We start from the raw sequence: 52,714 nt of genomic DNA on the forward strand, positions 1-52,714 counted from the left end.
GAGCACAAGGTCGGCAGCCTCGCGCTTGAATTCAGGAGTAAAGGAGCGGCGTTGTTTAGTCATCTGACACCTCGATCTGGCGAGCATTCTCGCCTAAATGGGTGTCCGGTTTCATTAGACCACTACATGAGGACGTCTGCCCGCTTTCGCGTGAAGTGATGTTTCAACCTCTATCCAACCCATTACAGGACGGCGTTCGCTTTTTCCTCGTTCCTTCGCCCGCACCGCCATGGGCAATTTTTACAAACGGCTTTCCCTGACGGGAGCGATACGGGATTTCCACGTTCCGCTTACTGAAGTGCGTCGGGTTAGGTGCCTGCTATCGACCGGGAGGCATGTGGGTCACGAATGCGTAGTAGAAAGACGCAGTTCCCACCTCCATTACCATTTTGGTTCGAGCGTGTAAGCCATTTCCGCTCGCTTAATTTAACGATCGTTGCGCAGATTCACGTGTGTTCACCATACCAACTATCTAGCACTTGTCCGGCCATGGCTGCCAGAAGGGTACGCCTCTCACGATTGGTACCCCGCACCTTGCGGCGCCTCGTAACATTGTCGAAGGCGCTCTTGATTCAGCCTTCTAGATTCACCCGGTGACACGGGTGGTTCCCACCAAGGGGGAACAACTTCATTAAGCGATTTCGTGTCGCACCTCCGCCCAATTATTATCAATGGGAACTGCCCCGTCATCGAGGTAGCGCGACAGCGCTGCCCAGCGTTTGAGGCTGTAATCGAGTGCTCTGCTGATAGCCGACCCTTCGGGCACAAGATCACGCTGGGCGATCATCCAGGCATGCAGCCTATCCATCACCGGTACGGCTTTTTCTTGCCGTATTCGGCGCCGTAAATCCGGCTCCAGGTTACGCACTTCGCTCTCGACTTCGTACAACAGCTGGATGTAGTGCAGGGCCTGCTCGGCGATCTGGCTCTTGTTGGTTGCGTGCAACTCAAAGAACTTGCGCCGGGCATGGGCCATGCAGCCGATCTCGGTCACGCCCAGTTCGAAGCTGGCCTTGTAACCGCCAAAATCATCGCAGACCAATTTGCCTTTCCAGCCTTGAAGGAAGTTACGAGCATGCTCGCCAGCGCGGCTGGGGCTGAAGTCGTAGACGACACCGGCTGTCTCGCAGAACTGGCTGGTGGCGTACGCCCAAACATAAGATCGGTGAGTTTTTTTCGAGCCTGGAGCAAGCATTTGCACGGGTGTTTCATCCGCGTGCATGACCTGTTGCCCGATCACTACGTCCCGCAAGGCATCGACCAGGGGCTGCAACTGCACGCCTGTCATACCAACCCACTGAGCCAACGTGGAGCGTGGAATCGCCAAGCCGGCACGACCAAAAATCGATTCCTGACGGTAAAGCGGAAGATGGTCAGCGAACTTCGCAATCATGACGTGAGCAAGTAACCCGGCCGTCGGGATGCCCTTGTCGATGACCTGTGCCGGCACTGGCGCCTGGATCAGCGTTTCGCAGTCATCGCAAACCCACTTGCCACGAACATGGCGCTCAACGGTAAACACGCCCGGTGTGTAGTCCAGCTTTTCACTGACATCTTCACCGATTCGCTTCAGTGCGCAGCCGCATGGGCAGTGAGTATTGTCCGGTTCGTGATGGATCAACGTGCGTGGGAATTCTGCCGGCAATGCCGTGCGCTTGGGCTTTTGCTTTTCCTCGGTCGCCGCTGGTGCTATTTGCAACGCCTGAAGCTCGGCCTCAATCGCCGCGATATCAGTATCGATCAGGTCATCAAGCAGGCTGGCCTGATCAGGACTCATCTGCTCACTACGCTTGGCAAACTTCAAACGCTTGAGCTGTGCGATCTCGTGGGTCAGCTTCTCGATCACCGTTTGATCGCGGTTGATCTTCTTGCCCATGGTCTCGACTTGCGACAGCAATTGCGCAGCGAATGCACGCAGTTGGTCGGGAGTCATTTGATCGAGATTAGGCGAGGAAGTCATGCCGTGGATTTTACCAAAGCAGACCGTATGCGACAGCAAGCCGAGGCCTCAATTACAGTTTTTAAAGCAGCGTGATTGCACCGCCAGCGCCAACACGTTGCCAAGGTAGGCCGAGTACCAAGGCCTGAAGTTGTTCGGTATCCAACTGCATTTCGCTGCCTTGTCGAATGCCTGGCCAGTGAAACTTGCCTTGGTTCAAGCGGCGTGCCGCCAGCCAGACGCCAATCCCATCGTGTACCAGCACCTTGACCCGAGTCGCGCGGCGATTGGCAAACAGATAGGCGCAGTGCGGCTTCGCCGCACCGAACACCGCGATCACTCTGGCCAGCGCCGTTTCAGTTCCGGCGCGCATGTCCATGGGCTCGGTGGCAAGCCAGATGGCGTCGATGCGGATCATCGCAAAAGGTCTCGAAGGAATGCGGCACAGGCAGCAGCATTATCGGTTGGCCAGTTCACTTTGACGGTGCCGCGCGGGTGCAGAATCTCAATGCTGATATTCGCTGAAGATCCGTGGACTGTTTCGTGTATAGGCAACGGGATGAATGCAGGTTGGAGCGCCGTGCTTTTCTGCGCTTGCACCCGAATCCATTTGTGGACGAGGTTCGCGTTGAGGCTATGGCTGAGGGCAACGCTGGCAATCGAAGCGCCGGGTTGGACACACTCTTGAATGACCCGGGCCTTGAAGGATTTGGAATACGAACGGCGTGTCGGCTGCATGAAATACCCGCTTAAAAGGCTAGAACTGGTGTCCACTTAAATTTAAGTGCACACCATGTCCTGGCTTCGCGGGGTCGGGTAGATGACTTGGCCGGACGCATACCTTTCATAACTTCGCCTTTGCTATGCGCGAGCTGGTGGGTCACACGCTGAAGCGCCTGGCTCCAGACGCCGAGGTGAAAAAGTGCATATGGTGGCAGCAGAAGGCAGAAGGCGTTGTCCCGGAGGTAACGCGAGTCGAGCGGTGTGTGTATGCAACGCAGGGCGGGCTTTCCAACCACTACGTGCGAACAAAGCTCCGGTTGGACTTCGCTCAGGAGTTTGAGGAGCTTCGAGATGCCGTAGTCCGTTTGAACGGGTACGTCCACATCACACCAGAAGTTTTCCTCATGGAGGAGGACGACATCGAGCACCTCGCAGTAGAAACAATCGAAGCCGTGGCCGGACTGATGGCCTGCATCCAAGAGTGCAGAGCCGCCGTCGGGGATCGTTTATCGCATGCGATCAATGATGCGACGGTCCAGCAGATTGTTGGGGAAAGTTTGGACGCTGTAGATGAGCTAGCCTCGCACTATTCCCTTGAAGAAATCTATGTGGAATCGCATGAGGTTACCAGTATTACCTCAGAGACTGTACACATCAGGGTAAGCGGTAGCATAGGGGTAACACTGCAGTGGGGATCTAACTCTGATCTCAGAAGAGGCGATGGAGCCGAATTGGATGAGTCGTTCGATTACACCTGCGAATTGACCTGCGAAGCGGCAAATCCAAATCCTGAGGCGCTAGAGTTCGTCGAAGACTCTTTGATGGTAGACACGGGCGACTGGCACGATCAAGAGGAGGATTGGATCGACTCTGCGGCGAGTACATCCGAAGACCATGAAACTCTCGATGCATCGGGCATTCGATCGGACTTCTAGGCTCAGTAGTTTAAGCACCGTCCCGTCCATAGCTATCCATTATCAAGGGCGATTATGGAGCCGAAAGCGGGACGTTCAAGCATGCTGATTCCGCCATGCATCAAATGGGTTGGCTATGTGTTGTGACACCATCTCAGTTGGCGCTATCGTCTTTCCCTGTCAACTGATCCAACGCATTAGCACCACTCTTAAACGCCGACGCAAAGATTGCTCTATTTTTCGCCATAAAAATGCTTGCGTCCTCCGCTTGTTTTTCGTCAAGACCTGGTACATTTTTAATGAGAACGGAAGTTAAAATTTCTGCCAATTCAAGCATTTGATCATGTGCATCGGCTAGTTTTCGATCCAAAAAAACCTTCTCCAAATCTCGAGTGCTTCGGTAAAGTACTTCTACTGCCATGATGGCCTCTCAAAAATTAAAGGGCTGCCTACCTGGGGCAATGCCCTGAAAAAAATTCTATCCGATGGATGTTATCTCTACGATCCGTGCTTGTCTTCATATGAACATTGATAACTAGGCATAGGTCCTTTCGAAAATCTATGCACCGCCTTCCTGTATCTGATTTGTCAGTTGGCGTCTAACGCGCTGATTTAAAACAATAAAACAAAGCATTTTGACACTAACTGGACAGGCATTAGGTGTAGAAAACAATGAACAAACGCTCCAGATCTCGGCTGCTGCGGTATACCACTTCGACGGCCATTCACCACCTCACATGCCTTCACGAAAAGTTGTCTCTACGACTACTGTGTTTTTATACAGCTAAAAGCATAGGCGAATCTTTCGGGTTTGGATAGTGGCATTTTTGCTTGCTACAGCACATGACGTGCCCCGTGCCAGCCGTTTGCCATCTAAGCTGCGCCCCTGGCCTTTTTTCTGCATGCAGAAAACCGTCACCTTCATCGCGCATGATCCGGTCGAGCCGACCTAAGGAAGTACCTCCGTGAAAATAAACTGGGCCGAAAACCTTCGCCAGAACGTCCATCAACTGGCCGAATCCCTGGGCAACCTGTTTGTCGAAACCTTCCATTACCTGGCGCTGTTCGCCATCGGTGCCGTCACAGCCTGGGCGGCAGTGATGGAGTTTTTGCAGATGATCGAAGCCGGGCACATCAAGATCGACGACATTCTGCTGCTGTTCATCTACCTCGAACTGGGTGCGATGGTGGGGATTTACTTCAAGACCAACCACATGCCCGTGCGTTTTCTGATTTACGTGGCCATCACCGCGTTGACCCGTTTGCTGATTTCCAACGTGTCGCACCACAACCCGCCGGACCTGGGGATCATTTACCTGTGTGGCGGCATTTTGCTGTTGGCGTTTGCCATTTTGGTGGTGCGTTATGCCTCGTCCCAGTACCCCTCGGTGAAGGTCGGCAGTTCGCCCCATACCAGCCGTGAAGCGCTGAACGACGACAAAGGCGAGAGTTGAGCCCAGCACCGGTGCGGCGGGCGCACCGGCCTGGAGCACAGGGCGATTGCAATTTTCCGCAACTCAGTTTGATAATGAGATCAATTACCATTCATGCCGGGCCGTGTTGCGTGTCTATTCCTTCTGATCCCAAGGTCATCCTCGCCAGCCTTTACGATGAGAATCATCGCTGGCTGCGTGCCTGGCTGTATCGGCAACTGCGTTGTCCGCAAGATGCCGCCGACCTGACCCAGGATACGTTCCTGCGGGTGTTCGACTCCCGGCAACTGGTGCGCCTGGACGAGCCCCGCGCATTCCTCAGTACGGTGGCCAAGCGCCTGCTGTTCAGTTTCTGGCGGCGCAAGCGCTTGGAGCAGGCTTATCTCGATAGCCTGGCGCTGTTGCCGGAGCAGTTTTTCCCCTCCGAAGAAGACCTGGCCTTGGTGCGCGAGGCGCTGGAGAGCATCGACCGTTTGCTGTGCGGGTTGCCGGTGCGGGTGCGGCGGATTTTCCTGCTCAGCCGTTTGGAAGGCTTGTCCCAGCCGCAGATCGCCGAAGTGGTGGGGGTTTCCCTCGCTACCGTGGAGCGCGACCTGCGCCGCGCCTTTGTGCATTGCCTTGCCGATGCGGTTCCCGCGCCATGAGCGGCGCGCGGGTAGATGCCGCCACGCACGCGGCGGTGGACTGGTTGCTGCGCCTGGAGTCGGCGGCGGATCAGGCCGGCGTGTGCGAGGCGTTTCAACGGTGGCTCAACGAAAGCCCAGCCCATCAGCAGGCGTGGCAACGGGTCAGCAGCCTGTTGCAGCAACCGATTGCCGATTTGCGCGAGGTCGAGGCCCGCAGCCCTGGCCAATTGCATGCGGCGAGCCAGGCCTTGGCCTTGCCCGACTCCCCGCAGCGGCGCCGCGTGCTGGCCGGTGGTGCGCTGATGCTGTTGTTGGGCGTGAGTGGCGCGGGGTTGGCCGATCGCGTCGCGCCCCTGGACGGGTGGCTGGCGGATTGGCGCACTGCCACCGGCGAGCGCGCCACTTTCGTGCTGGCCGATGGCAGCCGCGTGACCCTGGATGCGCGCAGCAGTGTGGACATCCACTTCGACCCCGCGCGGCGCCTGCTGCGCCTGCGCGAGGGCGTGGTGTTCGTCGACGTGGCCCGCGACGCCGGGCGGCCGTTTGTGGTCGCCACCGCGGTGGGCGAAGTGCAGGCCTTGGGCACCCAGTTCCAGGTGCGTCAGGAGGCGGGTGGCAGCCTGGTGTCGGTGCAGCAGCACAGCGTGCAGTTGACCACCCGTGGCGGTCAGCGCACCCGGCTTGAAGAGGGCCACGCGGCCTGGTTCGACGCCGCGCAGATCCAGCCGCTGGCACTGTCGTTGCGCAGCCGCACCGACTGGCGTGAGGGCCGCATCGATGTCCGCGACGAGCCCTTGGGTTCGCTGGTAGACGCTTTACGCCCGTACCGCCCCGGGTTGCTGCGCATCAGCCCGCAGGCCGCGCGGATGCGGGTTTACGGCGTGTTCCCGCTGGACGACAGCGAGCACACCCTGGCGGCGCTGGAGCAAACGCTGCCGATCAGCGTGACCCGTTATGGGCCGCTGTTGACGGTGATCGACGTGCGATGAATGCGAATTATTTGTAAAAAGTATGAGGGGGTTACTTGTCTCGTGGGTCTGGGTTGTCGATAGCCCACTACCCATGAGCGCAATTCCTATGCCCCAGTTCACTCTCCGTCCCGGCCTGCTGGCACTTGCCGTGTCCCTGGCCGTTGTTGGCCAGCCGTCGTTCGCCTTGGCCGATGCCGTCTCCGCCAGCCGCTCGGCCGCGCAGTTCTTCGACATTCCCGCCGGGAGCCTGGGCGACAGCCTCAGCCGCATTTCCCGCGAGAGTGGGCGCACGCTGTCGGTGGCGCCGGGTTTGTTGCACGGTAAAAAATCGGCGCCGGTGCGCGGCAATTTCAGCGCCGAGCAAGCCGTGTATCAGGCCCTGGCCGGCAGTGGCCTGGGCCTAGCCGTCACCGACAACGGCACCCTGAGCCTCTACCCGTTGCCCGATGACAGTGCGCTGAACCTGGCGCCGACCACCATCAACGCCCAGGCCCAGGAGAACGCCTGGGGCCCGGTGCAGGGCTACGTCGCCACGCGCACGGCGACGGCGACCAAGACCGACACACCGATCATGGAAATCCCCCAGACCATCAATGTGGTCACCGCCGACCAGGTCACCACCCAGGGCGCGCGCAACCTGACCCAGGCCTTGCGCTACACCCCAGGCATCGACACCAACGGCTACACCGACCGCAACACCATCGCCGACGAAGTGGCCAGCCGTGGTTTCGCCCCAGCCCTGTTGTACCTCGACGGCGCCTACCTGCCGTACGCCGGCAGCCTGGGCGGCGCGCCGCAGATCGACACCTACACCCTGGAGCGCATTGAAGTGCTTAAAGGCCCGGCCTCGGTGCTGTTCGGCCAGAACCAGCCCGGCGGCATGGTCAACATGGTCTCCAAGCGCCCGACCCTGGAGGCGCGCCACCAAGTCAAAATGGGCGTAGGCAGTTACGACCGGGTCAATGGTGCGTTCGATTTCAGCGGCCCAATCGACGAACAGAAAACCCTCAGCTATCGCCTCATTGGCTTGGCCAAGGACGGCAACGAGCAGGTCGACCACGCCACCGACGCTCGCACCCTGCTGGCGCCGAGCCTGACCTGGGCGCCCGACGACGCCACGGCGCTGACCCTCTACGCGCAACTGCAACGCGACAAAGCCCTGGCCGACTACCAGGCGCTGCCGGCCATCGGCACGCTGTACCGCAACGCCAAGGGCCAGCACATCGACCGCGACACCTTCCTTGGCGACTCGGACTGGAACGACTACATCCGCGATCAATACGTGTTGGGCTACGATTTTTCCCACGCCTTCAACGAAACGTTTGAGTACCGCCAGACCGCCCGTTTCACCGACGTCAACGACCGCTACAAAGGCTTCTACTTGAACCGCTTCGCCAGCCTGCCCGACGGCAGCGTCGACGACACCCGCGCCACCCGCACCAAACTCGACTGGCAGCAGCACAATAGCGCCTACACCATCGACAACAACCTGCAGAGCCGCTTCAACACCGGGCCGCTGGAACACACCCTGCTGACCGGGTTCGAGTACCGCAAATTCACCCGCAAATACACCGGCTACAACCTGTATGGCGCGGAGATCATCGACCTCTACAAGCCCAGCAACTACCCCACCATGGGCGTACCGACCCTGACCACCAAGTGGGACAACACCGTGACCCAGAAGGGCGTGTACGTGCAGGACCAGGTCAAGTTCGATCAGTTCGTCCTCACCGTGGGCCTGCGCGAAGACTGGGCCGAAATCGAAAACCGCGACTTGCTCAGCGGCAAAACCGAGCCGCAAAAAGACAAGCAATTGACCCGCCGCATTGGCCTGACTTACCTGACGGACTTTGGTTTGGCGCCCTACGTCAGTTACTCCGAATCCTTCATGCCCAACCTGGGCACCAAGGCGCCCAAGCGCGGCGGCGGGGCGTTTGCACCCATCGAGGGCGAGCAGTACGAAGTGGGGGTCAAATACCAGCCCAACGAACACAGCCTGCTGACCCTCTCGGCGTTTGAAGTGACCAAGAAAAACGTATTGACCGGTGACCTGGAATACCCCGAGTACCAGATCCAGGAAGGCGAAGTGCGCTCGCGCGGGGTGGAGTTGGAGGCCAAGGGCGTATTTGGCAATGTTGAGTTGATTGCGGCGCTGGCGTACCTGGACTCGTTCTACACCAAGAGCAACTACGGCGACGAAGGCAACCGCAACGAAGCCCAAGCACCCTGGACCGGCTCGGCGTGGGCCGATTACCACTTCACTGGCGACAGCCTGGCGGGCCTGACGCTGGGCGGCGGCGCGCGCTATACCGGGAAGAAGTTCGGCGATTCGGGCAACACCTTCAAGACCCCGTCATTCGTGGTCTACGACGCAACGGTCAGCTACGACCTGGCGCGCCTGAGCCCCAGCCTCAAAGGCGTGCAAACCAGCCTCAACGTACAGAACCTGTTCGACCGTGAATACGTCTCGGCCTGCAACTACGGGTTCGGTTGCTACTACGGCCAGGAACGCACGGCCAACCTGGAAGTGACCTACGACTGGTAAACCGCAGCAGCCCTTGGCGGCGGTGTGCCAGGCCCGTTTTACCGCCGCTTCGGGCCCGAGCGCAGGCAGGCCTGCTTGCTACAGGGCAGGTTCGGAGTGGGTTGTGAAGGAGGGCTTGGCCGGGGCGGGCAAGCCCATGCTATCGCCGTCGGTCATGGCTTCGAGTATGGCCAGGGCGCTGTGGCCCTGCTCGATGGCGATGCCGAATTGGATGCTTTGCACCACGCGTTTGAGGCGCTGTGGGTCGTTGCGTTGGGCGGTGCTGATAAGCCGTTTGGCCACCACCCGCCCGGCCTCGGACAGGGTGAGCATGATGCTGCCGTCCGGGCCCTGGATACTCAGGTTGACCTGGTACTGCGGGGCGAAGGTGTCGGTTATCAGTTGGAAAGGGTTGTCCATGAGGCGTTACCGCTGGCTGGGAACATGCACTGATTGACTCGTTGTGCGGCGGATTGGTTCGTACTAGCGCTGCAAGATTTCAGCTACAAGCGACGAGAGGTGCATCAGCATTCGACCCAGTTCACGGCCAGGCCGCCCCGTGACGTTTCTTTGTATTTGTCGTGCATGTCGGCGCCGGTATCGCGCATGGTGCGGATCACCCGGTCCAGGGAAATGAAGTGTTTGCCGTCGCCGCGCAGGGCCATTTGGGTGGCGTTGATCGCTTTGACGGCGGCGATGGCGTTGCGCTCGATGCACGGCACTTGCACCAGGCCACCGACCGGGTCGCAGGTCAGGCCGAGGTTGTGTTCCAGGCCGATTTCGGCGGCGTTTTCCAGTTGCTCTGGGGTGGCGCCGAGCACGTCCGCCAGGCCGGCGGCAGCCATGGCGCAGGCTGAGCCGACTTCGCCTTGGCAGCCCACTTCGGCGCCGGAGATGGAGGCGTTTTTCTTACACAGGATGCCGACGGCGGCGGCACCGAGGAAGAACGCCACCACGTCGTCGTCTGACGCTTGCGGGTTGAATTTCATGTAGTAGTGCAGCACCGCCGGGATGATCCCCGCCGCGCCGTTGGTGGGCGCGGTGACCATGCGCCCGCCGGCGGCGTTTTCTTCGTTGACGGCGAGGGCGAAGAGGTTGACCCATTCCATCGCCGACAAGGTGGAAGTGATGACGTTGGGCTTGCCGATTTCCAACAGGCTGCGGTGCAGTTTCGCTGCCCGGCGCGGCACATCCAGGCCTCCGGGCAGCAGGCCTTCGTGGCGCAGGCCCTGCTCGACGCATTCGCGCATCACCGCCCAGATATGCAGTAAGCCGCTGCGGATGTCGGCGTCGCTGCGCCAGGCCCGTTCGTTGGCCATCATCAGTTCGCTGACCCGTAAGCCGTGCTGATTGCACAGGGCCAGCAGTTCGGCAGCGCTGTTGAAGTCGTAGGGCAATTGCACATCGGCCGTCGGCGCGATCCCCGACTCCGCCTCGGCCGCTTCGACGATAAAACCGCCGCCTACGGAGTAATAGGTTTGTTCCCACAACAGGCCGGTATCGCCAAAGGCACTCAGGGACATGGCGTTGGGGTGGTAGGGCAGGCTCTCGTCGAGTAGCAGTAGGTCGCGCTGCCAGTCGAAGGCGATGCTGATGCGCCCGGCCAGCAGCAGTTCGCCGCTGTCACGCAACAGGGCGATGCGCGGGGCGATGCTGTTGGGGTCGATGCTGTCGGGCCATTCGCCCATCAGGCCCATGACCGTGGCGCGGTCGGTGGCATGGCCGATGCCGGTGGCGGACAACGAGCCATACAGGCGTGCCTCGACGCGCCGCACGTCCCCTAGCAAACCCTGGTCGTAAAGGGCTTGGGCGAAGGTGGCAGCGGCGCGCATCGGGCCGACGGTGTGGGAGCTGGACGGACCGATGCCGACTTTGAAGAGATCGAAAACGCTGATAGCCATGCTAAAGCCTTACAAGTAATGGAAGAAAAATCGCTGCCATTTTCTGTAGGACAAGCGTGAGGTCGGCGATACTGCCTAGCTCGGTCGCCAGTGACCAACGAAACTTCCTAAGACAGCCTTTAGCAGGACTAAACAATGAGCCGGCAATTCCATGGCCAAACCTACGTCTGGCTGCACGTGTTTTCCTGTGCGGCGCGGCACTTGTCGTTCACTCGTTGCGCCGAGGAACTGCACATCACCCCCGGCGCGGTCAGCCAGCAGATCCGGCAATTGGAAGAACGCCTGGGCTTTCGCCTGTTCCACCGCCGCGCCCGGGGCGTGGAGTTGAGCGCCGAGGGCCAGCGTTTGGCTATTACCGTCAATGAGGCCTACGGCAGCATCGACGCCGAGCTGCGCCGGCTGGATGCAGGGAGGATCAGCGGCACTTTGCGCCTGCGCTCGATCCCGTCCTTTTTGAGCAAATGGCTGACGCCGCGCCTGCCGCGCTTGCAGCAGCATTTCCCGGACATTCAGTTGCGCCTGGTGGCCGAGGACAGCAGCGTGGCGCTGCACGAAGGCGACTTTGACCTGGCCATCGACCTTAACGACGGCAGCTATCCGGGGCTGTTATCTACCACCTTGCTCGATGAGCAGATTTTCCCGGTCTGCGCGCCGAGCCTGCTGCGCGGCCGCCCACCCTTGCACGGCCCGGCAGACCTGGTGCGCTTCCCGCTGCTGCACGACATCACCGCGTGGCGCGGCAGCTACGAGTATGCGGAGTGGGAGTTCTACCTTGATGCCATCGGTTTTCACGATGCCGACGTGCGGCGCGGCCACACCTTCAACCGCAACCACCTGACCATCGAAGCGGCCATTGCCGGGATGGGTGTGGCCATCGCCCGTCGTACTTTGCTCAATGACGAGTTGGAGCGCGGCACCCTGATCGTGCCGTTTGGCGTCGCGGTGCCCAATTACAAGCGCTATATGCTGCTCTACGCCCCGGGTGCGCTGAGCCACCCGGGCGTGCGGGCGGTGCATGATTGGCTGGTGGCAGAAGCGGCGGCGTTTCGCACGTTGCACCCCGTAGCGAGCGGGCTACGCGGTAGCCCCCACGCACCCACAGAGCGACTGTTGTTGTAGTAAGCGGGCTAGCCCGCTTACTACAAAGAGAGGGTATTTTCGCAAGGCCAGTGCTTAGCTAACTCCCGACCATAACAGTGCTTTTGCCCCATGTCCGGCTTTATTTGTCTATTCGTAATTATCTTTTTTTAGGGGTTGAAATGTCGCCTTGGTGGCGCAACTCTGTAGTTAAGAGGTCGCGAATTTTCGCTTTAAGGCGTAGGCGTTGTACCTCTCGCGAGCTAGCTGAAATAAGGGAAGAACTATGCAAATCCAGGTCAATAGCGATAACCATATTCAAAGCAGTGTCCGTCTGGAGGAGTGGGTCCGTACTACCATCGAAAGCACGCTCGAACGCTATGAAGAGGACCTGACCCGTGTCGAGGTTCACCTGCGGGACGAGAACGGCGACAAGCCTGGCCCCCATGACATGCGCTGCCAACTCGAAGCACGGCCAAAAGGCCATCAGCCGGTTTCGGTAACGCACAAGGCCGATACCTTGGAGCAAGCGGTCGAAGGCGCCGCCACCAAACTTGAGCACGCGTTGGAACACCTGTTTGGCAAACTGCGCGGCAAACGCACTGCCGCCACGCCGACTGATATTTCCCCCAAGGCGAACGACGCGCTGCTGGAGGATGAATTCCTGGAAAACGAACAGGCCGCGCTCAATAGCTGACGGCTGAGTCACCCCAACGAAAACAGGCCTGCACATGCAGGCCTGTTTTGTTTTGGGCGGGGGCCAGTGATCTCCTCAGACCCTGTGGGATCTACCACTTGTCACCGCCATCGAGTACCGCCATCACGGGCAGGCTCGCTCCCACACAGGAAAAAATGAAAACCGCACCCGTACCCCCGTTCAGCTGTGGGAGCGGGCCTGCCCGCGATGGCGGTCTCACGATCGCTATCGCTGGCAAGCCAGGCTCCCACGGCGCGAGGGTTCTACAGGTTGCGGGCCACGCTCAGGGCCGAGTAGGTCTGGGCCACGGGCATGATTTCCAGGGAGTTGATGTTGACGTGGTCCGGTTGCCCGGCGATCCACGACACGGTGTTGGCCAGGTCCTGGGGTGAAATAGCGTCCACATCCTTGTACAACGCCGCCACCGCCTCATGGTTGCCGCCCAGGCGCACCATGGAAAACTCCGTGCCCGAACACAGCCCCGGCTCGATGTTGGTTACCCGCACCCGGGTGCCCGCCAGGTCGGCGCGCAGGTTGAGGCTGAACTGTTTGACGAACGCCTTGCTCGCGCCGTAGACGTTGCCGCCCGGGTACGGGTAGGTGCCGGCGATCGAGCCGATGTTGATGATGAGCCCCGCGTTGGCGGCCACCATGCCTGGCAGGATCTTGTGGGTCACCATCGCCAGCCCGGTGATGTTGGTGGCGATCATGCATTCCCAGTTCTGCGCGTCGGCGTGTTGCGCGCGCTCGATGCCCAGGGCCAGGCCGGCGTTGTTGACCAGCACGTCGATGGGCAAGGAAGAGTCGTGGATCAGCGCCACGGCGGCGTCCAGTGAGGCCGGGTCGGTGACGTCCAGGGTCAGGGGAATGAAGTTCTCCCCCAACTCCTGCTCTAATTGCGCCAGTTTGTCGGCACGCCGCGCGCCGCCGATCACCCGGTAGCCGTCGGCGATCAGTTGGCGACAAATGGCGGCGCCGAACCCGGCGGAAGCGCCGGTCACGAATGCGGTTTTCATACTGCTCTCCGGTTGAAAAATCAGGCCAGGTACTTCACGCCAAGGCTGGCGAACAGGCACAGCATCGACAGCACCAGCACTTTGCGCACCACCTCGCTGCCTTTGCGGATCGCCAGCGCGCTGCCCATGTGGTTGCCCAGGATGTTGCACAGCACCAGCGGCAGGGCCAGCAGGTAGATGACTTTGCCGGCCATGACAAAGGCCACCAGGGCGCCGATGTTCGAGGCGAAGTTGAAGGTTTTCGAGTTGGCCGAGCTGGACACCAGGTCCATCTTGAGCAGGTAGTGGAAGGCGATGATGAACATGCTGCCGGTGCCCGGGCCGAAAAAGCCGTCATAGAAGCCGATCACCATGCACGTCAGCGGCACCACGGTGTAGAGCATGGCGTTGCTCAGGGTGTGCTCCTCTACCGGGCGATCCTTGGGGGTAAGGAAAATCAGGATGCCGAACGGAATCAGCGCCAGGATGATCTTGCCCACGGTGTCTTGGGAGATGGAAATAATCAGGTGCGCGCCCAGGTAGGCGCCCAACAGGGAAAACGGCACGCCCACCAGGGCGACTTTCCAGACCATTTTGCTGTTGGCCAGAAAGTTGCGGATGGCCGCCAGCGTGCCCAGGGTGCTGACCAGTTTTTCCTGGCCCAGGGCCACTTGCGGCGGCAGGCCCACCAGCAGGAAACCCGGCACCAGAAACAGCCCGCCGCCGCCGGCGATGCTGTCGACAAACCCCGCGATAAAGGCGATGGCCCCCAGCAGCAGGATCGCGAAAACCCAGTGTTCAGCCCAAAACGATCCCAGCAGTTCCATAGCAATGTCCGATGTGTGAAAGGTGAAAAATCAGGAGAAAACTTCGTACAGGTGATCGGCGCGGGTGAAGCGCACCCGGTTCAAGTCGTTGACCGCGAACAGGCGGATCAGCCAGCGGTCGGCGCCGTCGTTGTGGGGCTCGAAACCATCGCGGGCGTGGAGCACACGCTGGTTCTTGAAGATCATGAAATCCCCCGGCAGCAGCAGGTGCGCCTCGTCGAACTGGCGCGATTCCACCAGGGCTTTCAAGGCGTTGAGGGCGCATTGCGCTTCGGCGTTCATGGCGTAGGTGTTTTCGCAATCGAGGCGGCACAGCCATTCACCGCCCAGGCCCCGCACCAGCAAGGGCAGGTGCGGGGTATGGCGGCGGTTGCTGGCGAAGGAGTCGGGGCGGCGGATCTCGAACTGCGCCTGGGTCAGGGCCTGCACCGTGGACGCGGGCAGGGCGGCGACCACCTCATCGACACTGACCAGGGTGGTATTGATGCGCGGGTCGCAGCGCATGCCGAAGAACGACAGGTACTCGGGGCAGCATGAGGCGCCTTCCAGGGTTTCCGAGGACAGCGGCAGGTCGGGGTTATCCACGTGATAAGAAAAGCGCAGCCGCGAGCCGTGGGAGCTTTTTTGTGCACCTGAGGCGCGGGCCGGGATCACGTGGCGGAACAGGCGCCCGTCGTTTTCACCCTCGTACACCACCGGGTTGATGCCCAGCAGGCTGTGCAGCGACAGGCTCACCAAGCACGCAATCGGCGTGCTTTTGGGGCTCAGCACGCCGGAGTAGGGCGTAGGCGGAATGTCGCGGTCGCGCGGGCAGTTGCGGATCACCAGGGAGGTCAGTTGCGGGTCTTCGACAAAGCGGCGGATCTGCTGGGTCAGGGCCGGGCCCAGCACGTCCTGGGCTTGTTCCTTGAGTTGGAAGTAGATGTCCTTGTTGGCTTCAAAATCCAGTGGCGTGTGGTTGAGAACGGTTTGCCAGGCGCTGGAGTTGACCCATGGCAGCCTGATTTCCAGGGAGGTGACGGCCTCGGCGGCGAACTTCGGATGTGCGCTTTCCATTTGCGGTGAAACCCCATATTCCGGTGCTTGATGCCATTAGATTTCGTGCGGCGTGGCGGCAGCACGATTGTTGTTGTGGAACCGATGGCGGCGCGTGGCGCATCGCCCTCTCGACCCGGCGGCAGCATGGTATGTGCGTCGATATTGAGTCGATTTAATAATTGTAATTATAAAAATTAAATCGATTCAATTTATTTCTTCGATGGTCCGTGTGCGTTGCGCCGCTGAGGCCGTTTAAGGTGATGATTAGAAAAGGAAATTTCCCAGTGTTTTTTTTCGTCGAAAGTGACTTGAGCGGCCAGGGAGTGGAGGTTTAAACGGTTTTCCCGGTGCAAAGGGACAGCGCCCTACAGGGCAAAAAATGCACCGTGATTGTGCGGCCGAGCGGTAGACGCGGGGGATGGGAAAGGGCTTGGTTGTCGGAAAAGTCTCAAGGGGTGTAATGATGTTAATCGGTGAATATTGCACCTAATGCTGTGCGATTACTCTTATGCTTTTTTTCATGCTAGGCTTCCGCGTTCTTGCAATTTCTGGTGTTGTCCCTATGTGGGTTCCTCAATACAGCGGCCAAGCGCAGCCGGTCTACCTGATGATCGCCGACGCCCTCGAGCGCGACATCCTCGCCGCGCGGCTGGAACCGGGTGATCGCTTGCCCACCCTCAAAGAGCTGGCCGAAACCCTGAAAGTCACGCCAGGCACCATCGGCCGTGCCTATGACGAAGCGGGCAAACGCGGTTTGGTGGTTGGCGAAGTGGGGCGCGGCACCTTCGTGCTGCACAAACGTGTGACCCAACCCGCGTCGCAGGTGCTCAAGAGCCCGGCCAGCAAGGCCGAGACGGGGCACATCGACCTGTCCATCATCAAGCCCAACGACAGCGGCATGACCGAATGGCTGCGTGGCTCCATCGTCGAGCTGGCGCAATCGCCGGGCCTGGGGCGGATCCTCGACTACACCACCGATGGCGGCCACGCGGTGCATAAAGAAGCGGGCGCGGCGTGGGTGCAGCGCAGCCTGCCGCAGGCGTCCTGGCAGCAGATCGTGATTACCGCCGGTGCCCAGCATGGCTTGCTGGTGGCTATCAGCAGCCTGTCGCAGGCCAACCAGGTGATTCTTTGCGAGGAATACTGCTACCCCGGCATCATCTCCCTGGCCCACAGCCTGGGCCGGCGCCTCAAGGGTGTGCAGGTGGATGAGTTCGGCCTGGTGCCCGAGTCGCTGCGCCAGATGTGCATCGAGCATCGCCCGGCGCTGCTGATCTGCGTGACCACCCACCAGAACCCGACCAACTCGATCATGCCCGCCGAACGGCGCGCCGAAATCGCGCAGATCGCCCGCGAGTTCGACCTGTTCATCATCGACGACGATATCTACGGCTTCCTCGAAACCCGCAACGTCCACCAGCCACTGTCGGCCTACGCGCCGGAGCGCTCGGTGTACCTGACCAGCCTGTCCAAGAGCATCCTGCCGGCGCTGCGCATCGGCTACCTGTATGCACCGGCCGAAACCCTGTCGCGGTTGTCGTCCATGGTGCGCAGCAGCGTATGGATGCCCTCGCCGCTGATGGCGCAACTGGCCAGCAACCTTATCAACAGCGGCATGGGCGCCGAACTGGTGAAAGTGCAGCAGGACGAGGCCGCGCAGCGCCAGCAAATGGCCCTGGAGATCCTCGGCGGCTACGACATCCGCAGCCAGCCCAACAGCTTCCATATCTGGCTGGAATTGCCGCAGCCGTGGACCAGTGACGAGTTCGCCAACCTGGCGCGGGCCAACGGGGTGACGGTGGTCAGCGGCAGCCAGTTCCTGGCCCAGCGCACAGGGTCTACCCGGGGAGTGCGCATCGCACTGATGACGCCAACCCGCGAAGAACTGGCCTTCGCCCTGACCAAACTCGCCAGCCTCCTGGCCGCGCCGGAGCCGCGGTTGTTCTATTGAGGCAAGCCAGCCCCCACAGGCTGGCAATGCCAATCCAACACCTGCCCAACCTTTGTGGGAGCGGGCCCGCCCGCGATGACGCCCTCCAGATCGCCCTCGCTGGCAAGCCAGACTCCCACAGGCCAGCAATGCCCATCCGACGCCCGCCCACCCTCTGTGGGAGCGGGCCCGCCCGCGATGACGCCCTTCAGATCGCCCTCGCTGGCAAGCCAGGCTCCCACGATGTTGCCCCAGCGCCCTTGGCCGGTGGCGCCGGCGAAGTGTCCTACTCGGTAATAAGGCTTTGGCGCTTGACCGTGCGAACAGGAGTATTTTGCAAACGAGAATATTTATCATTATACTGTGCCCCATCAAGGTGCGGGTCCGGCGTTATGGCCGCAGCGCACGTCATGGGTTTCAAGGTCGAAACATGAAAAGCAAAAACGGCGCGTTGCCGGTTTCCTATCGCCTGGCAGTGACCTCACGGGTACTGGCGGCGGTCTTCGGTGGTTATCTGCTGGCGGCGTTGGCCAGCGTGTGCATGACGGCGTTGCTGCCCATCTCCCGTGCGGATGCGGTGGCCAGTGGGATGATGACGTCGTTTTTGGTGTACCTGGTGGCGGTGCTCTGGTGCTTTGCCTGCCGCACGGCGTTGCAGGCGTGGTTGGGGTTGGGCGTGCCGGGCGCGGTACTGGCCACTGTCAGTGCGCTGGCCTACTGGGTGGGGCGCACATGAAAGAGGGCTTTCGCCAGGCGATGGCCTGGCTGCATACCTGGACCGGGCTAATTTTCGGCTGGCTGCTGTTTGCGATTTTTCTGACAGGCACCCTGTCGTACTTCAAGGATGAAATGACCCATTGGATGCAGCCCCTGCCGCCGGTGCACAGCGTCAACGCCGAGCAAAGCGTTGCCCTGGCGCAAGGTTACCTGCAGGCGCATGCCCAAGGCGCGGCGCGCTGGTTTATCGGCCTGCCGCACGAGCGCCAACCGGGCCTCTCCGTGGCCTGGCAACGGCCGGCCAAGAACGAGGGCGAGCGCGGCGAGTTCTTCGACAAAGTGCTCGACCCGCTGACCGGCGCCGAGCGAGTGAGCCACGACACCGCTGGCGGCAACTTCTTTTACCGCTTCCATTTTCAATTGCAGATGCCCTATCCGTGGGGGCGCTGGCTATCGACTGCGGCGGCCATGGTGATGCTGATCGCGCTGGTCACGGGGATCATCACCCACAAGAAAATCTTCAAGGACTTCTTCACCTTCCGCCCGCGCAAGGGCCAGCGCTCTTGGCTCGACGGTCACAACGCGGTGGGCGTGTTGGTGCTGCCGTTCCACCTGATGATTACCTACAGCAGCCTGGTGATCTTCATGACGTTGGTTATGCCGGCCAGCATCGTGGCCAGTTACGGCAACGATTCCCGGGCATTTTTCAAGGAGGCGTTTCCCTCTAACAACAACCTGCCGGCCGCCGGGCAACCCGGGCAGTTGCTGCCCCTGGCGCCGTTTTTGGCCCAGGCGCGCGAGCACTGGGCCGGCGGGCGAGCGGGGCGCCTAACGGTGAACCACCCGGGGGACGCCAACGCTTCGGTCAACGTCTTCCCCCACAACGCCGACCACGTGGTGCAGGATTTCGGCCGCTCCCTGTCCTTTGGTGGTATCGATGGCCAACTGCTCAAAGAGGCTGTGCCGCAATCGCTGCCGATGGCCATTGGCGGCAGTTTTGTGGGCCTGCACATGGGCCTGTTCGCCGGGCCGGTGCTGCGCTGGCTGTACTTCCTCTGTGGCCTGGCCGGCACGGCGATGATCGGCACCGGGCTGGTGATCTGGCTCGGCAAACGCCAGTTGAAACACGCCAAGAGCGGGGTAATGCCGTTCGAGTTGCGCCTGGTAGAGGTGCTCAACATCGCCAGCATGGCTGGGTTGGTGCTGGCGGTGGCGGTGTTCTTCTGGGCCAATCGCCTGCTGCCCGCGCAATTTGCTGAGCGGGCCGACTGGGAAGTGAACAGCTTCTTCATCGCCTGGGGCTTGAGCCTGCTCCACGCGGTGCTGCGGCCTGGGTGCCGGGCCTGGGTCGAGCAACTGGGGCTGGCGGCCCTGCTGTTTATCGCGGTGCCGCTGCTCAATGCCCTGACCACCGGCCAACATGTGCTGGCCTCTATGGCCGGCGGCGACTGGATCATGGCCGGGTTCGACCTGACCTGCCTGGGCAGCGGCCTGTTCCTGGCCTGGGCTGCCTGGAAAATGCAGCGCCCGGCCCCGCAGAAAGCGCCCGCCCAACCCCGCGCCGAACGCCCGCGGCCCTTGCCCGCCAACCCCGAGGTGACCTGAATGCTGCTGCCATCGCTGCTGTGCTACAGCGGCTTCACCGCCCTGTGCCTGGCCATGGACCGCCATCACCACGACCTGCTGGGCCGCAAACCCACCGCCGGCCAACGCCTGGCCCTGTGCCTGGGCGGTTGGCTGCTGCTGGCGCTGTCGCTCGCCGCGGCCCTCACCGCCGCCGATTGGGGCCTGGGATTGGTGCAGTGGTGCGCGGTGCTGATGGGCAGTGCCTTGCTACTGGTGGTGCTGTTGCCCTATCGCCCACGGCTGGCGCTGGGAGTCGCGGGGGTAGGGTTGGTGGTGAGTCCGGCGGTATGGGCATTGATCTAGCCGCCCCACCTTGTTTATGGGCGTAATGTGGCGTTCAGTTTTTTAAACGCGATTGGCCGCGACCCAGAGTGAGTCGTAAGGAAGCTTGCAGCGTAACGTGCGAAGTACTTTTAAGCGGGAATTGATGTGCCGCTGCAACAGGGCTGAGGTGTCCGGCCTTTGCGTTAGTTTATTTGTTTGGGATAGTCCGGGATAAGTGGCTTTCAATAAGGGCTAAGGGTGGCGATGTTCTGCCTGTAGGTAACTTGTTGTTGCGAGATACCAACTAAATAAGTTGTATGGCCCGTTCCAATGCGGGAAATGCTAGTTGAAAGATGGACACCTAAGTTGTGGGTAGGGCACGGGCGGGTTTTGGAGTGGCTGCGCGCAAACCGATAGGCGGGTGTTTATGTGTCTCTATATTGTCCCGAAAAATAAACAAGCACTCATGGCTCAGGCAAGTTCCTGGCGAAGTGGCATCTGATCGGCAGGGTATTGGATAAGGCGTTTATTCTGGCTGATTTGAAAGAATATATGTACGCCACTAGGCGTGGCGCAATAAGTTTGAATACTGTCCTGCCGTGGCACAAGAGTACTTGAGCCACGGGCCAATAATTGAACGGCAAAAAGGACTTTTATGAACTCAATAAAACGCTTCAACCCGCGGTTACTACCTATTTACTTAAGTCTGTTCTTGGTTGCCTGCGCTTGCGTACCCAAGGTCCAGGCTACGACCACTGTGGATAACCTGCTGGCCGACCCGCTGCTCAATGGCGCGCAGGTGTCGTTGACGGTGCGCGATGCGGTCAGCGGTGCGGTGCTTTACCAGCGCAATGGCGATTCGCGGTTGGTGCCGGGGTCTAGCCTCAAGTTGCTGGGCTCGGCGGCGGCGATGCAAGTGCTGGGTGCCGATTACCGTTTCACCACCCAGGTATTGAGCAATGGCCGCCTCGACGGGGCTGTGCTCAGGGGCAACCTGTACCTGCGCGGCGCGGGCGACCCGAGTATCCAGGCCGAGGATTACCGGCAGCTGGCGGCCAGGTTGGCGCGCCAGGGGGTGCGTGAGGTCAGCGGCGACATGGTGTTCGACGACACGGCATTCGATGCCGTGCGCCTGGGCATCGACTGGGCGGTGGATGACGAGGATAAGGCCTACGGTGCGCAGATATCGGCGCTGAGCCTGGCGCCGGACGGGGATTTCGATGCCGGTTCGGTGCTGGTGCACGTCAACGCCGTAGCTCCCGGTGAGCCAGTGCAGGTGCGCATCCACCCGGCCAACCGCTTGCTCACGGTGAACAACCAGGCAACGGTGGGGGAGGCCAACACGATCCGCGTCAGCCGTGAACACGGCAGTAATCGCCTCAGGGTCACCGGCACTGTGCCGGTGGGCGAGGCCAGCAAAAAGTGGGTCAGCGTCTGGGAGCCGACGCGGTTGGTGGCGGATGTGTTTCAGGCGGCGCTGGTGGCCGAGGGCATCAAGGTGCGCGGGCGTACGTTCATCGGCGCCGTGACCGCACCCGGCGCCACGGTACTGGTCAGCCATGAGTCGGCGCCGCTGGCGCAGTTGATGCCGGTGCTGCTCAAACTGTCGAATAACGCGATGACTGAAGTGCTGCTCAAGGCGATGGGGCGGCGTACTGCGCAGGCGGGCACGACCGACGCAGGCATTGGCGCGGTGAACGGGTTTTTCTCAGGGCTGGGCCTGGACCCTACGGCGTGGCGCCAGGTGGATGGTTCGGGGCTGTCCCGGCGCAATCAGTTGTCCACCCAGAGCCTGACGCAGGTGTTGCTCAGCGTTCGCCAGCAACCCTGGTTCGACGCCTGGTACGCGGCTCTGCCGATTGCCGGCGAACCGGACCGGTTGGTCGGCGGCACCTTGCGCAATCGCCTGCGCGATACCCCGGCCCAAGGCAACCTGCACGCCAAGACCGGCTCGTTGACGGGAATCTCATCGTTGTCCGGTTATGTGCGCACCGCTGCCGGGCGGCCGCTGGTGTTTGCGATGGTAACGAACAGCTACCTGGCAGGCGCCGCAGCCATTCGCGCCCTGGAAGACCGCGTGGTTCTAGCGTTGATCCAACGGCCTGAGTAAAGCGGCTACCCCGAAAACGCCTGGCGAAACTCACCGGGCGTACCGCCAATGGTCTGGCGGAAGCGGTTGGCGAAGTGGCTGGCGCTGGCAAAACCGCAGGCCAGGGCGATTTCGCCCAGGGGTTGGGCGCTGTGGCGCAACAAGTGGCGGGCGTGGTTGAGGCGCCGGGCCAGGACGTATTGGTGTGGGGCCAGGCCGAAGCTGTGGCGGAACATGCGGGCGAAGTGAAATTCCGAGAGTGCGCAACGCGCCGCCAGTTGGCCCAGGCTCAGGGGCTCGGCCAGGTGTTGTTCGATGAAGGCCACCAGGTCGCGGCGTTGGTGTGCGGCCAAGCCACCCTTGACGCGCAGGCCCTGGCGCAGGCCGACCTGGGTCAGCAGGGTGTGGCTGAGCATCTCGTGGGCCAGGCTGCTGGTGAGCAGGCGCTCGCCGGGCTCGTTCCAGTTCAGGCGGATCAGTTGGCGAAAGCGCCGGGCCTGGGCCGGGTCATCGAGGAAGGTGCTTTCGCGCAGCTGCATTTCCCGCGGCTCGCGGTCCAACAGGGTGACGCAACCCAGGGCGAATTGGCGTGGGTCGAAGTACAGGTGGGCGAGGCGGATTTCGCCGTTGATGACCCACGCCGATTGGTGTTCGGCGGGCAGGATGCAGAGTTTGTCGGGGGCGCCCGTGGTGCCGGGTTGGCCACGGCGGAAGGTGCCGGTGCCGCCGGCGATGTAGCACGACAGGGTGTGGTGGCTTGGGGCCTGGTAGTCCTGGGCGTCGTGATGGTTGCTCCACAGCGCGGCGGCCATGCCGTCACCGAGCTCGGCGCTGTGCTCCAGGCGCGCGTTGGGCGAGCGATGGAGAGCTTGAAAGACGTGCAGGTTTTCCAGGGTGGGCATGGGCGCGGGCATCGATGGCAACAGGTCGCCATCCTACTCCGTCGCCATCACCCTGCCAGCCCACCGGCGACAAAAGCGCAAGTTTATGCAAGCGCCAATGCCAGGTGAGGCTTGAAACTGAAGGCCTTCTTCAGGAGCCCTCGCCATGAACATCACTTTGTACCTGCTGACCGTGCTGATCTGGGGCACCACCTGGATTGCCCTCAAATGGCAGTTGGGTGTGGTAGCCATCGAGGTGTCGATTGTCTACCGCTTTGCCCTGGCGGCCCTGGTGCTGTTCGCCATCCTTTTGCTCAGCCGCCGTTTGCAGCCGATGAACCGGCGCGCCCATTTGATTTGCCTGGCCCAGGGCCTGTGCCTGTTTTGCGTGAACTTCATGTGCTTTCTGTACGCCAGCCAATGGGTGCCCAGCGGTTTGGTGGCGGTGGTGTTTTCCACGGCAACCTTGTGGAACGCCCTCAACGCCCGGGTGTTCTTCGCCCAGAAAATCGCCCGCAACGTGTTGATGGGCGGTGCGTTGGGCCTGCTGGGCCTGGGCTTTCTGTTCTGGCCGGAACTGGCGGGCCACAGCGCCAGCCCACAAACCCTGCTGGGCCTGGGGTTGGCGCTGCTGGGCACGCTGTGTTTCTCGGCGGGCAACATGCTTTCCAGCCTGCAACAGAAGGCCGGTTTCAAGCCCTTGACCACCAACGCCTGGGGCATGGCCTATGGCGCGGCGATGCTGGCGGCGTATTGCCTGGCCAGTGGCATCGCCTTTGAGGTGGAGTGGACGACGCGCTACCTCGGTTCGTTGCTGTACCTGGTGCTCCCGGGGTCGGTGATCGGCTTTACCGCGTACCTGACGCTGGTCGGGCGCATGGGCCCGGAGCGTGCGGCGTACTGCACGGTGCTGTTCCCGGTGGTGGCACTCAACGTGTCGGCGCTGGTGGAAGGCTACCAATGGACGGCCCCGGCGTTGGTCGGGTTGGTGCTGGTAATGCTGGGCAATGTGCTGGTGTTCCGCAAACCCGCGCCGCTGGCCCCTCGGCGCTCGCTCGCCTGAGGGCGGTATATAAGTAGAGTGGATCGTCCGGCGGGGGGGCTTAGGCTGGCCATTGGTTTTTTAAAAGGACTGACCAATGGCCAACCAAGGCAAAGACGAGGCGTCCAGTCTCGCGACATTCCTGGCCGCGCCGCCGGACCATGAGTGGCTGCTGTCGCAGCAGCAATGGAGCTTGCAGCAGGTAGTGGACGTACTGCATGTGCAATACGAGCAATTCATGGGCGGCCTTCAGGATGAGGAGCGCAGCCGCTACCTGGCCTTGCAGCGACAAGTGTTGAACGCCCAGCAACGCCTCGAGCAGGGCGCCGCGGATTTCCACAAGGCGTTCGAGGCCGCAGGGTTGGAGCAGTTGCGTGCGGTTTTGCGCGAGATCGCCGGGCGCGACATCGACCCGCAAACCACCTACCTGCACACCCGCTACCTCAAACCTGCCCCCGGCGAGCAGGGCGAGGGGCCGTTACGGGTGACCCGGGCCCTGGACCCTCATGCGCAGGCTGAAGACGTCTTTAGCGTCAGCCTGTGGGAGGCGGCCTGTGGCAACTTCGGTTTCGACACCGCGTGGTATCTGCCGAAGATGGGCAGTACCGAGAATGCCAGCTACATCGATGGCGGCCTGAGTGTGGCGGCGTTTATCGACAAGGTGCGCAAGCTGGATCTAGGCGCGCGGCTCAACGAGCAACTGCAACAGACGCTGGAGCAGGGGGAACTCAAGCGCCTGCTGCAGAGCAAAGTGGCGCTCCAGTTCGAGTTCGATCTGCTGGAAGCCCTGCGGACGTCGTCCACCAGCGGCATCGACCGCAGCCGTTACGAGGCCCTGAAGCGGGCAGATCGGGCGCCGACCCAATGGTCGAGCTGCGCCTTGCTGACGATGCGGGTTCCCTATGGCGCGGGCGAACCCCTGACGGTGCCCGAGCCCGGGTTTGCTGGCGTGCAGCAACCCCCTGAACGTGGCCACCCTATCCGCGTGCCGCTGGTGATGTTCAGGGTGGCGGGGGTCAGAGGCGTATTTACCTATTTTCCCAATCGCCCCAATGGTGCCTTGCAGCATGAGGATGAGGTGAAGTGGGCCTGGAACAGCTTCAAGCACCAATTCATCGCCGCCTATCATGGCCATTTCCCCTGGCTGCACGAGCCTTTGTCGTTTCACGATCAGGCTCTGCTGCGCAGTTTCAGTCGCGCCCCGGTAAGGCCCACGGGCCTGAACTGGGTCGCTTCACGCCTCTATGACGTTTTTTCCCGCGCCCTCTACCAGCGCGATATCAACCAACTGACCTATACCCAGGAGCCCACCACCTCGCCCCATGCGGCGTTGTGGGCGTTTGAAACCGGCCGCTTTGCCAGCAATATCAAAGCGATGGCCATCCAGACCTCTGATAGGGATTGGGAGTCGGCCGTCAAGATCATAAAGGTCATCGTCAATGAGTCGCTGGACTGGCTGCTGATCCCCGTGCCTGGCCCGGTGCGCGGTATCAATGGCCTGAGGCAGTTGGCTCTGTTCACCACCTTAGGCTACAGCCTGTACCAAGGCGTGCAGGCCTTGAGCCACGGCGAGGCGGCGGATTTGACCCAGGCGTTCATCGACCTGGCAGACCTGATGTTCAGTGTCAGCCTGGAGCGCAGGCTGGGGAACATGGCCTACCGGCGACACGCGCGGCTGTTTCAACGGCTTAGTGGCCACCATAAGGTCACCCTGAGCGATGGTACCGTGGGGCTCTGGCGCGAAGACATCCAACCCTTCGCCCTCAGCCCCGATCAATTGCCCCAGATCCGGGAGCCCAATGACCTGGGCTTCATCGAACACGGCGAACAACGCTATGTGCAGGTGGCCCAGGGCGAGCAGACCCTGCTGGCGCAGGTTGTGCCTGTGGGCGATCAGGGCTGGCAACTCAAGCCCAGGGCGGACGGCTCGCCTTTCAGCCCACCGGTACGTTATGACGCGATGAGCCGAACCTGGCGCCTGGCGCTGGATGACAGTGCTCGCCTGAGCGACACCACGTTGCTCGAGCGCATGCTGGGCCTGTCCGGGGTGCCGGTGAATGCCCTGGAGGCGTTGCTCAAGGGCTGCGCAATTTCCCGCGCGCAGCTGGACAGCCTATGGCGTGGCGAGGCCCGGCCCCTGTCGGCGGCAGTGATCGATGGCATCGTGCGCGTGCGGGCCGATCAGCACATCCGCCAGCTCGGTGCGCTGCTCGACACGCTTGAGCCGATACCCGTGCATGCCGCCGACGCCTTGTTGGCACTGTTGCCCCATGTGCCAGGCTGGCCGGCGGACACTGCCCTGGTACGCAAGGACAGCGACGGCGACGTGGTGTGCAGCTACAGCCGCAATGGCGCGCCATTGGCCAGCAGGCAGGTTGTGCTGATCGTGCAAGGGGACCACCGCCTCGATACCTCAGGGCGCAGGGTGCCGGATACCGACCTGCTGGACTGGGTACTGCACGCTGTGCCCGCATTGCACCCAGCGCCGGACCTGGCCGCCGCCGATGCGCGGGCGCAACGGCGCAGCACCGTGGCGTCCGAGTTGCTGGAACTGTTGTCCGTGCGTGGGTTAGAGCTGTTCGAGGCCCTGACGCGATTCGGCACGAGCCTGCGCGCGGGCGCAGCCGCCGCGCGGCCAGGCGTGCGGCAACTGCTACCCGATAGCCGTGGCGCGCAGGGCAGTACCACACCGACGGTGGTGCGCACATTGGAGGCGCTGCACCCGCAGGTATCCCGGCCCCGGTTGCTGGAGGTGTTGCGCGAGCATCCGTTGCCGAGCCACGAGCAGGAACAGATTGTGCGCTCACAACTGCTTCCAGAACGCTTGTATTGGGCCCTGCGTCGCGCCCGTGACGACGGCCGACGTGACGCGGCACTGGACGGCATTTTCCACCGCCGCGCCTTTAACCCCGACGCGCTGGCCTGGGCTGAAGGCTTTGCCCGTTTTGTGCTCAGTCATTCCCTGGGGCGCGACCTGGTGGTGGGTGCGCCAGCCCAAAGCAACCCTTACGCCAGCAAGGGCGCGGGGGATCAGACCATCGTATTGCTCACCGATGACGAGGGGCGCGTTGCCGTGTTCGACCACCAACAGAGCCGGCGCGAAGAAGCGATCGGGGGCCCCGACAGCTTCTACCTCGCTCTCCTTGCGCACCTTGGCGCGGCGCAACGCTTGACCCTGGACCTGGCCTCCGACGATCCGGTGCAGAGCCTGCGTCTGCGGGTGGCCCAGGCGATGCTCAGGCACCGTACGACCCAGGGCGCATTCCGGTTACCCACCACCGGGCTGGAACATTACGAGGTCACGAATGTAGACCTGAACAGGCTGCAACCCGACGCCACGGGGCTGTATACCGTGGCCGCTGAGCGTTATTTACCTCTGGGTGGCCGTACCTATCAGGTAGCGGCGCACGGCCAGCCATTGGCTTGGGAGATTGTGCACCCGCTCAAGGTCGGCGCCGTGGGCCTGCCCTTGGTCCACAACGGCCATGGCGCCTGGCGTCTAGCCGATGAGAACCCCCGGACGTGGGAGGGCCATGAGCCGTTTCGGCGCCTGGGGCATTCGGTGGCGATGTTCGGTGCCGATGCTATCGACGGCATCGCGGCGGTCAGTGGTGTGGGCGAAGACGTCCTGCGCCGGGTTCATGCCAACAGTGAGCCACCACCTGCGTTGTTGTTGGACAGCGTGGCGCGTTTCGAGCGCCATCAGCAGATCGACATCGGGTTGGAGCGGGGGCGTGAGTTTTTCGTGAGCCTGCTGGGTACGCTCGATGCCGATGGGGTGAGCGGCCTTGTCGGCCCATCCGGGCCGGGCCTTGAGCCGCCAGTGGAGGCGCTGCTGACGCGGCGGGAACAGGCCCGGCCACAGTTGGCCGCGCAGTTGTTCCAGGCCTTAAGCCTGCGCGATCACCTGAGCGCCGATCCGCGCGCCCAGTTGATTCAGCGAGCCTTCCCCAGCCTGACGCAGGTGCTTGCCGATGACCTGGTGCGCGGTGCCAACACTGTTGAGCGTGAGCAACTGGCGGCAGGAAAAATTCCTCATGCGTTGGGTGAAGAGGCGCGTTGGCAGGTGCAAACGGTGCGCCTGAACCGCGCCTTTGAAGGGTTGTTCCTACAGGCCGCGCAGTCGGCGGACAGCCATCGGTTGATCCTGCACGCGCTCTCGCGCCTGCCCGGCTGGCCCGTGGACATGCGGGTTGAGGTCTTCGACCCGCAAGGGCGGGTCGATAGCCTGGGCAGCGAGACGGCGACTGTACGCCTGGAGATGAGGAATACCGCTCAGGGCTACCAGGCCCAGACGTTCACGGCCAATGGCAGTAGCACAGGGCCGGCTGATGTATGGTTTTTTACGGCGCTGCTGGCTGGGTTGCCGGCGGCCCAGCGCCAGGCGTTGGTGCCGCAACCGGCCCTCGCCGATGCGCAATGGCGCGAGCAGATCGCCCAGCAGGTGAGCGGCGACAGGGCGCGCGCCCGGGAAGTCCTCGGGATGCGGCCCATCAAGCCCTGGTTTATTGCGCCTCGGCGCGTGGCGGCTGGGCGCATTGGTTATCCCCTGAGTGGGAGGGGCCGCTCCCGAACCGTTGACGGGCAACTGTTGGCGGCCTACCGGGAGCTTTACCCATTGCAGACCGAAGATGAGGCGTGGTTGGACATCGGTGACCTGGGCGATACGACCCATGAGCGGCGCGAGGCCATTGCTCAACTGACGCTGGAGAGGGGCCGCCTGGAGCAGCAATTGCGCGCCTGGGTGGAGCTTGCGGCAGGAGGCAACAGGGCCATTGTCGCGCAGCGCCTGCTCCAGTGCTGGCGAAAGGAGGCCAGGCAGGTGGCCGGTGGATACGAGTTGGATCTGAGTGGGTTGGCGTTGGCCGAGCTGCCTGATATCGCTGTGCCGTTGCGTAATGTGAGGGTGCTCAAGCTCGATGACAATGCACTGGAGGATGTGCCGTTTTCGTTCTTGCGGCTGTTTCCCAAGGTAAGAAGCGTGTCGTTACGCAGCAATGGGCTACGTCATTTTGTGCAAAATCTCACGCGCCTGCCCGACTTGATCGGGCTTGACCTTGCGTACAACCAGATCTCGTTTAGCCTCCCAGACGTGCAATACCTGATGGACATGGTCGAGCTCAGGGTGCTGGATCTGGAAGGTAACCCGTTGGAACCGGGGCTGCGTTTGCAGGTGGGTACGTTGAGCCGCCTCGAAGGACTGAACCTGCGCAATACGGGCTTGACTCACTTGCCCTTTGGGATGGCGGGGTTGCGCCGTATTCGGCGGATCGATTTGCGCGATAACCGCATTGGAGAACTGACCCAGTTCGGTCTCGCCCTTCCTCATGCGGTGCTGCGGGCCATGGACCTTGCAGGCAATCCGCTTTCCGATCAGACCTGGGACCTGTTGCGCAGTTATCACGCCGACCCTGACCACCGCGATGCGAACTTCGGCGTGATAAACCGCTATGAGCCCAGGCCGGCCAACCCTGAGCATTGGCTGGCGGACATTCCCGGCAGTGCCCTTGCAGACCGACGGGCACTGTGGGACCGCGTAAAGAGCCAGTCCACTCAGATGAGCGGGTTTTTTGACCTGATCGAGCGGATCGGCTCCCACCCCCATTTCAACGAAGTGTCTTACCGCCCGCTACGTGAAGACCTGGGCCGCTGCGTGTGGGACTTGCTGGAAGGGGCCGACGCCAGTGCGCAATTCGCCCTGAACCTCCATGGCGAGCCCTATGAACCTGGCCTGTCCATCAACCGCTTGGTACTCATCCTGGGCTCCATCGCGTTGAGCACCCAGCCATTCAGGATTGCCACCGGGCGGCGACCCGAGGCGTTGTGGGATGCCTTGGTGTTGTTTCGCACCGAGGCGCGGCTGGAGGTGTTGAAAAATAATCTACGGGAAACCGGCCTGTACCAGCAGGAACACCTATTGAGCAGCCGGGAACTGGCGTATCAGATAGCCCTGGCCGACCTCTTTGTGATGCCAAGCAGGTTCCGGCAAAGGATGGATCGCAATACCCCGGAACTGAGCACGCAAGACATCGAGAGCATGCGCAGGGTGCTGACCCTGGCGGACGCGCGCACCCATATTGAGATCCTGTTATCGGCCGTTCCCGGGCGCAGGGATTTCTGGGAGAACTTGCTGCGAGACCGATTCGAGGGCGCGTTCGCCACTCGGCTCAGGTCCATGCACACGGCGCTGGAGGCACTCGATGAGCAGGTCAGCGACGGCACCCTCAATGAACACCAATACCTGTTGCAGGCCAATGTCTTAAAGGTGTCGCTGGAAGAACAGGAGAGAGCGCTGATTGACGAACTGACCCAACGCGAGTGGCTGGCATTTACCGGCAGGGCGCCCGCGCAGCCTGAATGAGCGGCCCTTGGCGCCTGTTGTGGGCGACCAAGGGCTGGCGGCCATCAGCCCTTGAACACCTGAGGGTTGACCAAATCCCGCGGGCGTTCGCCCAGCAGCGCACTGCGCAGGTTGTCCAGGGCGCGGTTGGCCATGGCGTCGCGGGTTTCGTGGGTGGCCGAACCGATGTGGGGCAGGGTCACGGCGTTGCTGAGTGCGAACAGCGGCGAGTCGCTGAGCGGCTCCCGCTCGTACACATCGAGCCCCGCGCCGCGGATGCGGTTGTTCTGCAGGGCCTCGATCAGCGCCGGCTCATCCACCACCGGGCCGCGGGAGATATTGACCAGGATCGCACCAGGTTTCATCAGCGCCAGTTCGCGGTGGCTGATGAGGTGGCGGGTCTTGTCGCTCAACGGCACCACCAGGCAGACGAAATCCGCCTCGCCCAGCAACTGGTCGAGGCTACGGTACTGGGCGCCGAGTTCCTGTTCCAGCGCCGTCTTGCGGCTGTTGCCGCTGTAGATCACCGGCATGTTGAACCCCAGGCGCCCGCGGCGGGCGATGGCGGCGCCGATGTTACCCATGCCCACGATGCCCAGGGTTTTGCCAAACACATCGGTGCCAAACAACGGCGCGCCGACGGTGGCTTGCCATTGCCCGGCCTTGGTCCAGGCATCGAGTTCCGGCACGCGGCGGGCGCTGCTCATCAGCAGGGCGAACGCCAGGTCGGCGGTGCTTTGGGTGAGCACATCGGGGGTGTTGGTGAGCATGATCCCGCGTTCATTGAGGTAGGCCAGGTCGTAGTTGTCGTAGCCCACCGAGACACTGGACACCACTTGCAATTGCTGGGCGTTTTCCAGTTGCGCACGGCCCAGTTTGCGCCCCACGCCGATCAAACCGTGGGCCTGGGGCAGGGCTTCGTTGAACTGCGCGTTGATGTCGCCCTGCTTGGGGTTGGGCACGATCACGTTGAAGTCCTGCTGCAAGCGTTCAACCATTTGCGGGGTGACGCGGCTGAAGGCAAGTACGGTCTTTTTCATCGAAGGAGTGCTCGTCTGGCGGCGGAAAATAGCAAGCACGCTAACATTCCCGGTCGCGGTTAGGCGAGTGCCAGTTGTCCCGGCAGCGGCCGGCGAAGATTAATCCGCCGTTAATGCCTGTGCTGTTAATTGCCCCAGGTTTTAACCTGGGGCGCATGCGCGAACCTTCACGATCCGCGTGTAAACTGGCGGCCATTGAACCGCCGCCAATTTGGGAAAGGATTACGACAATGAGTGAAGAAACACTAAGGTTGGTACGCGAACGCCGTTATCTGGTGTTGCTGGGCATTATCTGCCTGGCACTGATCGGCGGCGCGCTCTATATGCAAGTGGTGCTGGGCGAGGCACCGTGCCCGCTGTGCATCCTGCAACGCTATGCGTTGCTGCTGATCGCGCTGTTTGCGTTTATCGGCGCCGCCATGCCGGGGCGCCGTAGCCTGACGGTCATGGAAGCGCTGGTGGTGTTGAGCGCCCTCGGCGGTGTGGCGGTGGCCGGGCATCACGTATACACCCAGTTCTACCCGGCGGTGAGTTGCGGTATCGATGTGCTGCAGCCGATTGTAGACAGCCTGCCGCTGGCGACGATCTTCCCCCTGGGCTTTCAGGTCGATGGCTTTTGCTCCACGCCTTACCCGCCGATTCTTGGCTTGTCCCTGGCGCAGTGGGCGTTGCTGGCGTTTGTATTGACGGCGGTGCTCGTGCCTTTGCTGATTACCCGTAATCGCAAACACTTGAACTCATAAACGCACTAACTATATAACGCCCCGGCTCTGGATAAGAGTTCGGGGCGTTTTGCTGTGTGGTGGATTTAACTGGATAAGTGAAAGTGGGTGATGACTCCTACATTCACTGTCGACCATAGGGCGACTATTGTTTTTGCAACTTCTTCTATGCTGATGATTCTACTTACTGCAATAAGGAAATTGCATCATGTATCTCTCGCAAGAAGCCCGTGTATCTGTCACCAAAACCCTTTGGGAAGAAAAAGCCTTTAGCTATTTGATGGTTCTTTATCGTGCAGGCTCGGGGGAAATTACCCAGGCCCCTATTACGTTGGAGAACGGCGGCTTCAGGGTAAGCATCGATGAGTACCCAGATATTAACACCTGTTTGTTTAGCCACCTTGAAGACCTACTCCAAGTACTGGACGAATATGGCTTTACTCAGGTGCCCGGTGCTCTGGATCACATTCAGTACACCGGGCAAAAGTTACCCTCGACCCTGGATGAGCAATTGAGTGAACCGCATATGTTCTTACTGTGCCGGCGCTATGCGTTTCAACTTCAATATGAGTCGGACAGTTATGGCTATCACTCGGCACCTGTGTACTTCGATGGTCACAGTGTTTACGTCGAGCACATCCCCCAGCCTGAAATCTATCAAGTGCGCTTCAAGACGCTGGATGCGCTGCTGACAGCAATGAACCGTTATGGCGAAGCCAGCATCCTGGATTGGAGCTACAAGGCCGGTGTACGCCAGCCTGCCTTCGAGTAACCCCATCGGCGTTGTACGCAAAAGTACGTATCAGGGCGACGGTGGCACGCCGACGCCCTGGTATTTTTTCGTCTTGGTGAAAATTGCCATGACAACGCTCAAGAATCGTTGCTGCATACCTGCGACACGTTGTCACACCAGTTATGTGACAAATCATTTCAAAGTGTAGGGCTATTGCAACAATGCGCGGGCAGCCCGCACAGGTGTGGCCGGTTTTTTTTCGCCTTGCGCCGCTCGGGCACCAGGCAGTTCTAACAGGTTTTGCCGTGGCGCTATAGCCCTTTAAAAAAGGGGCATGGCGCGATCTGGTAGGCGATTTTGCGCACAGTGTAACTGTCTGAATCGGGCCCATTAAGCCTACATTTTTCGGGGTTTTTGTTGAGAATGAAATTCGATACGATTATGCGCCGGCGCAATAATCGTTAGAGATTGTTGCTGAATGCGATAAAAATTATTTCTAGATGAGACATGGTTTATAAAACCCGACGTATCTACAATCGCCCGCACTGAATTTGCGGCACTGCTCATCCCTGAGCACACGCATGCGGCCCAGGGGCATTTTTAGGCTTCATAGGGTTTGCAGGTGCCGGCGCCTTCCACATTTCCGCACCAAATGGAATTGGTCTTTAACCAGGCCTTTGACCACGAATTCGAATAAGAACACACCGCTAGCCCAGGATTTGTCGATCAGCGCGTAGCGCGCCGGGCAGGCCCTTATTCAACCGATGAAAAAATGCCAACCCTTGGCAGGGTGAAGTGTTGGCGATCAAAACCCAACTGCATTGCGCAAGCTGCTTTAGAGGTCGTGAGATGAGTAAAACCAGGTACCCCCGATTGTTAGGCTTTTTGCCTCTGCTGGGCATGTTATTGCTCAGCGGTTGCAACATGACCTTGCTCGACCCCAAGGGCCAGGTGGGCCTGGACGAGCGAAACCTGATTATCACCGCGACCCTGCTGATGCTGTTGGTGGTCGTGCCGGTGATCCTGATGACGTTCATCTTCGCCTGGAAATACCGTGCCTCGAACACCCAGGCCACCTACACGCCGAAGTGGAACCACTCCACCAAGATCGAGATCGCGGTCTGGACCGTGCCGATCCTGATTATCGTCGCCCTGGGTTACGTCACTTATAAGTCGACCCACGCCCTGGACCCGTACCGTCCGCTGGAATCGGACGTCAAGCCGATCACCATCGAAGTGGTCGCCATGGACTGGAAGTGGCTGTTCATCTACCCGGAACAAGGCATCGCCACGGTCAACAAGATCGTGTTCCCGGCCCACACCCCGATCAATTTCCGGGTGACGTCCGACACCGTAATGAACTCGTTTTTCATCCCCGGGCTGGGCGGCCAGATCTACGCCATGGCGGGTATGCAGACCAAGCTGCACCTGATGGCCAACCAGAATGCCGAGCTGGACGGGATCTCCGCCAACTACAGCGGTGCGGGTTTCACCGGCATGAAGTTCAAAGCCATCGCCACCACCCAGGAAGAGTTCGACACCTGGGTCAGTGATGTCAAAAAGGCACCTAACCAGCTTGACCAAGCTGAATACGACGCCCTTTCCAAACCGAGCCAGAACAACCCAGTCGCGCTCTACGCCTCGTTCAAGCCCAACCTGTTCCAGACCATCATCGACAAGTATGAAGGCATGAAACCGGGCAAGCCGATGCACCACGACAAGCAAGACAAGCAAGACAAAGAAGTGGCCCACATGGAAGGGATGGACATGAGTTCGCATTCAGCTGCCGGGGCAGAGGAGTAATCGATGTTTGGTAAATTAAGTCTGGAAGCGATTCCGTTCCACGAGCCGATTGTCATGGTGACCATTGCCATGATCGCGCTCGGCGGTCTGGCGGTGTTCGCGGCAATCACCTACTTCAAGAAGTGGACCTACTTGTGGACCGAGTGGCTGACGTCCGTGGACCACAAGAAAATCGGCGTGATGTACATCATCGTCGCCATGATTATGCTGCTGCGCGGCTTTGCCGACGCCATCATGATGCGCACCCAGTTGGCCATGGCCACCGAGGGCTCGCCGGGCTACCTGCCGCCTGAGCACTACGACCAGATCTTCACCGCCCACGGCGTCATCATGATTATCTTCATGGCGATGCCGTTCTTCACCGGCCTGATGAACCTGGCAGTGCCGCTGCAGATTGGCGCCCGCGACGTGGCGTACCCGTTCCTCAACTCCCTGAGCTTCTGGCTGCTGGTCTCAGGCGTGGTGCTGGTGAACGTGTCCCTGGGTGTCGGCGAATTCGCCAAGACCGGTTGGGTTGCTTACCCGCCGCTGTCGGAAACCGGCTATAGCCCGGGCGTGGGTGTGGACTACTACATCTGGGCCCTACAGCTATCGGGGCTAGGGACGACGCTAACGGGGGTCAACTTCCTGGCCACCGTGCTGAAAATGCGTACCCCCGGCATGAAGCTGATGGACATGCCGATCTTCACCTGGACCTGCACCTGGGCCAACGTCCTGATCGTGGCTTCGTTCCCGATCCTGACCGCCACCCTGGCACTGCTGACCCTTGACCGTTACATGGATTTCCACATTTTCACCAATGAACTGGGTGGAAATCCGATGATGTACGTCAACCTGTTCTGGGCCTGGGGCCACCCCGAGGTGTACATCCTGATCCTGCCGGCGTTCGGCATTTTCTCCGAAGTCATCTCTACCTTCTCCGGCAAGAAACTGTTCGGCCACCACTCGATGATCTACGCCAGCGGCGCGATCTCGATCCTGGGTTTCATGGTCTGGCTGCACCACTTCTTCACCATGGGTTCGGGGGCCAACGTCAACGCCTTCTTCGGCCTGGCGACCATGCTGATTTCCATTCCCACGGGGGTGAAGCTGTTCAACTGGCTGTTCACCATTTACCAAGGCCGGCTGCGCTTCACCAGCCAGGTGCTGTGGACCCTGGGCTTCATGGTGACTTTCGCCATCGGCGGCATGACTGGCGTACTGCTGGCCATCCCCGGCGCGGACTTCGTGCTGCACAACAGCCTGTTCGTGATCGCGCACTTCCATAACGTGATTATCGGCGGCGCGGTATTCGGCTACATCGCAGGCTTTAGCTTCTACTTCCCCAAAGCGTTCGGCTTCAAGCTGCACGAAGGCTGGGGCAAGGCCGCGTTCTGGTTCTGGATCTCGGGCTTCTTCGTCGCGTTCATGCCGCTCTATGCGCTGGGCTTCATGGGCATGACCCGTCGCCTGAACGCCACCACCAACCCGGAGTGGGTGCCGTACCTGTACGTGGCCATGTTCGGCGCCGTGATGATCGCCGTCGGCATCGCCTGCCAGTTGATCCAGCTCTACGTCAGCGTGCGTGACCGCAAGCAGAACCTGTGCGAAGCGGGCGACCCGTGGAATGCCCATACCCTGGAATGGTCCACCTCCTCGCCACCGCCGTTCTACAACTTCGCCGTACTGCCCAAGGCTGATGGCGTCGATCCGTTTACCGAAGCCAAGGAAAACGGCACCGCTTACCAGGCCCCGGCCCGCTACGAGCCGATCCACATGCCGAGCAACACCGCCACGGGCGTGGTGATGGGCGGCCTGTTGACGGTGTTCGGTTTCGCCATGGTCTGGCACATCTGGTGGCTGGCCATCGTTGGCCTGGTCGGCACCGTGGTGTATTTCGCCATCCACGCTGCCCGCGACGACCAGGGCTACATGGTGCCGGTGGAAACGATCGAACGGATCGAAGCCGAGCAGCGCAAGCGTCTGGTAGCGGCCAAGGCCATCCCGGCTAGCCGTGTTGAAACCTCGTTGGAACAGGCTTAAACCATGTCGAACTTAGTGACCAATGTTGGACACGCCCATGGCACGGACCATGGGCACGATGACCACCACCACGACTCGGGCGAGATGACCATTTTCGGTTTCTGGCTCTACCTGATGACCGACTGCATTCTGTTTGCGTCGATCTTCGCGGTGTACGCGGTGTTGGTGAACAACGTCGCCGGTGGCCCGTCGGGCCACGACATCTTCGAGCTGCCGTACGTGCTGGGTGAAACCGCGCTGCTGCTGTTCAGCTCGATCACCTACGGCTTCGCCATGCTGGCGCTGTTCAAGGGCAAGAAAACCCAGGTGTTAGGCTGGTTGGCCATGACCTTCCTTCTGGGCGCGGGCTTTATTGCCATGGAGATCAACGAATTCCACCTGCTGATCGCCGAAGGCTTCGGCCCTAGCCGTTCGGGCTTCCTGTCCGGGTTCTTCACCCTGGTCGGCACCCACGGCCTGCACGTGACCAGCGGCCTGATCTGGATGGCGATCATGATGTACCAGGTGCAGAAAAACGGCCTGACCGCGACCAACAAGACCCGCCTGAGCTGCCTGAGCCTGTTCTGGCACTTCCTGGACGTGGTGTGGATCTGCGTCTTCACCGTTGTTTACCTGATGGGGACTCTGTAATGGCTAATGCCCACTCCCACGACAGCCACGACGCCGGCCACGGCAGCGTCAAGTCCTACGCCATCGGCTTCATCCTGTCGGTGATCCTGACCGTCATTCCCTTTGGCCTGGTGATGTACCCCTCGCTGCCCAAAGCCATGACCCTGTGGATCATCCTGGCGTTCGCGGTCATTCAAGTGCTGGTACACCTGGTGTACTTCCTGCACCTGGATCGCTCCCAGGCCCAGCGCAACAACGTGATTGCGTTTGTCTTCGCGGCGCTGGTGATCGTCCTGCTGGTTGGCCTCTCGTTGTGGATCATGTTCAGCATCCACACCGTGATGATGGCGCACTGAGGAAAATCCGGATGTCCTTAAAGCACTTTATCCAAATCACCAAGCCGGGGATCATTTTCGGTAACGTGCTTTCTGTGGCAGGCGGGTTCTTCCTGGCCTCCAAAGGGCATGTCGATCTGGCCATCTTCCTGGCCGCCATGATCGGCACTTCCCTGGTGGTTGCCTCCGGTTGCGTGTTCAACAACTGCATCGACCGCGACATCGACCTGAAGATGGAGCGCACCAAGAACCGCGCGCTGGTCCAGGGCCTCATCTCCCTGAAACTGGCGCTGATCTACGCGACCGTCCTCGGTGTCGCCGGCGTGGCGCTGCTGTACTGGGTGGCCAATCCGTTGGCGGCGTTGTTCGCCGTTATCGGCTTTGTCATCTACGTCGGCTTCTACAGCCTGTACCTCAAGCGCAAGTCGGTGCACGGCACGCTGGTGGGCAGCCTGTCGGGGGCGATGCCGCCGGTGATCGGTTACGTCGCGGTCAGCAACAGCTTCGACATGGCGGCCCTGACCCTGCTGGTGATGTTCAGCCTGTGGCAGATGCCGCACTCGTACGCCATCGCGATCTTCCGCTTCAACGACTACCTGGCGGCATCCATCCCGGTGCTGCCGGTCAAGCGCGGCATACGCGTGGCCAAAAAACACATCCTGCTCTACATCCTGGCCTTCCTCGTGGCGACCTTGATGCTGACCTTCAGTGGTTACGCGGGCATGAGTTACCTGGCCGTCGCGGCCGCCATGGGCATGTACTGGCTGTACATGGCCTGGAGCGGCTACAAAGCGGTGGACGACAGCGTCTGGGCCCGCAAGCTGTTCGTGTTCTCCATCTTCACCATCACTGCCCTGAGCGTGATGATGTCCCTGGACTTCCAGGTGCCCCACGAGTTGCTGCTGACTTACGCACCTTGAACTGACAGCGCTGTGTAAAAAGCCCCGCCTTCGAGAGAAGCGCGGGGTTTTTTTATTGTTTTTTTCGCTGCGGTACATATCTACAGCATCCGCTTGGTTTGATCGGTCGATAGTCACCCCACGCCTCCACGGACGAGGCGCAGGAAGATTCATTCATTAATGCAAGGAAGCAATCATGCAAGACCTGATGGAAACCGAAACCCTGCTGAACACCGTTATCGGCCAGCCTTACTCCGAACCCCTGCGCGCTCAACTCGAAGCGCGCACTGGCCGCCCGGTGCGGCCAGTGGGGGCGGGGTTCTATAACCCGCACGATCTGGGCCCGCACCGCATTCGTCTGAATTTGCGTGAAGACCGCATGATCGAGTCCTACAGCTTTGGGGAATAAATACAGCGCTATTTAGCGACTGCCCAAGGCTGTTATGTGGGCCTTGTTCCTGAACCTGGCGTTTAAAGTACACCGCCAGGTTCAGGCACAAATAACAGGACTCAAGCCATACAACAAAAAACCTCTATAACCCGCCCAGACATGTGGCGAGTGTCTTTGAAAGTTTTATTTTTATTGTTTGGAGCAGGTTTTACCCTCGCCAGGAAGTGGCAGTCTAAGCGCTATAAGAAAGATTACCGAGTACACCCTCGGCCAAGGAACTGACAGGGCCTTCAGCCACCCCACACCGCTGAAGGCCCTTTTTCTCGGGTGCGAATCAGGCCTGGGCGATGCTGTAGCCGTCGAATGCGGTTTGCAGTTGCAGGGCGGTGATGATGCTTTTGCGGGTCAGGGGGTGTTCGGCGCCTGAGTTATCCACAAAGGTTTCGCTTTGCAGCTCTGCTTCGTCGCCTTCGCCGACGAAGGTGAAGCCGAGGAACTCCAGGGCTTGGCGGTCGAGGTTGAGTTTGGCGCGCGGGTTGCGCAGGGGCAGGGTGACGCTGATGCCGTCCTTGCTGATGCTGAACACTTCGGCTTCTTTCTTGGCGCGGGCGGTTTTGCTCTTGCCGGCGCTGGGGTTGCTGATGGCCTGGTGGGTTTGGTTCAGCACTTTGAGGGCCAGGCCGTAGACGATTTCCTGGAACGCCGGGTCGTCCTTGTAGGTGGACAGAATGCGGCTGATGGGGAATTGGCTGCTGAGGTGTTCCAGGGCGGCGATGTCGGCGGCTTCGGCGTCCTTGAGTTGTTTGAGTTCGCCCATCAGTTCGTAGGCTTTGTCGTCGTCGAAGCTATCGTGGGCCTGGCGGATGGCCGCGCGCAGTTGGCGGATCTGTTCGCTTTCCTTGGTGGACTGGAAGGCGTCGAGCACCATTTCGCTGATGTTTTTCGCCTGGGGCACGTGCTGCGAAAGGTGGATGGCATTTTCGTATTCCACCCGGGACGACGGGGTGGCTACGGCTTCGGCGGTACGGGTATCAGGCATTGAAAAATTCACTACTTCATTAAACAAGGGGATGAGGCGGCGGGCATTCTCATGGTGCCCAGGCGATGGCGTCAAGGCGGGCTGCCCACCAACTCCCTGACGATAGCGATAAACCCATCTACCACTTTGCTGCGCCCCTGTCGGCGGGTGTGTAGCAGCAAGCTGGCGCGGGCCTGGCGGTTTTCGACGGGGCAGTAGGTGACGCCGGCCAGGGCCAGGGCGGCGGTGCAGCGCGGCACCAGGGCCACACCTTGGCCGGCGGCGACGAGGGCGATGATCGAGGTGATCTGGCGCCCCGATGCGCCGGGCACCAGGCGCACCCCGGCGTCGTGGTAGAGGTGGTCCTGGATCTGGTTGAGGCCCGAGCCGTAGTCATCCGGGAAGCGGATCAACGGCCGCTCGCTCAACTGCGCCAGGCTCACTTCGGCCAGGGCCGCCAACGGGTCGGCGCTGGGGATTGCGGCAATCAGCTCTTCGTCGGCCAGGGCCAGGGTGTCGAGCCCGTCGTGCCCGCTGCCGGGGTGCAAACGGCTGAAACCGATGTCGATGCGGCCGTCGATAATCTGCGGCCATTGGCTGGCCGAAGCGCCTTCGATCAGGCTCAACTCGACCTCAGGGAAGCGCTGTCCAAACACCCGGATCGCCTCGCTGAACAGGCTCGACAAGGCAATCGAACTGGCAAAACCCAGGGTCAGTTGCCCGGCGCAACCGCTGGCCAGTTTGCCGGCGATGGCCTGGGCCAACTCCATTTGCTCCAGCACGGCGCGGGCGTAGGGCAAAAAGGCCTGGCCTTCGCTGGTCAGGCTCACCGCGCGGCTGCTGCGTTGGAACAGGCGAAACCCCAGCTCGGCCTCCAGGGCGGAAATCTGCCGGGTCAGCGGCGGCTGGGCCAGGTGCAGGCGCAGGGCGGCGCGGCCGAAATGCAGCTCTTGGGCAACCATCAAAAAGTAACGCAGGCGACGTAGATCGAGCATGTGCGGCCTTAGGTATCGATCGGTGGGAATTCGGTATTGGCCCGGCCAAGGCCCGGCACTCTATAACGGATGCCTGTGGTCCGACGAGTGAGATGATGAACCGCTTTCTACCCGCGCCGCGCATCGCCCTGTTTCTGTGTGGCTGTGCGGCGTTTCTCAATTTGTACGCCACCCAGGGCATCCTCCCGGTGTTTGCCGCGCAGTTCGCGCTGAGCCCCCGCGAGGCCAGTTGGAGCATCGGCGTGACCACCCTGGCGGTGGCGTTGATGGCGCCTTTTGTCAGCCGCTTGACCGGGGTGTTCGAGCGGCGCCGGGTGATGGTGTTTTGCGCACTGCTGCTGGCCGAGCCGGCCTTGCTGATTGCTCAGGCCCAGGGCTTTGCCGAGTTGCTGTTGTGGCGTTTTGCCCAGGGCCTGCTGATTCCCGTGTTGTTTGCCACCAGCGTGGCCTACATCGGCGAGCGCTGGCGCGGTGCCACGGTGACTGAAGTCACCAGCCTGTACGTGGCTGGCACCGTGCTGGGCGGGTTCGGCGGGCGGTTCGTCACAGGGCTGGTGACCGAGTGGCTGGGCTGGCGCGAAGCCTTTGTGGTGCTGGCCGCGCTGACGCTGTTGATTGGCCTGGGCATTCACCTGCTGCTACCGGCCGGCCCGCCCGGGGTGGCCGCCGCGGCCACGGGGCGTGGGCTGGCCGCACGGGAGCTGCGCAGCAGGCCGTTGTTGGCGGCTTATGGGGTGGGCTTTTGCGTGTTGTTTTCCCAGGTGGCGATGTTCACCTACGCCGGCCTGCATTTGGGGCAGGCGCCGTATTCCTTGGGGCCGGCGGCGCTGGGCACGATCTACCTGGTGTTTTTGCTGGCGCTGGTGGTAGTCCCGGTGGCGGGGCGCCTGGGCAAGTCCTGGCCTCAGGTGCGCTTGCTCGGCGTGGCGTGCGGGTTGGGGGTCGCCGGTTCCCTGCTGACCTTGCTGGCGCCGTTGCCCCTGATGGTGGCGGGGCTGGCGTTGAGTTCCACTGGGGTGTTCCTCGCCCAAGCGGCGGCGAACGCCTTCACCACCGCCACCGCCCGGCACAACAAGGCCGGTGCGGTGGGTTGGTATTTGAGTGCGTACTACCTGGGCGGCAGCCTGGGCGCGGTGTTGCCCGCGCTGCTGTGGCAGCGCTGGGGTTGGCCGGGGTGCGTGGCGCTGATAATGGCCTTCCAGTTGGGCGCCTGGCTGCTGGCCCGTTGGGGCTGGCGGCCGGTCAACGGGGGCGGCGGACCTCCAGGATCTGGGTAAAGGTGCCGTCGCCATTGGGCTGGGAACTCATCTGCCCATAGAAGCCCCGGTACTTGCCCGTGGCACCGATCACCGCCACCACCGATTTGCCTTGCTCCGCTTCCTGGCCGGCCACCACAAAGGCGCCGTCCTTGAGGGTCAGGGTCCATTGGCATTGGCTGTACACGCCAGGCTGGGTGGCCAGGCAATAACCGCTGTTGGTGCCGATGTCCTGGCGTTGCTCGTTCATCAGGGGTTGGTCAAACACAAACAGGTCGCCCTGGGATGGGCCGGGCGGCGCCAGGTCGACCGGGCCTTTGGTGCCGCGGTTGCCGTCGGCGAGGGTGGTCAGGCGCAGGGTTTCGCGCTCGGCGGCGAGGGTGGGCAGGCTGGCCACAGCCAGCAGGGAAACGAGGATGCAGTGACGGATATTCATTGGCGCGCTCCATGGGCCAGGGGTGGAGTGGTGGAGCCTAGCCCAGGCTCGGCGTATTCATACAGCCGTGAAAGGGGCGTGATATGTCAGTTTTATTCCCCTGGCCTGATTCATATCAAAAGGCCGCTATGCAAAAACCTATACAACGATGGTGGGGCGCACACCGCCCCGACCGTATGCCTGACAAGCCAATAAAAATGATTGCAGATCCGCTGAGGGGACCACCCCAGGCGGATTGATAAAGGAATAGTGCGATGGCTTTTTCTCTCTCCCGCCTGGCGATGCTTGGCGCGACCTTGTTGTTTTTGAACCCCCTCCTGGCCAGTGAGCCCGCCCCGGCAACCGAGCCTGCCAGCCAAACCCTGGAACCGACCCTGGAAGACGCCGACTCGATCATCGAGCGCGGCAAATACGTGGCCCAACTGGGCGACTGCATCGCCTGCCACACCGACAAAAAAGGCGCCGAGATGGCCGGTGGCCTGGAACTGAAAACCCCCATGGGGACCATCTACTCCAGCAACATCACCCCCGACCAGGACACCGGCATCGGCCGCTACACCTTTGAGCAATTCGACCGTGCCATGCGCGAAGGCGTCTCGCCGGCGGGCTACAACCTGTACCCGGCGATGCCCTATCCGTCCTACGCGAAGATGAGCGACGACGATATGCGCGCCCTCTACGTCTACCTGCTGCAAGGCGTGGAACCGGTGAACAAGGCCAACAAGGAAGCGGACATGAGCTTCCCGTTCAACCAGCGCTGGGGCCTGGCGTTGTGGAACTTCATGTTTGTCGACAACCAGCCTTTCGTTCCGGACCCAACCAAGGACGAGGTGTGGAACCGTGGTGCTTACCTGGTGCAGGGCCTGGGCCACTGCGGCTCGTGCCACACCCCGCGCGGCCTCGCGTTCCAGGAAAAAGCCATGAGCGACGCCGGCAGCAGCGGCAAGCACTACCTGGCCGGCGAGACCGTGGAACACTGGCGGGCCTTGAGCCTGCGTGGCCTGTGGACCGTGGAAGACACCGTGCAGTTGCTCAAGACCGGGCAAAACCGCTTTGCCACCGTCTCGGGCAACATGGCCGATGTGATCCAGCACAGTTCCCAGCACTTCACCGACGCCGACCTCACCGCCGTGGCCACCTACCTCAAGGCGCTGCCACCGGGCAAGGACGACCTGCCGATGCCGAGCGTGCCGCTGCAACCGGCCAAGGCCCCGGACAACCAGTTCACCAGCCGTGGCGGCCTGGCCTATACGCAGTTCTGCGGTGACTGCCACCGCCCCGACGGCGGCGGCGTGAAAGCCATGTTCCCGGCCCTGGCCGGCAACCCGAGCATTTCCTCGGCCAACCCCACCTCGCTGTTGCACATCACCCTCACCGGGTGGCAGACCGCCGAGACTGTGGCCCACCCACGGGTCTACACCATGCCCGGGTTCGCGCGCCTGTCGGACCAGGAAATCGCCGAAATCCTCAGCTTCGTGCGCAGCAGTTGGGGCAACACCGGCTCGGCCATCAGCGCCGCCCAGGTGAAGAAGATGCGCGCCAACCTCAACCCGAAGAACACCGATTCTTCGGCCTTCGAGACCCCGCGCCTGGCCGACCTGCTCTCGGCGCCCAACGCCGAGCAAGTGGTACGCGGCATGCGCTTGCACCTGCAAACCAAGGAACTGCTGCCGGATAACGTCGGCAACTCCTTGAACTGCACCAGTTGCCACCTCAACGCCGGCACCGTGGCCGATGGCTCGCCGTTTGTCGGCGTGTCGGCGTTCTTCCCGGGCTACGCGCCGCGCGCCGGCAAGGAAGTGACCTTGGAAGAACGCATCAACGGCTGCTTCCGCCGCTCCATGCACGGCAAGCCGTTGCCGGTGCAATCGGCCGACATGCAGGCGATGGTCGCCTACTTCGACTGGATGAAGCGCGAGACCAAACCCGAAGACAAAGTCGCCGGGCGCGGCGTGGGTAAGATCGACCCCAACATCAAGCCCGACCCGCAAAACGGCAAGGTGGTGTACGCCAAGCAATGCGCGGTGTGCCACGGCGACGACGGCCAAGGCCTCAAACGCGAAGACGGCACCCTCATCTACCCACCGCTGTGGGGCGACGAGTCGTTCAATATCGGCGCCGGCATGGCCCGCACCTACACGGCTGCGGCCTTCGTCAAACGCAACATGCCCATTGGCTTCCACGAAAAATTCCCGTTGGGCCAGGGCGGCTTGTCGGACCAGGAAGCGGTAGACGTGGCCGAGTACTTCTCCCACCAACCGCGCCCGGACTTCCCGGACAAGGTCAAGGATTGGCCTAAGGGCGGCAAACCGGTGGATGCGCGGTACTAAGGCCGCACAAAGCGCTGCGGCCCATGTGAATGGGTAATGCCGCTGTGAAGAACGAGGAGGCCCAAGGCCTCCTCGTTTTTTTCGGGTCAACCGTACTTGATCGTGTTCTTGGACTCGTCAGGCTCTGGTTGGTTTGATCTGTAGCTATTGGCGCGGACGTTCCATAACCCTATCTCCAAGGGGTACTGCGTCGCCAGCCAGATCTTGACGGACGTTATCATGGCCGCGTTATGCACATGTTTATTGCACTCCCAATACACCTTTACTTCTTTGCCGGTGCCCATGTTTTCAAACTTTTCCACACAATACTTACCCATGGCTTTGTCTCGTTGGTGAGTTCGTAAAGTTGATTAAGCGAGGGCGCCATAGGCGCCCTGCGCGATAGCGTCATGGTTTGTACAGCACAGCACTTTCATCACCGCTTTGCAGATGGGTTCGCCGGGAACCTTCTTTCTTCCACACGCCGCCATATTGCGCGTTGAGCCAGTTGGCGATGGTCACTTCAGGGGAGCCGGCAAACTTGAGTTTGTCGTTCCAGTAAACCTGCTGCACTACTTGGGTGGCTTGGTTGGTGAACTTTTGCTGGTTATAGGTAGGCATGATCTTGCCCCTCGCTTATTGAGTTTAAAGTTGCACTTATTTACTTGCAGCCGCGCCTCAACGTTCATCTGTGATATTCATCGCAGCCCTCCTTGCTTATCGGTGGATGGAATCGTGGTTGGCCGCGCCGGTTGGCTGACGACGCCCAGCAGCACGGGCACGTTGGAGTCCTGGGCGTCGAAGTGGATGTCCACTTGCCCGCTGCTGCCGCTGGCGTCGGGTGGCAGTTGCACGGTGGTGCTGGCCTGGACGCTGAAGGGGCCGATGCGGGTGACGGTGTCGGCCAGTTGTTCGGCTTGGGCCGGGTTGCTGGCGCGCAGGGTCAGTTGCGGGCCAAGGCCCACCAAGGCATGGCTGGGCAACAGGCCGAGGGCACCGTTGGCGCTGAAAAAATCGGGGGCGTCGCTCGGCGCGCTGTAGTGGCTGGCGTCGAGGAACGCGGGGTTGAACCACCCGCCGGGGGTGAGGGCGAAGCTGCCGAATTGCGCCAGGGCCATGCTCAGGCTCACCGAGGTGCCCGCTGTGCTCGCGTTGCTTGCCAAGCCGCGTAGCGCCGGTTGCGCTGGGGTGGCGATGCTCAGGCCAATGAATGCGGGCCAGCCGCCCGGTGGTTGGGCGCGCAGGTTGCCGCTGGCAATCGGCGCCAGCGGCACGGTGGCGCCGGTCAGCAGCACGCGGGCCGGGCTGGCGCGCAGCAGCGGTGGGGCGTTCCAGGTTTTCCACGCCTGGGCCCATTGCGCCAGGCTGAACGTGGGGCAGCGGGCGGTGCCGGTGGCGATGCTGACTGGCATGTTCAGCGAGGTGGGGTCTTGCTGTGACGCCAGCCAGCAGAGGTTGAGGGCGCCGACAACCTGCGGCGCGGTGCTGGCCAGGCTTTGGGTCAAGTCTTGATGGGCTTGCGCCAGGGCGCTGGCAGGTGAGGGCGTTCTGGCGGCCCGTAGTGTGGCGGACGGCGGGTTGCGCAAGGCCATCAGCAATTGCCGATAGCGCTGGAAATCGGGGGCCGCGGGTGGCAGTGCGGCGGGCCGGTTGCTCAGTGGCGTGGTAGCGGCAGGTGCAGGTGCGGCCTGCAGCAGGTAGCTGAGGTAAAGCCAGTAGGCGCCGAACCAGTCGCCGTGGGGCGAGTAGCTGCCGGTAGGGGCGGGGAGGGCGTTGCCCAGTTGGTAGATGCTCCAGTTGCAGCGGCCGATGTCGGCGCTGCCCAAGTCACTGAAGGTGTTGATGCCGGCCAGCGACAGCACTGAGGTGCTCGCCACGTCGGCCCAACCGGCCAGCGTCTGCCCATACAACTGCCATATCGAAGGGTCGTTTGCCACGGTCCGTACTCCCTGTGCGGTGGCCTGGAGCGGTTCGCCCCCCGCGTGTGCGAGAGGCGAATCGGGGGAGGGCTTACTCGTCGTCGCCGCCGGTATCCTGGCTACCGCCGAGCCGCTGGCTGACTACACCCAGCAGCACCGGCAGGGTGCTCTTGACCGGGCCGATGGTGACCGAGGCAGTGGCATCGTCGTAGTGGATGTCCTGCTTGGTGCCGTTGGCCGAGCCTGAGAGTTTGCCGAGGCGGAACGGGCCGATACCGATGGAGGTGGTGGCCTGGGCCTGCCAGGTGCTCTTGACGTTGCTGTAGTCGCTGGCGCTCATTTTCAGGGTCACGGTGGGCTCGAACCCGACCACCACCTGGGTGGCCAGGCCCGACAGCGCGCCGTCATCGCCGAAGAAGTCCGGTGCGCCAGGCTTGAGCTTGGTGGTGTTCAACGCCACCAGGGCACTGTTCCACCAGGCGCCGGGGGCAATCGGAAAGCTGCCGAAACCGGTGAAATCCACGGTCAGCGAGAAGTCGCTGCTGCTGGTGTTGATGCTGGTTTTGCCGCCGCTGGTGGAGCCGCCCAGGGAGAAGTTGAAGAAGTCGCCGAAGAGCGTCGCCTTGGCCGAAGCGCTCCAGCCGGATTTGTCCAGGCTGTAGTCCTCGGTGCTGGAGGTGATGCTGATGGAGGCGCCGGCATCGTTCTGGCCCGCGACACTGGCGGCTTGCCACTCAGGGTATTTGCTACCGAAAGCTTGCAGGCTATAAGCGGGCAAGAACGAAGAAACCAGGGCGGAGGGGGCCGCAGGCGTATCGCCGCCAATCACCACGGGCTGGCTGCCGGGCGGGGAGACGCTGCCGGAGGTCACCGCCATGTTGAATTTGTTCTGGGTCAGTACGTTCTGGGCGTAGTTGTACCCCACGTTGGTGCGTGCGTTTTGCAGCGAGGCGTAGTTGGGGCCGTAGACCTGAATCATCAACTGTTCGTAGGCACCGGAGGCACCTATCAAGTCGTTGTTGGCGGTCAGGTAGCTGGGGTAGTTGGTCGGCAGCCAGTCCTTGAACGCAGGCAGATCGGGCATGACCCCTTTGGCAGCGTTATAGGCGGTAATGGCCTGCATCAGGATGGCGTTGAAGGCCTTTTGCGCATTGTTGAGCTTGGTGGTCGCGAGGTTGACCTGGCTGTCCAGGTTGGGGTTGACCTTGGCGCCCGGGTCGATCCAATCCAGAAACGCAGCGTAGGCCGACACCAGGCTGCTACCGGCCGAATAAGACGGGCTGTTGGCCGGCACCACATCGCCCAGGCCATGGATGTAGTAGTTCTGGATGGTGGGGTCGGCGTTGCCCAGGTCCACGTTCAGGGTGGTGGAGCCGGCGCTGAAGCGCTGCCCCTCGCCCAGGCCGGCCGGCAGTGCTGCTGCCTGAACCGCGCCCAGCCATTTTGCCCACAGGTCTTGCGTGTCTACGTCAGCCATTTTGTAGTGCTCCAGATCGGATGGAAGAACCGAGCATCGCGGCACCCGCCGCGACCTCCGAAGGCGATTGCTCGCCTGGAACCTATGCTGGGTTTTTCCCGCAGCGCTGACAGCGTGGGCAATGCTGATTCGGCGCCGCCAAAAGCCTGATTCGCGCCTCGGTACAAATGCCCAGGGCTGTACGCCTCACAGCCAGCCCTCGCGCAGGGCAAAACGCGTCAGTTGGGCGATGCCCTTGATTTCAAGCTTGCTCATGATGTGTTCGCGGTGGGTGCTTACGGTTTTGCTGCTGATGTGCATGCGTTCGGCAATCGCGCGGGTGGTGAGGCCTTCGACCAGCAATTGGAGGATTTGCCGCTCCCGGGGGCTGAGGTTGGCCCCGGGTGCGGCACCTTGCTGGGCCTTGGCCAAGCGCTGGCTGAGGACCATTTCAGTGGCAATCTCCGGCGACAGGTAGGCGCGGCCCTGGGCCACGGTGCGCACGGCTTTGACCAGTTCTTCGACAGCGCAATCCTTGAGCAGGTAGCCCAGGGCGCCGGCGTCCAACGCGGCGCTGATACGCCACTGCTCGCGGTGGGCCGAGACGCACAAAAAACGCAGCCCGGGGTGGCGTTGGTGGGCGCGCAGAAGGGTGTCGATGCCGTTGAGCAGGGGCATTTCCAGGTCGAGGATGACCAGGCCGGGCTGGGCCTGGGCCAGCAGCGCCAGGGCTTCCAGGCCATTGGCGGCCAGGCCCGTGACCTGCATGTCAGGCTCGCGGCCCAGCAGCACGGCCAGGCCTTGGCGAAACAGCCGATGGTCGTCCACCAGCAGGATGTCGAGGGGGGCGTCAGGCATCAGGCACCTCCCGGGCGGTCAGGAGGGTTAAGCGTTTTTTATGCGGGATGCAGAGGGGTTGCCGTGACATTCCTTGTCTCCGTGTTGGGGAGCGGGGGGCTCGTGCAAACTGCCCGAGGGTTTTGCCCGACCATCATTGGAGGTCGCCCGTAGCAGCGGCAATACCACCGATGGCGTAGGAGGAATTTCAGTTTGTTGCGGGATAAATCCATTTTTGTTGTAGGCAGTAGAGAACAAGCTGCCCGATGCTGCTGATGGCCAGTTTGCGGTAGAGGTTCTCGCGGTGTTTGCGCACGGTGAGGTCGCTGATGCCGAGCAACTGGCCGATTTCCTTGCTGGTCAGGCCTTGGCAGATGTGCAGGGCGACTTCCCGCTCGCGGCGCGAAAGCCCTGGGTGGCGCGGGCTTGGGGTGACGGCCTCAGCCACACGCTCGACGAAAATCCCGTTCTACGGCGAGGGCGTTGAGTTGGGCGACATGGTGCAGGCCGTACTTGGCCATGATGTTGCTGCGGTGTTTGCGCGCGGTCAGGGGGCTGATGTGCAGATGCCGGGCAATCGCCCGGCAATCGAGCCCCTGGCCGATTAGCCGCAGGACTTCCATCTCCCTGGGTGTCAGCGGCGCCGTGGGCGGGCGGGTCAATCCGAGATCATGTTTTTGCCCGCCGCCTTGGAGCGATACAACGCCTGGTCGGCGCGGCCCACCAGGTCGGCCTGCTGTTCACCTTCGCGGCGCTCGACCACGCCGAAACTCAAGGTCACTTTGAAATCCCCCATGGCGGGCAAGGCCAGCAAGGCGTGGCGGATGGTCTGCGCCATGGCCATCGCCGCGTCCAAGCCCGTGCCGGGCAAAACCACCATGAACTCATCGCCGCCCCAGCGCGCCAGCAGATCGGTGTCGCGCACGCAGCCCTGGATGCTTTGCACCACGCGGATCAGCGCCGCGTCGCCGAGGGCATGGCCGTGTTGGTCGTTGATCGGTTTGAAGTCGTCCACGTCCATGGTTATCAGGGCCAACGGCTGGCGAAAACGCTGGGCGCGCTCGCATTCCTGCTGCAGGACTTTTTCCAGGCGATAGCGGTTGGCGATTGAAGTCAGGGCGTCGCTTTCGGCCAATCGGCGGTTCTGTTCCAGCTGCGCCTGCAACTGCTGGTTGACCTGCGACAGCTCACGGGTGCGCTCCTCGACCAGGGTTTCCAGGGATTGATTGCGCAGTTCCAGTTGGGCGAGTTGGCGTTTGCGGTCTTCGATATTGCGGTGCGCGCCGATCATGCGCGCCACTGAACCATCGGCGTTGCGCGCCACCACATGGCCGCGGTCTTCGATCCAGAGGTAATCACCCTCGCGGGTGCGGCAGCGGTACTCGATGCGATAACGCGGGGTGCGCTGGTGCAGGTAGTCGTCGAAATGGGCCATGACGCGGGGGTAGTCGTCTGGGTGGATCACGCTTTCCCAGGTCAGCACCGTGTTTTCCAGGGCGTGGGGCGCGTAGCCGAGCATCTCGTACCACCCGGGGTTGCGGTACACGTAGCCGGTGTTGGCGTTCCAATCCCAGATCCCGTCACTGACCAGGTCCATCAGGGTATGCAACGTGGTCTGGTCCAATTCTTCGGGCCGGCCCGGGGCCGGTCCGGTGGAGGGTGCATTGCCCATTTTCGCTCTCCATGCCGGCCGGCCGTGAAATGGCCGGCTCCTATAGCCCCACAGGATAGTTCAAAACTTTCGTCGGTCCGTGGCGCTATAAACCCGGCCCGGCGGCGGGTCAGGGCACCAGCTTGCGGCGCTCGATAGGCACCGACAGCACGATGCTGGTGCGGGTTTCGCCGTAGGCATTGATCTTGGCGATGATCTCTTCGATGTCGGCCATCGACTTGGCGTAGATGCGGATCAGGTAGGAATCGTTACCGGTGACATGCAGGCACTCGACCACCTCGGGGATGTCGTTGAGGGTGGCGATCAGTTTGGCTTTGGCGGGCTTGAAAGTGGTCATGCCCACCACGGCGGAAATGCCAAAGCCCAGTTTGGTGGGGTCGACCTGGGCGCTGTAGCCCTTGATGACGCCCGCGTCTTCAAGCTTGCGCAAGCGGTCGGTGGTGGCGGGGATGGAAAGGCCGGCGTGTTTGGACAGCTCGGTGATGGAAATACGCCCGGACTCTTGCACCATGGTGAGGATTTTTATGTCTATACGGTCCATGTAAGGTTCTCCCGAAAAAACTATAGTTTTTAATGAAAATAGCCGATTTTTCGTTAAAAAATAATGCAGCAAAATAAAATCAAGTGCTAGTCTATTTTTAGTCCGGGCAAAAAAAATAGAAGTCAAACCGGCTATCCCATAGTTTAAACACTCTTGCGTTGCACGCTGCTTAATTTATTATTCTCCGCCAAGGATGGTGCTTGTATGGAATATGATAAATCGTCACGCAAAAAAAATACCTATCCGCTGTTTTCCGACTATATAAGGCTGCAAGTTCATAGCTTGCGACATTTCAAGGCTGACCAGTTTTTGATGTATCTGGCCGGTGTGGCTATTTTCTCGCTGGGCGCGAAGTTATTTATTGTCAGTCAGTTGGGTACTGACCCGTTGGATGTTCTGATTATCTCTATCGACCAACTTGTCAAACTTGGCATGGGCGCCTGTTCGGCCTTGGTGTCATTGTTTTTCCTGACGTGGTGGATGCTCTGGAACAGGAAGTACCCGCCCATCAGCCCCTTCATCACCACCACCCTGACGGGCCTGTTGATCGACCTGTGGTCGTTCCTGGGCCTGGGGGAATACCTTACGGTGCGCATGAGTGAATACGCGATGCTGGCGGTGGGGCTGGTGTTATGTGCCTATGCGTCGGCGCTGATAATCATGAGCGGTATCGGTATACGCATCATGGACCTGGTGGTGTTGACCATGGTCGCTAAATGGCGCTGGTCCTTTACCAAGGCCAAGATGATTATCGAAATTAGCATCTTTTCTACGGGTTGGTTATTGGGCGGGCCCTTTGGTGTGGGCACTATTGCGTTCTTGTTGGTGATCGGCCCGCTGATACAACCGTTCATGAATATCAATGCCCGGCGCTTTTCCCTCAAGAACTATGGCTTGGCCAGCGTAACTTCCGCTTATCCCTAATAACGAGAGGCTGCCGCCACTTTGGCGGCGGAACGCTCTCGCCTCGAAGATTTGCCCCGTGATGTTGAACAATAAACTTCCGTGATGATGAGGAACTCGAGATGGAACTTAATAAAGCCTGAATTCAACACATAAGTGCAACGCTCACCCCTGCATAAACTTCGTACGGCGTCTTCCAGCCCAGGCGTTTTCGCGGGCGTAAATTGATCTTCGTTACCACGCGACTGACCGCCTCGACGGTCA

Annotated in this window: 45 protein-coding genes and 4 pseudogenes; 25 read left to right on the plus strand and 24 right to left on the minus strand. The window is 61.3% G+C overall.

Annotated elements, in window-relative coordinates; all coding sequences use genetic code 11:
* Window positions 1-652: 652 nt before the first annotated feature.
* From AC19YR_RS20625 to tnpA, 3 genes and pseudogenes are all read right to left on the minus strand, one after another.
* Window positions 653-1,960 (minus strand): annotated as a pseudogene (locus tag AC19YR_RS20625) (IS66-like element ISPpu19 family transposase); the annotation flags it as partial.
* Window positions 1,961-2,021: 61 nt separating this feature from the next.
* Complete coding sequence (gene tnpB / locus AC19YR_RS20630) at window positions 2,022-2,357, minus strand: IS66 family insertion sequence element accessory protein TnpB (RefSeq protein ID WP_177147105.1); 336 nt, start codon at window positions 2,355-2,357, stop codon at window positions 2,022-2,024.
* Window positions 2,354-2,677: an IS66-like element accessory protein TnpA gene (gene tnpA / locus AC19YR_RS20635; protein WP_177056695.1), complete on the minus strand. Its 324-nt coding sequence runs from the start codon at window positions 2,675-2,677 to the stop codon at window positions 2,354-2,356. The genes tnpB and tnpA overlap by 4 nt, the downstream gene beginning before the upstream one ends.
* 113 nt (window positions 2,678-2,790) lie before the next feature.
* Between tnpA and AC19YR_RS20640 the strand changes: the two are divergent.
* A pseudogene (locus tag AC19YR_RS20640) lies at window positions 2,791-3,597 on the plus strand (pPIWI-associating nuclease domain-containing protein); the annotation flags it as partial.
* Between the two features lie 133 nt (window positions 3,598-3,730).
* Here AC19YR_RS20640 and AC19YR_RS20645 read toward each other — a convergent pair.
* Window positions 3,731-3,997, minus strand: a complete 267-nt coding sequence (locus AC19YR_RS20645; RefSeq protein WP_034137100.1) for a YebG family protein — start codon at window positions 3,995-3,997, stop codon at window positions 3,731-3,733.
* A gap of 544 nt (window positions 3,998-4,541) precedes the next feature.
* Here AC19YR_RS20645 and AC19YR_RS20650 point away from each other — a divergent pair.
* From AC19YR_RS20650 to AC19YR_RS20665, 4 genes are all read left to right on the plus strand, one after another.
* A complete protein-coding gene (locus AC19YR_RS20650) occupies window positions 4,542-5,030 on the plus strand; it encodes a phosphate-starvation-inducible protein PsiE (RefSeq protein WP_095107889.1) in 489 nt (162 codons plus the stop codon).
* Between the two features lie 110 nt (window positions 5,031-5,140).
* Window positions 5,141-5,653: a sigma-70 family RNA polymerase sigma factor gene (locus tag AC19YR_RS20655; protein WP_500599939.1), complete on the plus strand. Its 513-nt coding sequence runs from the start codon at window positions 5,141-5,143 to the stop codon at window positions 5,651-5,653.
* Entirely contained in the window at window positions 5,650-6,624 is a 975-nt protein-coding gene (locus AC19YR_RS20660) for a FecR family protein (protein ID WP_500599941.1), read from the plus strand. Before AC19YR_RS20655 ends, AC19YR_RS20660 begins: the two co-directional genes overlap by 4 nt.
* 88 nt (window positions 6,625-6,712) lie before the next feature.
* Window positions 6,713-9,151: a TonB-dependent siderophore receptor gene (locus AC19YR_RS20665; protein WP_500599942.1), complete on the plus strand. Its 2,439-nt coding sequence runs from the start codon at window positions 6,713-6,715 to the stop codon at window positions 9,149-9,151.
* A 78-nt stretch (window positions 9,152-9,229) separates the two neighbouring features.
* Here AC19YR_RS20665 and AC19YR_RS20670 read toward each other — a convergent pair whose 3' ends face one another.
* Together AC19YR_RS20670 and AC19YR_RS20675 are read right to left on the minus strand one after the other, a co-directional pair.
* The gene (locus AC19YR_RS20670) at window positions 9,230-9,550 is read right to left on the minus strand and encodes a DUF3509 domain-containing protein (RefSeq protein ID WP_500599944.1); all 321 of its coding nucleotides are present in this window, start codon (window positions 9,548-9,550) and stop codon (window positions 9,230-9,232) included.
* A gap of 104 nt (window positions 9,551-9,654) precedes the next feature.
* Window positions 9,655-11,031, minus strand: a complete 1,377-nt coding sequence (locus AC19YR_RS20675; RefSeq protein ID WP_095107891.1) for an L-serine ammonia-lyase — start codon at window positions 11,029-11,031, stop codon at window positions 9,655-9,657.
* 135 nt (window positions 11,032-11,166) lie between these two features.
* On the opposite strand from AC19YR_RS20675, the gene AC19YR_RS20680 reads away from it, so the two are divergent.
* Together AC19YR_RS20680 and AC19YR_RS20685 are read left to right on the plus strand one after the other, a co-directional pair.
* Window positions 11,167-12,150 carry a LysR substrate-binding domain-containing protein gene (locus AC19YR_RS20680; protein ID WP_500599946.1) on the plus strand — a complete coding sequence of 328 codons (984 nt, stop codon included), beginning with the start codon at window positions 11,167-11,169 and terminating at the stop codon, window positions 12,148-12,150.
* Between the two features lie 244 nt (window positions 12,151-12,394).
* The gene (locus AC19YR_RS20685) at window positions 12,395-12,805 is read left to right on the plus strand and encodes an HPF/RaiA family ribosome-associated protein (protein ID WP_095107893.1); all 411 of its coding nucleotides are present in this window, start codon (window positions 12,395-12,397) and stop codon (window positions 12,803-12,805) included.
* Window positions 12,806-13,068: 263 nt separating this feature from the next.
* Here the strand turns inward: AC19YR_RS20685 and AC19YR_RS20690 are convergent, their stop codons facing one another.
* The 3 genes from AC19YR_RS20690 to AC19YR_RS20700 are packed head-to-tail and all read right to left on the minus strand — an operon-like array spanning window position 13,069 to window position 15,683.
* Window positions 13,069-13,821 (minus strand): SDR family NAD(P)-dependent oxidoreductase, encoded by a 753-nt coding sequence (locus AC19YR_RS20690; RefSeq protein WP_095107894.1) that lies wholly within the window; start codon window positions 13,819-13,821, stop codon window positions 13,069-13,071.
* 20 nt (window positions 13,822-13,841) lie between these two features.
* On the minus strand, window positions 13,842-14,627 hold the full coding sequence (locus AC19YR_RS20695; protein WP_500599949.1) for a sulfite exporter TauE/SafE family protein: 786 nt from the start codon (window positions 14,625-14,627) through the stop codon (window positions 13,842-13,844).
* Between the two features lie 30 nt (window positions 14,628-14,657).
* Complete coding sequence (locus AC19YR_RS20700) at window positions 14,658-15,683, minus strand: TauD/TfdA family dioxygenase (protein WP_500599951.1); 1,026 nt, start codon at window positions 15,681-15,683, stop codon at window positions 14,658-14,660.
* A gap of 544 nt (window positions 15,684-16,227) precedes the next feature.
* On the opposite strand from AC19YR_RS20700, the gene AC19YR_RS20705 reads away from it, so the two are divergent.
* The 5 genes from AC19YR_RS20705 to dacB all read left to right on the plus strand — a co-directional run bounded on the left by AC19YR_RS20705 (window position 16,228) and on the right by dacB (window position 22,312).
* Window positions 16,228-17,616, plus strand: a complete 1,389-nt coding sequence (locus AC19YR_RS20705; RefSeq protein WP_095107897.1) for an aminotransferase-like domain-containing protein — start codon at window positions 16,228-16,230, stop codon at window positions 17,614-17,616.
* Between the two features lie 409 nt (window positions 17,617-18,025).
* Window positions 18,026-18,331, plus strand: coding sequence for a DUF3649 domain-containing protein (locus tag AC19YR_RS20710; RefSeq protein ID WP_095107898.1), 306 nt, complete (start codon window positions 18,026-18,028; stop codon window positions 18,329-18,331).
* On the plus strand, window positions 18,328-19,917 hold the full coding sequence (locus AC19YR_RS20715) for a PepSY-associated TM helix domain-containing protein (protein ID WP_500599953.1): 1,590 nt from the start codon (window positions 18,328-18,330) through the stop codon (window positions 19,915-19,917). Before AC19YR_RS20710 ends, AC19YR_RS20715 begins: the two co-directional genes overlap by 4 nt.
* Window positions 19,918-20,241: a DUF3325 domain-containing protein gene (locus AC19YR_RS20720; RefSeq protein ID WP_095107900.1), complete on the plus strand. Its 324-nt coding sequence runs from the start codon at window positions 19,918-19,920 to the stop codon at window positions 20,239-20,241.
* A 616-nt stretch (window positions 20,242-20,857) separates the two neighbouring features.
* Window positions 20,858-22,312, plus strand: coding sequence for a D-alanyl-D-alanine carboxypeptidase/D-alanyl-D-alanine endopeptidase (gene dacB, locus AC19YR_RS20725; RefSeq protein ID WP_095107901.1), 1,455 nt, complete (start codon window positions 20,858-20,860; stop codon window positions 22,310-22,312).
* A 5-nt stretch (window positions 22,313-22,317) separates the two neighbouring features.
* Here the strand turns inward: dacB and AC19YR_RS20730 are convergent, their stop codons facing one another.
* On the minus strand, window positions 22,318-23,193 hold the full coding sequence (locus AC19YR_RS20730) for a helix-turn-helix domain-containing protein (protein ID WP_500599955.1): 876 nt from the start codon (window positions 23,191-23,193) through the stop codon (window positions 22,318-22,320).
* 145 nt (window positions 23,194-23,338) lie between these two features.
* Here AC19YR_RS20730 and AC19YR_RS20735 point away from each other — a divergent pair, with 145 nt between their 5' ends.
* Window positions 23,339-24,235 (plus strand): DMT family transporter, encoded by an 897-nt coding sequence (locus AC19YR_RS20735; protein ID WP_500599957.1) that lies wholly within the window; start codon window positions 23,339-23,341, stop codon window positions 24,233-24,235.
* A gap of 76 nt (window positions 24,236-24,311) precedes the next feature.
* Window positions 24,312-30,575 (plus strand): hypothetical protein, encoded by a 6,264-nt coding sequence (locus AC19YR_RS20740; RefSeq protein WP_500599959.1) that lies wholly within the window; start codon window positions 24,312-24,314, stop codon window positions 30,573-30,575.
* Window positions 30,576-30,619: 44 nt separating this feature from the next.
* Here the strand turns inward: AC19YR_RS20740 and AC19YR_RS20745 are convergent, their stop codons facing one another.
* Window positions 30,620-31,594, minus strand: a complete 975-nt coding sequence (locus AC19YR_RS20745) for a 2-hydroxyacid dehydrogenase (RefSeq protein WP_095107904.1) — start codon at window positions 31,592-31,594, stop codon at window positions 30,620-30,622.
* A 230-nt stretch (window positions 31,595-31,824) separates the two neighbouring features.
* Here AC19YR_RS20745 and AC19YR_RS20750 point away from each other — a divergent pair, with 230 nt between their 5' ends.
* On the plus strand, window positions 31,825-32,337 hold the full coding sequence (locus AC19YR_RS20750) for a disulfide bond formation protein B (protein ID WP_095107905.1): 513 nt from the start codon (window positions 31,825-31,827) through the stop codon (window positions 32,335-32,337).
* A 187-nt stretch (window positions 32,338-32,524) separates the two neighbouring features.
* Entirely contained in the window at window positions 32,525-33,088 is a 564-nt protein-coding gene (locus tag AC19YR_RS20755) for a hypothetical protein (RefSeq protein WP_500599961.1), read from the plus strand.
* Window positions 33,089-33,656: 568 nt separating this feature from the next.
* On the opposite strand, the pseudogene AC19YR_RS20760 reads toward AC19YR_RS20755, so the two are convergent.
* Window positions 33,657-33,871 (minus strand): annotated as a pseudogene (locus tag AC19YR_RS20760) (hypothetical protein).
* Window positions 33,872-33,898: 27 nt separating this feature from the next.
* On the opposite strand from AC19YR_RS20760, the gene cyoA reads away from it, so the two are divergent.
* From cyoA to AC19YR_RS20790, 6 genes are all read left to right on the plus strand, one after another.
* Window positions 33,899-34,852, plus strand: coding sequence for a ubiquinol oxidase subunit II (gene cyoA / locus AC19YR_RS20765; protein WP_500599963.1), 954 nt, complete (start codon window positions 33,899-33,901; stop codon window positions 34,850-34,852).
* Between the two features lie 3 nt (window positions 34,853-34,855).
* A complete protein-coding gene (gene cyoB / locus AC19YR_RS20770) occupies window positions 34,856-36,874 on the plus strand; it encodes a cytochrome o ubiquinol oxidase subunit I (RefSeq protein ID WP_095107908.1) in 2,019 nt (672 codons plus the stop codon).
* A 3-nt stretch (window positions 36,875-36,877) separates the two neighbouring features.
* Window positions 36,878-37,504, plus strand: coding sequence for a cytochrome o ubiquinol oxidase subunit III (locus AC19YR_RS20775; protein ID WP_095107909.1), 627 nt, complete (start codon window positions 36,878-36,880; stop codon window positions 37,502-37,504).
* Window positions 37,504-37,839, plus strand: a complete 336-nt coding sequence (gene cyoD, locus AC19YR_RS20780) for a cytochrome o ubiquinol oxidase subunit IV (RefSeq protein WP_095107910.1) — start codon at window positions 37,504-37,506, stop codon at window positions 37,837-37,839. The genes AC19YR_RS20775 and cyoD overlap by 1 nt, the downstream gene beginning before the upstream one ends.
* Window positions 37,840-37,850: 11 nt before the next feature.
* Complete coding sequence (gene cyoE / locus AC19YR_RS20785; protein WP_095107911.1) at window positions 37,851-38,738, plus strand: heme o synthase; 888 nt, start codon at window positions 37,851-37,853, stop codon at window positions 38,736-38,738.
* Window positions 38,739-38,913: 175 nt separating this feature from the next.
* A complete protein-coding gene (locus AC19YR_RS20790) occupies window positions 38,914-39,126 on the plus strand; it encodes a hypothetical protein (RefSeq protein ID WP_095107912.1) in 213 nt (70 codons plus the stop codon).
* 316 nt (window positions 39,127-39,442) lie between these two features.
* Here the strand turns inward: AC19YR_RS20790 and AC19YR_RS20795 are convergent, their stop codons facing one another.
* Both AC19YR_RS20795 and AC19YR_RS20800 read right to left on the minus strand, forming a co-directional pair.
* Window positions 39,443-40,147: a hypothetical protein gene (locus AC19YR_RS20795; RefSeq protein ID WP_500599965.1), complete on the minus strand. Its 705-nt coding sequence runs from the start codon at window positions 40,145-40,147 to the stop codon at window positions 39,443-39,445.
* Window positions 40,148-40,218: 71 nt separating this feature from the next.
* On the minus strand, window positions 40,219-41,121 hold the full coding sequence (locus tag AC19YR_RS20800) for a LysR family transcriptional regulator (RefSeq protein ID WP_500599966.1): 903 nt from the start codon (window positions 41,119-41,121) through the stop codon (window positions 40,219-40,221).
* Between the two features lie 95 nt (window positions 41,122-41,216).
* On the opposite strand from AC19YR_RS20800, the gene AC19YR_RS20805 reads away from it, so the two are divergent.
* On the plus strand, window positions 41,217-42,398 hold the full coding sequence (locus AC19YR_RS20805) for an MFS transporter (protein ID WP_500599968.1): 1,182 nt from the start codon (window positions 41,217-41,219) through the stop codon (window positions 42,396-42,398).
* On the opposite strand, the gene AC19YR_RS20810 is transcribed toward AC19YR_RS20805, so the two are convergent.
* Window positions 42,364-42,813: an allene oxide cyclase barrel-like domain-containing protein gene (locus AC19YR_RS20810; RefSeq protein ID WP_095107916.1), complete on the minus strand. Its 450-nt coding sequence runs from the start codon at window positions 42,811-42,813 to the stop codon at window positions 42,364-42,366. The genes AC19YR_RS20805 and AC19YR_RS20810 overlap by 35 nt on opposite strands.
* A 254-nt stretch (window positions 42,814-43,067) precedes the next feature.
* Here AC19YR_RS20810 and AC19YR_RS20815 point away from each other — a divergent pair, with 254 nt between their 5' ends.
* Window positions 43,068-45,143 (plus strand): c-type cytochrome, encoded by a 2,076-nt coding sequence (locus AC19YR_RS20815; RefSeq protein ID WP_500599970.1) that lies wholly within the window; start codon window positions 43,068-43,070, stop codon window positions 45,141-45,143.
* 387 nt (window positions 45,144-45,530) lie between these two features.
* Here AC19YR_RS20815 and AC19YR_RS20820 read toward each other — a convergent pair whose 3' ends face one another.
* The 8 genes from AC19YR_RS20820 to AC19YR_RS20855 form a co-directional block, all read right to left on the minus strand.
* Window positions 45,531-45,743, minus strand: coding sequence for a hypothetical protein (locus AC19YR_RS20820; RefSeq protein WP_095107919.1), 213 nt, complete (start codon window positions 45,741-45,743; stop codon window positions 45,531-45,533).
* A 77-nt stretch (window positions 45,744-45,820) separates the two neighbouring features.
* Window positions 45,821-47,059 carry a hypothetical protein gene (locus AC19YR_RS20825; RefSeq protein WP_500599972.1) on the minus strand — a complete coding sequence of 413 codons (1,239 nt, stop codon included), beginning with the start codon at window positions 47,057-47,059 and terminating at the stop codon, window positions 45,821-45,823.
* Window positions 47,060-47,132: 73 nt separating this feature from the next.
* Window positions 47,133-48,518 carry a hypothetical protein gene (locus AC19YR_RS20830; RefSeq protein WP_095107921.1) on the minus strand — a complete coding sequence of 462 codons (1,386 nt, stop codon included), beginning with the start codon at window positions 48,516-48,518 and terminating at the stop codon, window positions 47,133-47,135.
* 186 nt (window positions 48,519-48,704) lie between these two features.
* Window positions 48,705-49,355 carry a response regulator gene (locus AC19YR_RS20835; RefSeq protein WP_095107922.1) on the minus strand — a complete coding sequence of 217 codons (651 nt, stop codon included), beginning with the start codon at window positions 49,353-49,355 and terminating at the stop codon, window positions 48,705-48,707.
* A 187-nt stretch (window positions 49,356-49,542) separates the two neighbouring features.
* Window positions 49,543-49,782 (minus strand): response regulator transcription factor, encoded by a 240-nt coding sequence (locus AC19YR_RS20840; protein ID WP_218192047.1) that lies wholly within the window; start codon window positions 49,780-49,782, stop codon window positions 49,543-49,545.
* A complete protein-coding gene (locus AC19YR_RS20845; RefSeq protein WP_176465073.1) occupies window positions 49,775-49,996 on the minus strand; it encodes a response regulator transcription factor in 222 nt (73 codons plus the stop codon). The genes AC19YR_RS20840 and AC19YR_RS20845 overlap by 8 nt, the downstream gene beginning before the upstream one ends.
* On the minus strand, window positions 49,993-51,006 hold the full coding sequence (locus AC19YR_RS20850; RefSeq protein WP_095107925.1) for a sensor domain-containing diguanylate cyclase: 1,014 nt from the start codon (window positions 51,004-51,006) through the stop codon (window positions 49,993-49,995). The genes AC19YR_RS20845 and AC19YR_RS20850 overlap by 4 nt, the downstream gene beginning before the upstream one ends.
* A gap of 109 nt (window positions 51,007-51,115) precedes the next feature.
* Entirely contained in the window at window positions 51,116-51,547 is a 432-nt protein-coding gene (locus tag AC19YR_RS20855) for an Lrp/AsnC family transcriptional regulator (protein WP_095107926.1), read from the minus strand.
* A 204-nt stretch (window positions 51,548-51,751) separates the two neighbouring features.
* Here AC19YR_RS20855 and AC19YR_RS20860 point away from each other — a divergent pair, with 204 nt between their 5' ends.
* Entirely contained in the window at window positions 51,752-52,471 is a 720-nt protein-coding gene (locus AC19YR_RS20860; RefSeq protein WP_500599976.1) for a YczE/YyaS/YitT family protein, read from the plus strand.
* A gap of 124 nt (window positions 52,472-52,595) precedes the next feature.
* Here AC19YR_RS20860 and AC19YR_RS20865 read toward each other — a convergent pair.
* Window positions 52,596-52,714: pseudogene (locus AC19YR_RS20865) on the minus strand (IS30 family transposase); the annotation flags it as partial.

The sequence above is a fragment of the Pseudomonas sp. MF08817 genome (genome assembly GCF_059862705.1).

Bases quoted from the DNA above. Each gene is read 5' to 3' on its own strand.
- tnpB (WP_177147105.1), bottom strand. From the start codon at position 2,357: ATGATCCGCATCGACGCCATCTGGCTTGCCACCGAGCCCATGGACATG.
- tnpA (WP_177056695.1), bottom strand. From the start codon at position 2,677: ATGCAGCCGACACGCCGTTCGTATTCCAAATCCTTCAAGGCCCGGGTC.
- AC19YR_RS20645 (WP_034137100.1), bottom strand. From the start codon at position 3,997: ATGGCAGTAGAAGTACTTTACCGAAGCACTCGAGATTTGGAGAAGGTT.
- AC19YR_RS20660 (WP_500599941.1), top strand. From the start codon at position 5,650: ATGAGCGGCGCGCGGGTAGATGCCGCCACGCACGCGGCGGTGGACTGG.
- AC19YR_RS20665 (WP_500599942.1), top strand. From the start codon at position 6,713: ATGCCCCAGTTCACTCTCCGTCCCGGCCTGCTGGCACTTGCCGTGTCC.
- AC19YR_RS20670 (WP_500599944.1), bottom strand. From the start codon at position 9,550: ATGGACAACCCTTTCCAACTGATAACCGACACCTTCGCCCCGCAGTAC.
- AC19YR_RS20675 (WP_095107891.1), bottom strand. From the start codon at position 11,031: ATGGCTATCAGCGTTTTCGATCTCTTCAAAGTCGGCATCGGTCCGTCC.
- AC19YR_RS20680 (WP_500599946.1), top strand. From the start codon at position 11,167: ATGAGCCGGCAATTCCATGGCCAAACCTACGTCTGGCTGCACGTGTTT.
- AC19YR_RS20685 (WP_095107893.1), top strand. From the start codon at position 12,395: ATGCAAATCCAGGTCAATAGCGATAACCATATTCAAAGCAGTGTCCGT.
- AC19YR_RS20690 (WP_095107894.1), bottom strand. From the start codon at position 13,821: ATGAAAACCGCATTCGTGACCGGCGCTTCCGCCGGGTTCGGCGCCGCC.
- AC19YR_RS20695 (WP_500599949.1), bottom strand. From the start codon at position 14,627: ATGGAACTGCTGGGATCGTTTTGGGCTGAACACTGGGTTTTCGCGATC.
- AC19YR_RS20700 (WP_500599951.1), bottom strand. From the start codon at position 15,683: ATGGAAAGCGCACATCCGAAGTTCGCCGCCGAGGCCGTCACCTCCCTG.
- AC19YR_RS20705 (WP_095107897.1), top strand. From the start codon at position 16,228: ATGTGGGTTCCTCAATACAGCGGCCAAGCGCAGCCGGTCTACCTGATG.
- AC19YR_RS20710 (WP_095107898.1), top strand. From the start codon at position 18,026: ATGAAAAGCAAAAACGGCGCGTTGCCGGTTTCCTATCGCCTGGCAGTG.
- AC19YR_RS20715 (WP_500599953.1), top strand. From the start codon at position 18,328: ATGAAAGAGGGCTTTCGCCAGGCGATGGCCTGGCTGCATACCTGGACC.
- AC19YR_RS20720 (WP_095107900.1), top strand. From the start codon at position 19,918: ATGCTGCTGCCATCGCTGCTGTGCTACAGCGGCTTCACCGCCCTGTGC.
- dacB (WP_095107901.1), top strand. From the start codon at position 20,858: ATGAACTCAATAAAACGCTTCAACCCGCGGTTACTACCTATTTACTTA.
- AC19YR_RS20730 (WP_500599955.1), bottom strand. From the start codon at position 23,193: ATGCCCACCCTGGAAAACCTGCACGTCTTTCAAGCTCTCCATCGCTCG.
- AC19YR_RS20735 (WP_500599957.1), top strand. From the start codon at position 23,339: ATGAACATCACTTTGTACCTGCTGACCGTGCTGATCTGGGGCACCACC.
- AC19YR_RS20740 (WP_500599959.1), top strand. From the start codon at position 24,312: ATGGCCAACCAAGGCAAAGACGAGGCGTCCAGTCTCGCGACATTCCTG.
- AC19YR_RS20745 (WP_095107904.1), bottom strand. From the start codon at position 31,594: ATGAAAAAGACCGTACTTGCCTTCAGCCGCGTCACCCCGCAAATGGTT.
- AC19YR_RS20750 (WP_095107905.1), top strand. From the start codon at position 31,825: ATGAGTGAAGAAACACTAAGGTTGGTACGCGAACGCCGTTATCTGGTG.
- AC19YR_RS20755 (WP_500599961.1), top strand. From the start codon at position 32,525: ATGTATCTCTCGCAAGAAGCCCGTGTATCTGTCACCAAAACCCTTTGG.
- cyoA (WP_500599963.1), top strand. From the start codon at position 33,899: ATGAGTAAAACCAGGTACCCCCGATTGTTAGGCTTTTTGCCTCTGCTG.
- cyoB (WP_095107908.1), top strand. From the start codon at position 34,856: ATGTTTGGTAAATTAAGTCTGGAAGCGATTCCGTTCCACGAGCCGATT.
- AC19YR_RS20775 (WP_095107909.1), top strand. From the start codon at position 36,878: ATGTCGAACTTAGTGACCAATGTTGGACACGCCCATGGCACGGACCAT.
- cyoD (WP_095107910.1), top strand. From the start codon at position 37,504: ATGGCTAATGCCCACTCCCACGACAGCCACGACGCCGGCCACGGCAGC.
- cyoE (WP_095107911.1), top strand. From the start codon at position 37,851: ATGTCCTTAAAGCACTTTATCCAAATCACCAAGCCGGGGATCATTTTC.
- AC19YR_RS20790 (WP_095107912.1), top strand. From the start codon at position 38,914: ATGCAAGACCTGATGGAAACCGAAACCCTGCTGAACACCGTTATCGGC.
- AC19YR_RS20795 (WP_500599965.1), bottom strand. From the start codon at position 40,147: ATGCCTGATACCCGTACCGCCGAAGCCGTAGCCACCCCGTCGTCCCGG.
- AC19YR_RS20800 (WP_500599966.1), bottom strand. From the start codon at position 41,121: ATGCTCGATCTACGTCGCCTGCGTTACTTTTTGATGGTTGCCCAAGAG.
- AC19YR_RS20805 (WP_500599968.1), top strand. From the start codon at position 41,217: ATGAACCGCTTTCTACCCGCGCCGCGCATCGCCCTGTTTCTGTGTGGC.
- AC19YR_RS20810 (WP_095107916.1), bottom strand. From the start codon at position 42,813: ATGAATATCCGTCACTGCATCCTCGTTTCCCTGCTGGCTGTGGCCAGC.
- AC19YR_RS20815 (WP_500599970.1), top strand. From the start codon at position 43,068: ATGGCTTTTTCTCTCTCCCGCCTGGCGATGCTTGGCGCGACCTTGTTG.
- AC19YR_RS20820 (WP_095107919.1), bottom strand. From the start codon at position 45,743: ATGCCTACCTATAACCAGCAAAAGTTCACCAACCAAGCCACCCAAGTA.
- AC19YR_RS20830 (WP_095107921.1), bottom strand. From the start codon at position 48,518: ATGGCTGACGTAGACACGCAAGACCTGTGGGCAAAATGGCTGGGCGCG.
- AC19YR_RS20835 (WP_095107922.1), bottom strand. From the start codon at position 49,355: ATGCCTGACGCCCCCCTCGACATCCTGCTGGTGGACGACCATCGGCTG.
- AC19YR_RS20850 (WP_095107925.1), bottom strand. From the start codon at position 51,006: ATGGGCAATGCACCCTCCACCGGACCGGCCCCGGGCCGGCCCGAAGAA.
- AC19YR_RS20855 (WP_095107926.1), bottom strand. From the start codon at position 51,547: ATGGACCGTATAGACATAAAAATCCTCACCATGGTGCAAGAGTCCGGG.
- AC19YR_RS20860 (WP_500599976.1), top strand. From the start codon at position 51,752: ATGGAATATGATAAATCGTCACGCAAAAAAAATACCTATCCGCTGTTT.